Origin of the sequence: Rhizobium sp. CF080, from assembly GCF_000282095.2 — a bacterium.
GTDB lineage: Bacteria > Pseudomonadota > Alphaproteobacteria > Rhizobiales > Rhizobiaceae > Neorhizobium.
Genome location: NZ_AKKC02000001.1, coordinates 1 through 53,775 on the forward strand (window position 1 = coordinate 1; position 53,775 = coordinate 53,775).

A 53,775-nucleotide genomic window follows, 5' to 3' on the forward strand; every position below is an offset into this window, starting at 1 on the left:
GGCACGGATGCCATGGCGCGCTGCATGCTCGACATCGAACTCGATCGCCGCGCCGAAGGCCGCTCCTTCCAGGCGCGCACCGATGCAATGATGTGGCGGCCGATGGTGGTCGAGCGCCGGGTGATCGTCGAGCGGCGCTGAACGATTGGACATAGGGCGGCAGCTTCGTCAAATCCGGCATCCCGCCGGCGCGCCGGGTCTCCTCAAGCGGCCCACAAGGATACCTGGCTTCGAAAGCGAAGCCTGTTCGATTACCGCCGGTATTGCAGCTCGATCTTCACGCCTTCCGGGCCATAGACGAAGATCTGGCCGATATCGGTGCCAGGTATGGCGTCGTGTTCGAAGCGGTAACCGGTCGCTTCAATGTCCTTGACGGCGACATCGCGATCGTAAAAAGCAAAGGCCGCATGGTCATAAATGCCGACCGGAGGATCGTTTTGCCGCTCGACGACCAGCAGGTGAATGCAGGAATGGCCGTCGATATAGAGCCAGTGGCCCGGGAACGGGAATGGCGGCCGAAACCCTTCCTTTGCTCCCAGCACCGTCTCAAGGAACGCCATCATCGGCCCCGCATCGCGGGTGCGGATCGTCACGTGGTCCAAGCGCGGCATATGCCCCTCCCCTTTGTCGCACGTCTGTACCGAGCATAACACGGCAATGCAGACGTGTGAGCAGAAGATCGAGAGTTAGAAATTCCTCATGTTGTAATGGGGAATTCCGACGTCGAAGAATTCCTCGCCATAGGCCTTGAAGCCGAAACGTTCGTACATGGAGATCTTGTCGCTCTGGGCGGCCAGATGGAAGCGGTTGTCGCGGGCTTGCCCGTGGGCCTCCATGGCGGCGCGGATCATGGCGCTGGCGACGCCCTTGCCGCGCCATGGACCGGTAACCGCGACCCGGCCGATCTTGACGCAGTCTTCCGCATAGATAACCCGCAGCGTGCCGCAGACCTCGCCGGAGACGACGGCGACGAAATGGAAGGCGGTCAGGTCGTCGGCATCGAATTCCAGGTCGGCGGGGACGTTCTGCTCGACGATGAAGACCTCGCGGCGAAGGCGGAAACCCTCGTTGCAGAGCGTGCTGAAAACGGGGACGGCGAGAACGGTAACTTGGCTCATGACCTCCTCCTTTCGATCGCCGCCTGGGCCGCCGCAAGGCGTGCGATCGGCACGCGGAAGGGCGAGCAGGAGACATAGTCGAGATCGGCATGTTCGCAGAAGCGGATAGAGGTCGGATCGCCACCGTGTTCGCCGCAGATGCCGAGCTTCAGGTCGTTGCGGGTCCGGCGGCCGCGTTCGGCGGCCATCTGGATGAGTTCCCCGACGCCGTCGAAATCGAGCGAGATGAACGGGTCGTGCTCGATAATGCCCTTGCGCTGATAGGTCGGGATGAAGGCGGCGGCATCGTCGCGCGACATGCCGAAGGTCGTCTGGGTCAGGTCGTTGGTGCCGAAGGAGAAGAATTCGGCCGTTTCGGCGATGACGTGGGCGCGGATGGCGGCGCGCGGCAGTTCGATCATTGTCCCTGCGAGATAGGCGATCGGCACGCCGCTTTCCCTGGCGACATCCTCGGCGACGCGGTCGATGACGCCCTTCACATAGTCGAGTTCCTTGCGCAGGCTGACCAGCGGCACCATGATTTCCAGCTCGACCGGTTCTCCCGTCATCTTTCCGGCTTCGACCGCCGCTTCGAAAATGGCACGCGCCTGCATTTCGGCGATCTCGGGATAGGAAATCGCCAGCCGGCAGCCGCGATGGCCGAGCATCGGGTTGAACTCGTGGATGGCGTCGATGCGCCGGGCGAGGAAGGCCGGCGGCATGCTCATCGCCCTGGCGACCTCGGCGATCTCGGCCTCGGTCTTCGGCAGGAATTCGTGCAGCGGCGGATCGAGCAGGCGGATCGTCACCGGCAGGCCGTGCATGATCGAGAAGAGCTCGATAAAATCCGAGCGCTGCATCGGCAGGAGCTTTCCGAGCGCCTCGCGGCGGCCCTTCTCGTCCTCGGCGAGGATCATTTCGCGCATCACATGAATACGGTCGCCTTCGAAGAACATGTGCTCGGTGCGGCAGAGGCCGATGCCTTCTGCCCCGAAGGAGCGGGCGGCGCGGGCGTCCTGCGGGGTGTCGGCATTGGTGCGCACGGTCATGCGGCGGGTCTTGTCGGCCCAGGCCATCAGCTTGCCGAAATCACCGGACAGGGCCGGCTGGATCATCGGCACGGCGCCCTTCAGCACCTGGCCGGACGAGCCGTCGATGGTGACCGTGTCGCCGCGCTTCAGCGTCAACCCACCGACGCCGACCAGGAGTTCGTTGCGCATGTCGACGCGCATCGACCCTGCGCCGACGACGCAGGGGATGCCCATGCCGCGGGCGACCACCGCCGCATGGCTGGTCATGCCGCCGCGGGTGGTGAGGATGCCTTCGGCGGCGTGCATACCGTGAATATCTTCCGGGCTGGTCTCGATGCGCACCAGGATGACCTTGCGGCCTTCGTGCTCCGCCTCGACCGCCTCTTCGGCGGTGAAGACGATCTCGCCGGTCGCGGCGCCGGGGGACGCAGGCAGGCCGGAGCCGACCACGTTGCGTTCGACGCGCGGATCGATGGTCGGGTGGAGAAGCTGGTCGAGCGAGGGCGGCTCGATGCGGCAGACGGCCTCTTCCTCGGTGATGACGCCCTCCTCCACCATGTCGACGGCGATCTTCATCGCCGCGCGGGTGGTGCGCTTGCCCGAACGGGTCTGCAGCATCCACAGCTTGCCGCGCTCGACGGTGAATTCGAGGTCCTGCATGTCGCGATAGTGCGCTTCCAGACGGTCGCAGATCGCCTTGAACTCGGCAAATGCCTCCGGCATCAGCTTTTCCATCGACGGCTTCTCGGAGCCAGAGGCGAGGCGCCCCTCTTCGGTGATCGATTGCGGCGTGCGGATGCCCGCGACGACATCCTCGCCCTGGGCGTTGACCAGGAACTCGCCGTAGAGCGCCTTTTCGCCGGTCGAAGGGTTGCGGGTGAACGCGACGCCGGTCGCAGACGACGAGCCGAGATTGCCGAACACCATGGTCTGGACGTTGACCGCCGTGCCCCATTCCTCCGGAATGCGATGGAGCGTGCGGTAGGTCATGGCGCGCGGGTTCATCCAGCTCGAAAAGACGGCGCGGATGGCGCCCCAGAGCTGCACATGCGGATCCTGCGGAAAGCTGCTGCCCAGTTCCTCCTCGATCATCTTCTTGTAGAGAGAGACGACATGCTGCCATTCGACGGCGGAGAGATCCGTATCGTAGTCATGGCCGAGCCGAGCCTTCTCGTCTTCCAGAATTTCCTCGAAGATCTCGTGGTCGAGCCCCATGACCACGTCGGCATACATCTGGATGAAGCGCCGATAACTGTCCCAGGCAAAGCGCGCATCGCCGGCATCGTGGCCAAGCGCCTGCACGGTCTCGTCGTTGAGGCCGAGATTGAGGACAGTGTCCATCATGCCCGGCATCGAGGCGCGGGCGCCGGAGCGCACGGACAGCAGCAGCGGCTTGGCCTTGCCGCCGAAGACGCGGCCGGTCTGGCCTTCCATGACGGTTATGCCTTCGAGGACCTGAGCCTTCAGGTCCTCGGGAAGTGTTCTGCCGTTCTTGAAATAGAAAACGCAGGCGTCGGCGACGATGGTCAGTCCCGGAGGAACGGGCAGGCCGAGGCTTGCCATCTCCGCGAGATTGGCGCCCTTGCCGCCCAGCCGCTCGACATCCGCGGCGCGGCCCTCCGCCTCGCCGCCGCCGAAGCGATAGACCCATTTCGACATTGCTGCTCTCCACCCGTCGCAGTCTTTTACGCCATAAGTACAAGCTTTATGACGGTTTGGAAACGGATGTAGGCAGGATTATGTTGCGTCGCAACAAAAGCGGCATCAAGCGGTTAAGAAACGGGCTCGATGGTGCTTAAAAAACAAAGCTTTGCGGGGCCGGATCACAGGCGGCCCCGCAAAGCTTTCCGTTCGGGACAGGAAACCCGAACGGGGGGTGGCAAACTCTGACTGTCTGGCTGCGAAGCGCATGGACGCTTCGAGCGTTCCAATTCTAAAACAACAAAATAACAATACCCGGAAAATTACATCCCCCATATGGGTGATTCTACGTAGATTGCGGGTAATTTTATGCCAAGGATACGGGGTGATGATTGAGATTTGTCAATCAATTTCCGTAAATTCTGGCGGGAGGACCATGCGGCCCATCGCAACCCGATCCGCTCAGCTCGCCTCGCGCAGGAGTTCGGCGGTCTGAAGATCGACGGAAACGAGCTGGGAAACGCCCTGTTCGGCCATGGTCACGCCGAAAAGACGATTCATGCGGGCCATGGTGATGGGATTGTGGGTGATGATGATGAAACGGGTTTCGGTGGAAGCCGCCATCTCGTCCATCAGATTGCAATAGCGTTCCACATTGTGGTCGTCGAGAGGCGCATCCACCTCGTCCAGCACGCAGATCGGCGCCGGATTGGTGAGGAAGACGGCAAAGATCAGCGCCATCGCCGTCAGCGCCTGCTCGCCGCCTGAGAGCAGCGTCATGGTCTGCGGCTTCTTGCCGGGCGGGCGGGCGAGGATTTCGAGGCCCGCTTCGAGCGGATCATCCGATTCGATCAGCTGCAGTTCCGCGGTGCCACCGCCGAAGAGATGGGTGAAAAGTCGCTGGAACTGCTCGTTGACCACGTCGAAGGCGGCCAGCAGCCGTTCGCGGCCTTCGCGGTTGAGGCTCTGGATGGCGCCGCGCAGCTTGCGGATCGCGTCGATCACGTCTGCGCGCTCGCGCATCAGCGTGTCCAGCTTGTTGGAGAGCTCCGTCTGCTCTTCGTCGGCGCGCAGGTTGACGGCGCCGAGCCGTTCCCGCTCCATGCGCAGGCGATCGACCTCGCGCTCGATCTCACGGATATCGGGCATCGGCGAATCGGGCTTGAGGCCGGCCAGCCGCAGGACCTCGTGGGGCGCGACATTGAGCGTCTCGCGGATGCGGACCTCGCTCTCGTGGCGCTTCTCGGCCGCCGAAACCAGGCGCTCCTCGGCGCGGCCGCGCTTTTCGCGCGACTCGGCGAGTTCGGAAAGGGCAACGACAGCGATCCGGTCGGCGTCGCGCTGATAGGTTTCGGCCTCCGCCAGCCGGTCGGCGGCCGCCCGGCGGGCCTCCTCGGCCTTCTGCAGCTCGGTGAGCAGCGCGCGGCGCTTGTCGTCGAATTCCTCCGGGGCGGCTTCGAGATCGGCGATCTCCTCGCGGGCCTCTTCTTCGCGCTCGCGAAGGCTCTCGATCTGATTGGCGGCACTGGTGGCGCGGGCGCTCCAGGAGGCACGCTCCTGGGCGATCGCGGCAAGGCGCCGCTTGCGGGCTTCGGTTTCGCGGCTCAGCCCCTCGTAACGGGCGCGCGCCTCGGCAAGCAGGCCGCGATCGGTCGCCACAACGGCCTGCTGATCGCGCAACCGGTTGTCGAGATGGGAAATATCGGGCGCATCCTCCAGCTCGATGCGGGCGTTTTCTTCCTGGACGCCGAGATCCTCGATCTGCGCCGTCACCTGGTTGACCGCTTCGCCGGCCACGTCGCGGCGGCGCATCAGGTCGCCGGCTGCGCGTTCGGCAGCGGCCAGCGCATCGCGGGCTTCGGAAAGCTGGCGGGCAGCAATACGGGCGCGGTCGCGGGCATCCGTGAGGCGCCGCTCGGCAGAGGTGATCTCGGATGCGGCGGAGGCGAGCGCCACTTCGGTTTCGGACAGCACGATGCGCGCTTCGTCGATCTCGGCTTCCAGTTCCGAGAGCCGGTTCTTCTGGGAGAGCCGCAAGGCGGCCGCCCCCGGAGCCTCGGAGCCGGTGACGTGTCCGTCCCAGCGATAGACGGCGCCTTCGCGGGTTACCAGACGCTGGCCGGGCCGCAGCAGGCGCATCAAGCTCCTGGCATCAGACGCTGCGACGACGCCGATCTGGGCAAGACTGCGGGACAGTTCCGGCGGGGCTGTGACATGGGCGATCAACGGCTGGGCACCCTGCGGCAGGCCGGGGTCGCCGGAACCGTCGCCATTCACCGACCAGTAGGTCGGGGCCGACGCATCGACCGGGCTTTCGAGATCGTCGCCGAGCGCTGCACCGAGTGCCGCCTCGAAACCGCGATCGACGCGGATCATGTCGGCGACCGCGACGAAATCCCCCGACGTGGCACCGGCTGCCAGCATTTTCGAAATGGTGCGGGCCTCGGTTTCCAGCGCATTCAGCGCCGAGCGGGCCGCTTCCACGGGGCCACGAGCCAGCAATTCGGCAGAGCGCGCGGCACCAAGAGCCGCCTCGACCTCTTCGATGGCGATCGTCGCATCCTCGACGGCGATTTCGGCCGCCTCGACGGACTCGCGCTTTTCGGCCGGATCATCGAGGCCGGACAGCCGCTCGTTGATCGAGTCGAGTTCGCCGGTCGCGTCGGCGAGCTGCCGGTCGAGGCGCTGGCGGCGCTCGGCGAGATCGCGGATCAGCCGTTCCAGCTGGTTGCGGCCGGCGGCAGCTTCGGCGCGCTCGGCGGTGATTGCCGAAAACAGCGCTTCGCTCGTCGCCAGCGACGCCGTGGCGCCCTCGAAGGCCTCGCGCAACTCCTCGGCTTCCGAACCGGAATCGGCGAGCATGTCGTTGATCTCGGCCTCTTCTTCGGCGAGCCTTTCGAGGAAGGCGGTGTTGTCGGCGGCGAGCTGTTCCTCGCGGCGGATGTCCTCGCCGAGCTGGGCGAGCCTGCGGGTTAGTTCATCGCGGCGCTTCAGGAGGCGGTTTGCCTCCTCCTCCAGCTGGCCGCGGGCGATCTGCAGGCGCTGCAGAGCGGCACCGGCCTTCGCCTCCTCCTCGCGCAATTCCGGCAGCTTGAGGCTGGCGATCGCCTGATTCTTGGCGGCCTCCATCTGCGCCTGCGCCTTTTCGGCGACGATGCTGGTCACCTGGTTGAGCGCGCTTTCCGCCTCGCCTTCCGCCTCCTTGGCCTGCACCCAGCGGATATGCAGGAGCATCGCCTCGCGGGCGCGGATATCTGCCGACAGGGTCTTGAAGCGGTTGGCCTGGCGGGCCTGACGTTTCAGACTCTCGATCTGGCTTTCGAGCTGCGAGAGCACGTCGTCCAGGCGTTCGAGATTGCCTTCGGCTGCGCGCAGCCGCAGTTCCGCCTCGTGGCGGCGGGAATGCAGACCGGAAATGCCGGCCGCCTCTTCGAGAAGCTGGCGGCGGGCCTGGGGTTTGGCCTGGATCAGTTCGCCGATGCGACCCTGCCCGACCATGGAGGGCGAGCGGGCGCCGGTCGAGGCATCGGCGAACAGGAGCTGCACGTCCTTGGCGCGGGCTTCCTTGCCGTTGATGCGGTACACGGAGCCGGACTCGCGCTCGATGCGGCGGGTCACCTGGATTTCGTCGGAATCGTTGAAGGCAGCGGGTGCCGTGCGGTCGGCATTGTCGAGATAGAGGCCGACTTCGGCAGTATTGCGGGCCGGTCGGTTGCCGGAACCCGAGAAGATCACGTCGTCCATCCCGGACGCGCGCATGTTCTTGTAGGAGTTTTCTCCCATCACCCAGCGCAGCGCCTCGACAAGGTTCGACTTGCCGCAGCCATTCGGGCCGACCACGCCGGTCAGCCCGCGCTCGATAATGAATTCCGTCGGCTCGACGAAAGACTTGAATCCGAGAACGCGCAGCTTGTTGAACTTCATGCCGCGCGCCTCACCTTCCCCTCAGGGAAGGCGCACTCACGACAGGCTGTCGATGAGCTTCGACATGGATTCAACCGACATATCTCCCGAATACTTCTTGCCGCCGATCAGGAAGGTCGGCGTAGAATTGACGCCGAATTCATCCGCTCCCCTCTTAACGACGGCATTCACTTGATCGAGAAGCTTCTGGTTCGTCAAGCAGGCCTCGAAAGTCTGCTGTGAGTAACCTGCGAGTTTGACCGTCTGGAGCAGCGCATTGCGCACATTTCCGTCCGCAGGCGACGCCCAGCCGCGCTGCTGCTTGAAGAGCATGGAGACCATCGGGAAATACTGGGCCGGCGTCGCAAGGTCGGCGGCGTTCTGCGGGCTGCAGCGGGCAAGCATGAAAGCAGCGGTCGCGACCGGATCGAACGGGAATTCGCGGATGATGAAGCGCACCTTGCCGGTGTCGATATACTTGGTCTTGATCGCGTCGAAGGTCTTGTTGTGGAAATTGGCGCAGTGCGGGCAGGTCATCGACATGTATTCGATGATCGTGACCTTGGCCTTCTCATCTCCCAGCGCCATTTCCGGCAGCGGGCCCGGCTTCAGCGCAGCGGCCATGTCCACGTCGCCCTGGGATTCCGGCAATTCCTGCGCAAAGGCGTCGGACGCGCCGAGCGGCAGTGCCAGGCAAAGAGCGGTTACAGCCACTCCGCCGAGAAGCGCGCGCCTGGTCATGGTCATTTCGTTCATCTGCATGGAACACCCGTGTGCGAGAGATCTTCAATAAAGGTGACATTCCGTATCGCGGCGCCCCAACGCGAACAAGCTGTCGATAGGCAAATCTCTTCAAAGAATTGTGACAAATCGGAGGTCTATCAAGAGGATCGGCGGGTTTATCTCTCAGACCTTGCGTTTCTGCTGCAGCACGGCGGTGCCGAGCCTTGCCACGGCCTTCTTGAGCGCATCGCTTTCGATGCCCTCCAGCATGGTTTCCAGCCGCTTGGCGGCCTCGCCCTTCAGCGGTGGCGGCTTGCGGGGATGCTTGAAGGTCTGGGACACCGGTTTCTGGACGATGCGGATCTGGCGCACGGCCGGAAAACCGAAAAAGCCGTTGATGCGGGCGATCAGTTCGCCCTGGGCATGGGTCAGGAAAAGTGCGCGGGCACCCTCGCAGGCAATCGTCAGCACGCCGGCCTGGTGGCCGCCGCCCGAACCGGTACCCTCGTCGCGGCGCGGCCAGGCGATCTTTTCCGGCCTTGTGCAATCGGCAAAGTCCTCGCCGGCGATCTCGTCCCAGGAGCCGAGCAGCGCCGTCGATATGCCGGCGCGGCGGGCAAGCACCGGATCGATGATGCCGTTCGCCACTTCCGATATCTGCAGCTCGCGTTTCTTGGGATAAGTCATGACGCCTGCCATTGTGGCGCCGGCAGGCCTTGATGCCGGCGCACTCTTCCCACAACTATACGCCATCTCTTCCCAAAACGGCAAACGATGCTCCAGACGCTCCCCATCACCCATGCCCAGAAGCTGCTGACCTGGTACGACCGGCACCACCGGGAGCTGCCGTGGCGGGTGAGCCCGGCTGCCGCGAAGGCCGGGAAACGGGCAGATCCCTATCATGTGTGGCTTTCGGAAGTGATGCTGCAGCAGACGACCGTGCAGGCGGTCAAACCCTATTTCGCCAAGTTCCTGACGCTGTGGCCCAGGGTGACCGACCTCGCAGCCGCGCCGGTCGAGGACGTGATGGCGGCCTGGGCCGGTCTCGGATATTACGCCCGCGCCCGCAACCTCAAGAAATGTGCAGAAGCCGTCGCCTCCGAACATGGCGGCGTGTTTCCGGATACCGAGAACGGTTTGCGCGCGCTGCCCGGCATCGGCGACTATACGTCAGCGGCAGTCTCGGCCATCGCCTTCAACCGCCAGTCCGCCGTCATGGACGGCAATGTCGAGCGGGTGATTTCGCGGCTCTACGCGATCGACGCACCGCTTCCGGGCTCGAAACCCGTGATGAAGGCGAAGGTGGCGGACCTGACGCCTGCCGACCGCCCGGGCGATTTCGCGCAAGCGATGATGGATCTCGGCGCGACGATCTGCACCCCGAAACGGCCGACCTGCGCGCTCTGTCTCTTCCGCGATGATTGTCTCGCCTTTGCCGAACACGATCCCGAAAGGTTTCCGGTGAAGGCGGCGAAGAAGGAAAAGCCCGTGCGGCTGGGCGCCGTGTTCGTGGCCGTGACGCCCGAGGGCGAAGTGCTTCTGCGACGGCGGATCGACAGCGGCCTGCTCGGCGGCATGACGGAAGTGCCGACCACCGCCTGGACCTCCCGCATCGACGGAGGCACGACGACGGACCACGCGCCCTTCCCTGCCGCCTGGGAGGCATCCGGCACCGTCACCCACGTCTTCACCCATTTCGAGCTCAGGCTTTCGGTCTTCCGGGCGAAGACCGAAAGGGTCGCTACCGCCGACGGATGGTGGGAACCGGTCACAAATCTCGAGGCTCAGGCCTTGCCGACGGTGATGAAAAAAGCCATCACCCAGGCTCTTCCGCTAGCCTTCGAAAAATCTCCGAACTAGTTCAAACGCCTTCAATTTCCAGGACACCGTTCATGGCAGCCAAGATCGACCACATCGTCTTCGACATCGGCAAGGTGCTGATCCACTACGATCCGAACCTTCCCTATGCCCGCCTCATTCCCGACGATGAGGAGCGCAGATGGTTCTTTGAGAACGTCTGCACCCATGACTGGAACGTAGAGCAGGATCGCGGCCGCAAGTGGGAAGATGCCGAGGCGCTGCTGGTCGCGCAGTATCCGGAACGCGAGGAACAGATCCGCGCCTTCCGCAAATACTGGCACGAAATGGTGCCATATGCCTATGACGACTCGGTGAAGATCATGGAAAGCCTGATCGACAAGGGCCATGACGTGACGATGCTGACCAATTTCGCCGCCGACACGTTCACCGAGGCCAGAAAAATCTTCCCCTTTCTCAACAAGCCGCGGGGCGTCACCGTGTCGGGCGAGATCGGCCTGATCAAGCCGGACGTGGCGATCTACGAAAAGCATGCCCGCGACTTCGGCCTGACGCCGGAAGCCTCGATCTTCATCGACGACAGCTATCCGAATGTCGAAGGTGCCCGCGCCGCCGGCTGGCAAGCGGTGCATTTCAGGGATCCCGAGACGCTGCGGCAGGACCTTTTCGCCCACGGCATCGAGTTTTAAGGGCTTCGGATCGGCGCAACCGGATCTTAGAGGATCCGGCTCGCGGCGCAGACGCGCCCGACGACTTTCAGGTCCGCCAAACTATCCTTGGGGGCATGCTGCGGGCGATAGCGTTCCAGATTGTCCGGCAGGAGTTCGAGGCTGCCATGCGGAAGCCTCTGCACCCGGCGGACGATCAGTTCTTCGCCGACATCGAACAGATAGACGCGCCCATCCTCCAGCTTGCGGTCGCTGATGTCGACGAATATCGGCGCTCCGTCGACGATGGTCGGCGACATGCTGTCGCCTTTTGCGAACAGGACACGCATGTTGCCCGGATCGACCAAAAGCTTCGCCCAGAAACCTTGGGGGATGGCCGCCCATGTGGCATCGTGCGGTTCGAACGAGAGCTGTCCGGTCGTCTCGTCTTCATAGGCGGGGATGAAGACACGATCGGCGAGATTCCAGAGCGGGCTCGGCTCGGAAAATCCGGCCGGCGGGATTTCCGGTGGCGCAAAATGGATGATCCCCTCCTCGACCGACCAGTCGTTGCCGAGATATTCGATCGGCACGTCGGCGAGCTCCGCCATCATGTTGAGCGTGCTGTGGCGCGGTTCGGTCTTGCCGTGGCGATAGTTGTCGAGCGTGTTGTCGTTGATGCCGAGCGCATCCACCACGCGCAGGCGTCCGCCGGCCAGTTCGCAGAGGATCAGCATCTTCAGCGCAATCGCCCGGCGCGCGGCATCCCTGCCCTCCCAACTTGGTGAGAACCGCGCCAACGCACGCTCGATCCGGTGGCGCAATTCGCCATTGACAGGCATGGACATTTTCAAAAACGCAAAAAATCGGAAACTCGCTCAACCCTATACAACCTACGATAACAAGCACAGGTAACGGTGGGAATACCCAAAAATTCGCAAGGCTGCGGGGTTCGGCCTGAGGCAGAAAAATGGAGCGCAAAAAGAAATGGCGCCCGGGATCAGCCTTCCCGGGCGCCAATTATCCTCGTCCGGGACTAGAGGTACGAAACCGGACAAGGCATTCGGTCGGTGTGGCGGGGACCGGTGGATCAGTCCAGTTTTGCCATACCGTTTCGGATCACGGATCGCAGCTCATCGATGGGCTTGAGCGATTGCCCGTCGTCGAAATGCCAGAACGTCCATCCGTTGCATGCATCAAGGCCCTGCACTTTCGCGCCGAGGCGATGAATGGAACCAGCCTCGCCACCTGCCGAGAGCGTGCCGTCGGCGCGGATGATCGCGCTGTGGCGGCGCCTGGCGTCGGTCAGAACCTGACCGGGCTTGACGAGACCGCTTTCGACCAGCGTGTTGAAGGCGACACGGGGTTCGGCCTTCTTGCCGGTCATGACCGTCAGTTCCGCCTTGCCGAGCGGCTCGACGGAGGCAATGCGCTCGGAAGCCGCATCGATATAGTCCTGCTCGCGCTCGATGCCGACGAAGTTGCGGCCGAGGCGTTTTGCGACCGCACCCGTCGTACCGGTGCCGAAGAACGGATCGAGGATGACGTCGCCGGGCTTGGTCGAGGCCATGATCACGCGGGCGAGCAGTGCCTCCGGCTTCTGAGTCGGATGGACCTTCTTGCCGTCGTCGCCTTTCAGGCGTTCGCCGCCGGAGCAGATCGGGAACAGCCAGTCGGAGCGCATCTGCACGTCGTCGTTGGAGGCCTTCAGCGCATCGTAGTTGAAGGTATAGCCCTTCGACTTGGCGTCGCGGCTCGCCCAGATCATCGTCTCGTGGGCATTCTGGAACCGGCGGCCCTTGAAGTTCGGCATCGGGTTGACCTTGCGCCAGACGATGTCGTTCAGCAGCCAGAAGTTCAGGTCCTGCATGATCGCGCCGACGCGGAAGATATTGTGATAGGAGCCGATGACCCAGATCGTGCCATTCGGCTTCAGCACGCGGCGGCAGGCAAGCAGCCAGGCGCGGGTAAAGGCGTCGTAGATTTCGAAGGAGGCGAACTGGTCCCATTCGTCGTCGACGGCATCGACCAGCGACTGGTCGGGACGGTGCAGCGTTCCGCCGAGCTGGAGATTGTACGGGGGATCGGCGAAGATCGCATCGACGGAATGATCCGGCAGGGCTTCCAGGGCAGCGACGCAATCGCCCTTGATGATGGAGTTTAGCCAAGTGTCCGGACGGACCTGACGCTTCAGGTCGGCCAGCGGAAGAACTGCTGCCATGTGCTACTCGCTACGCTCTACTCGATACGAATTTTACTCGCTGTTATGGTTACCTATTTTGGTTACTAAAGCCTGAAGCGGTGCGCGATTTCGGGAAAAATTTTGTGGCGTGGAAAGACGGCGCCGGTTGCGCTAGGATCATGCCATGAAGAGAAGTGAAGCGATCGAAAAGCTGAAACAGCAGGCCGACGCCATCCGGGCGCTCGGCGCGACCTCGCTTTATCTTTTCGGGTCAGTCGCCCGCGACGAGGCCGGGCCGTCGAGTGATCTCGATCTGTTTATCGACTATGATCCTGACAAGAAATTTTCCTTGTTCGACCTCGTGGGCATCAAACTTTTCTTAGAAGATAAGCTTGCAACAGAGGTGGATGTCACGACTCGCGACAGCCTTCATCCGATGCTGAAAGACAGGATCGAAAACTCAGCATTGCAGGTTTTCTGACGGGGAACACTCTAAGCCGCTTAGGAGCCTCTGTGGCGCTGCTGATAGAGGTTGTAGGCGATCAGGGCGCCTACGATGATGCAGCCGACGAGGGGCATCGTCACATACAGGAGATCAAACGTCTGAATTGATGTCGTCATCAGTTCTGATCCTCCGCAAGAGAATAGCGCCCAGAATATGTAGCATGATTGCCAGGAAAATCCAAAAGGCTACACCGATGAAAGTGGTGACGGTCACCTGAAAGCTTAAGGCTGCGGCGGTCAGCGGCACAATTGCTCCAGCAGCCCCCACAGCGGTCGCGAGTTGATTGCACCAACCCGCATGATGCTTGTTGACCTCGTTGCTTACGGCAATGTCGCGTTTCGACCCGAAGACCATCGATCGCCCTCCCCCAAAAGGAATGTAGAGGAAGGGCGTTAAAAGCACCTTTAAGTTGCCTCGAGATGCGGACTGATACGCTAAGCCGCATGCACCTCGCGGCTATCCTTCGGCGCCTCGTCCCTCTCGAACATGCCGTAATCTCTGACGACATGGCCAATCCGCAGGCGGTAGTCGGCAAATACGCCGCCGCGGCCGGCTTTTTGCGCGGCGCGGTGGCTTTCGAGATTGCGCCATGCCTTGACCGCCTCCTCGTCCCGCCAGAACGACAGGGAGAGGATTTTTCCGCGAAGCGTCAGGCTTTCGAAACGCTCGATCGAGATGAAGCCGTCGATGGTTTCCAGTTCGGACCGCAGCTCACCGGCAAGGTCCAGATATTTGTGGCGCTCGCCCATATAGGGGATGACTTCGAAAATGACGGCGATCATGGCTTTACCAGAGCTCCGTGGGGCATCGAAACGTTCTTGAGGAAGATGCGGTCTTCCTTCAGGATGAAACGCTCGCGCTTGGAAAATGCGTAATTTTCCTGGCCGAGCGGATCGGCCATCAGCCGGGCGCGATAGGCCTCGTAGGCGGCGAGGCTGTCGATATTGTAGACGCCGTAGGCGGTCGTCGCCGAACCCTCGTGCGGGCCGAAATAACCGATCAGGTCGGCGCCGCAACGCGGGATCGCCTGGCCCCAGTTGTGGGCATACTCGGTGAACTGATCCTTCTTGAACGGGTCGATCTCGTAGCGGATGAAACAGGTGATCATGGCGTCGTCTCCTTGTGTTGTGGAGGTGTTTTGCCATGTTGCCAGACGAAGATGCTTCGGTTACGGTCGAAGTATGAAAGAAGGTCCAGACATTGCCCGCATCGGGATGCTGTTCGGCGATCCCGCCCGTGCCAACATGCTGACCGCGCTTATGGGCGGCCAGGCACTGACGGCGACCGAGCTTGCGCAAGCGGCCGGCGTGACGGTGCAGACGGCAAGTTCGCATCTCTCCAAGCTCGAAGACGGCGGCATTCTGACCCAGCGCAAGCAGGGCCGGCACCGCTATTTTATGCTTGCCGACGCGGCGGCCGGCACGCTGCTCGAAAACATCATGGGGTTTGCGGCAAGCAGAGGCCATCTGCGCCACCGGCCGGGGCCGAAGGATCCGGCGCTGCGCAAGGCGCGCGTCTGCTACGATCATCTCGCCGGCGATTACGGGGTTAGGATGCTCGACAGTTTCGTTGCCCGCGGCGCGATCGAGAGCGATGGCGAGAACCTGGCGATGACCGAGGACGGCCGCGCGGAACTCGGCACGCTGGGAATCGATGTGGCAGCGCTCACATCCAACCGCCGGCCGCTCTGCAAATCCTGCCTCGACTGGAGCGAGCGGCGCTCGCATCTGGCCGGCACGCTCGGCAAGGCACTGCTTGCCCATTTCCTCGAAAATGGCTGGGCACGGCGCAGCGGCGAAAGCCGCGCGGTGCTGTTCACGCCGGACGGCGAGCGGAAGTTCCTGGCGCTGTTTCCGGCCGGCTGAACGTCGTGACCAGCGCGCCTGCATAATCCTGTCCCGCGATGCGATCGCAAAGGCTGTTCCATTCGCAGCCCGTGCAAGCGCGGCGCGTCACGCCAGCAGAGAAGGCGCGGCGCAGTTTATCGAACAGCGCCGGATCGGAGGCGATCACCGACCCGATCTCAAGCTCCCGCCCAAGCAGGCGGGCAATATCCGCCAGCGCCGACGCGTCGCGACCGGCAACCGAGGCACCGAAACAATGTGCATCTTCATCCGACAGAAGCGGGGCGCAGATATCGTCGGGACCGGAAACAATCTCGATCGGCTCGCCGGCAGAAAGCCGGCCGGCGAGACGACGATAATTGACGACGAAGGCTGGATTATAGCCCTCGCCGACGAAGGTCAGCACGCAGAGAAGATGATGCGGCCGCAGCCTCACCATCACTCCGCCGCAGGACGGTTGCGGGAGGCGACCGCGGCAAGGACAGCCGCCGCCAGGCCCGATTTCAGCGCAGCCCCTAGGATGAACGGAGCAACACCGGCCCAGAACGCCTTTTCAGCGCCGATCAGTGCCGCAAGCCAGGTCCAGCCGAGCGCAAGGCAGAGAAGGTTTGCGATCAGATGTGCCGAGAAGCTGGCGAGGATGCGCCGCCCGGTCCAGCCGCGTTCGGCAAGCCAGCCGGCAACGGCGGCAATCACCGGAAACGAAAAGAGATAACCGGCGGTCGGCCCTGCGAAAGCGGCAATGCTGCCCGCCCCACCTGCCAGCACGGGCGCTCCAAGTGCTGCTTCTCCAAGCCACGCAAGCACCGTCAAGGCGCCAAGCCGCCAGCCGTAAACCACGCCGATCATGGTCACGGCGAAAGTCTGCATGGTAATCGGTACCGGAACCATCGGCACGGCGATCTGGGACGCGATCGCCAGCACCAGTGTTCCCGCAAGCACGAACAGGGCCTTGGCAGGGACGGACCGGCCGGCGAGCCGAAAGGGATCGAAAACAAGTGTCTGGTGGGACGTAATCAGGGACATCGAAGCTCTCCTTTTCAAATTATAGATAATTTTGACTCCCATCTATTTTATGAAATGATTTTTGGCTGATGACAAGCGCCCAGCCGCGGCTTGATCGCCACGATATCAAACCTGGGAACACAAAATCCCAGCTTTCCGGTGAAATTCGCTGGAAATAAAATTATCTATAATTTTTGAAACGATCAGCCGACGATAGCAAAAGTCTCGCGCGGAATACCGGTTTTGGCCGGTTGCGGGCCGCGGCCGATCCATTGCACGTGCTTCTGCAGGATGGCGGCGGCCTCGTCTGTCCTGCCCTGCCGGAGGGCGGCCAGGATGGCGCGGTGATCGTGGTCGGTGCGCTTTTCCCAGCCGGACTGCCAGGCGGAGAACAGGAAGCGCGCGCTTGCGGCATGCAGGTCGTCGATCGAGGCGAGCAGGCGCTTCATGCCGCAGGGCGTGAGGATCAGCCGGTGGAAACGGCGGTTCGCCTCTTCCCAGGCATGCACGTCAGCTGCGGCGTCGCCCTCACGGGTCGCTTCCTCCGCGGCATCGAGGATGGCGGGGGTCAGGTGGCGGGCGGCATGGCGGATCGCCAGGACCTCCAGCACGGCGCGCATTTCCGCCACCTCGCGGACTTCGGCGAGATCGAAGGAAGCGACCCGCACGCCACGGCGCGGCTCGCTGATCGCCAGGCCCTGCGCCTCCAGCCGGCGGAAGGCCTCGCGCACTGGCACGTGGCTGGTCTGAAATTCCTCGGCGATGTGATCCTGGCGAAGACGGGCACCGGGGGCAAGCTCGCCGCGCACGATGCGATCGGCAAGCACCCGGCTGATTCGACTGGCGATTGTGTCTTCCGGCTCCTTGCTCATCAGCGTTCCTTAGAACGCCACCCCCCGCTTGTCGAGAGCCGCCCGCTAGGCTTGTCCCAGCCATGCACGGCGGTTGGTTGAGGTTTGTCCTGCCATCGTATAAAAGCCCGCTTCACCTTCCATACAAGGCCCATAAAAGGCATTTCCTCATGAGCAGCTTCGACCTCATCATTTTCGATTGCGACGGCGTTCTCGTCGATTCCGAAATCATCGCGGCGCAGGTGGAATCCCGGCTGCTGACCGAAGCGGGTTATCCGATCAGCATCGAGGAAATGGGCGAGCGCTTCGCCGGCATGACCTGGAAGAACATTCTCCTGGCTGTGGAGAAGGAATCCAATATTCCGCTCTCGGCCTCGCTGATCGACAAATCCGAGACGCTGCTCGACGCCCGGCTCGCCCGTGACGTGAAGATCATCGACGGCGTGAAATTCGCGCTGGCAAGGCTGACGACGCAACGCTGCATCTGCTCAAACTCCAGCACGCATCGTCTCGACATGATGCTCGAAAAGGTCGGCCTCAAACCCTATTTCGCGCCGCATATCTATTCGGCCAAGGATCTCGGGCCGGATCGGGTGAAGCCGAAGCCGGATATCTTCCTGCACGCTGCCGAGCAGTTCAAAGTCGCGCCGGAGAAGTGCCTGGTAATCGAGGATTCCACCCATGGCGTCCATGGCGCCAGGGCGGCAGGCATGCGCGTCGTCGGCTTTACCGGCGCATCGCACACCTATCCGAGCCATGCCGACCGGCTGACCGACGCGGGTGCCGAAACGGTGATCTCGCGGATGATGGACCTGCCGGCCGTCATCGCCGCCCTCGGCGAATGGGCCGGCGCTTTCTGATCGTCCCGATCAGGTCTTTCCCGATCAGTTCCGGCGGACCGGCTTCTTTGCCGGGCCGGTGTCGAAGCCCAGGCGGACGCGGGTGAAGCGCGAGGCTCCCCCTTGCGCGTTGGGGATCTGCACATCAGCCTTGTTGAAGATGAACTGGGTGCCGCCGGCCGGCATGTCTACCGGGAAAGCCACCTTCTGCGAGTAGATGACGCTGTCGCCGTCGACCACTTCGACGAGGACCGGCAGGGTCACCTTGCCGGGAACGCCGACCGGGCCCTGGACGACGCGGCCCTGCGCGACGACATTGATGGTCAGCGTCGTTTCATTGGCAGTGCACTGGCGCGTCGCGTCGGCAAGCGAGGCCTGGTAGAGCAGTTTTTCCGGCTGGTTCTCGCCGCCGCGCGCATAGGCGCGATGGATGGCGGTCTGTTCCAGCATCACGACTGGCGGGCAGAAAGCCTGCACGACCGGGGTTGCGGCCTGACCGGCGGGGGCGGTTGGGGTCAGTCCTTCGGTCGGCGCCGAGGAATTGCAGCTTGCGAGAACCGCCACGACCGATACCGCCAGAAAACCACGCGAAATCTTTGCAAACACCGTACTCAACCCTCTTCCATCCCAATTTCTGGGCCAATACCGAAGCGAACCGGAGTGTCACTTTCCGGTCTTTCACCGCCCATTTTCCTGGTCTATATCAGCGGCGCGAATAAAAATCGATTGGGGATTCACGGTCGTGGACTACATTTCTACCCGGGGCGAAACCGCTCCGCTCGGATTCCGGGATGCGCTGATGGCGGGACTTGCCCGCGACGGCGGCCTTTACGTGCCACGCCAATGGCCTTCGCTCTCCAAAAAGGAAATCCGCGCGCTGCGCGGCAAGACCTATCAGGAGGTCGCCTTCGAGATCCTCAAGCACTTCGTCGGTGACGAAATCCCCGCCGACAAGCTGAAAGGCATGATCACGGAAGCCTACGCGACGTTCCGGCATCCAGCCGTCGTGCCGCTGGTGCAGACCGGGCCGAACGATTTCGTGCTCGAACTCTTCCACGGTACCACGCTCGCCTTCAAGGACGTGGCGATGCAACTGCTCGCCCGGCTGATGGACTATGTGCTGGCCGAGCGCGGCGAACGGGCGACGATCGTCGGCGCGACGTCGGGCGATACCGGCGGGGCGGCGATCGATGCCTTTGCGGCGCGCGAGCGCACCGACATCTTCATCCTCTTCCCGCATGGCAAGGTCTCGCCCGTGCAGCAACGGCAGATGACCACGTCGAAAGCCGCCAACGTGCATGCGCTGGCGCTGAAGGGCAATTTCGACGACTGCCAGAACATCGTCAAGGAGATGTTCAACGACGTCGCCTTCCGCGACCGGGTCAGGCTCTCGGGCGTCAACTCGATCAACTGGGCGCGCATCATGGCCCAGGTGGTCTATTATTTCACCGCCGCCGTTTCGCTCGGCGGGCCGGACCGGAAAATCTCCTTCACCGTGCCGACCGGCAATTTCGGCGATATCTTCGCCGGTTACGTCGCCAAGAAGATGGGCCTGCCGATCGACCGGCTGGTGATCGCCACCAACGACAACGACATCCTCGCCCGGACGCTGAAGACCGGCCGCTACGAGATGCGCGACGTCAAGGCGACCACCTCGCCCTCGATGGACATCCAGATCTCGTCGAATTTCGAGCGGCTGCTCTTCGAAGCCTATGGCCGCGATGCCGGCTCGGTTCGCGCAGCCATGGCCGGCCTCAAACAATCCGGCAGCTTCGAGATCAAGCCGGACGCGCTGAAAGCGATCCGCCGCGAGTTCCGTGCGGGGCGGGCAACGGAGCGGCAGGTGGCCGCCACGATCCGCGAGACGCTGGCCGAGACCGGCTACCTGCTCGATCCGCATACGGCGACCGGCGTTTTCGTCGCAGGCAAGAACGCAAAGCCGTCGAGCCCGATGGTAACGCTGGCCACCGCGCACCCGGCCAAATTTCCGGCCTCGGTAAAATCCGCTTGCGGAATTGATCCGGCGCTTCCATCATGGCTCGCTGATCTTATGCAAAGGGAGGAGCGCTTCGATATCTTGGAGCCTGAGCTTAAGTCCGTCGAAACTTTCATCGGCGAGCATGCCCGCGCTAAGTAAGTAAGGTATCGGCGGCGCCGGAAAGACGTAGAGATGAATGTAGAAATCACCCGGCTCGCCTCCGGGTTGACGGTCGTCACCGAAACCATGCCGCATCTGGAGAGCGTCGCGCTGGGTGTCTGGATCAAGTCCGGATCACGTAACGAGACCGAGGACGAACACGGGATCGCCCACCTCCTCGAGCACATGGCCTTCAAGGGCACCGCCCGCCGCAGCGCACGCGATATCGCCGAGGAAATCGAGAATGTCGGCGGCGAACTCAACGCCGCCACGTCCACCGAGACCACCTCCTACTACGCTCGGGTGCTCAGGGACCATGTCCCGCTCGCGGTCGACATCCTTGCCGATATCCTGACGGAATCGGCTTTCGACGAGGAGGAGCTTCGCCGCGAAAAGCACGTCATCCTGCAGGAGATCGGCGCTGCCAACGACACGCCCGACGACGTGGTGTTCGACAAGTTTTCCGAGGTCGCCTACCGGGGCCAGACGCTTGGCCGGCCGATCCTCGGCACGCCTGATACGGTCAAGGGTTTTACGCCCGGGCAGATCCGCAACTATCTTTCGCGCAACTACACGACGGACCGGATGTTCGTGGTCGCCGCCGGCGCCGTCGATCATGCGACGTTCACCAAACAGGTGGAAGAGCGCTTCGCCAGCCTGCCGATGACTCCGAGCGCGCCGCCCGTGCTCGAAACCGCCCGCTATATCGGCGGCGACGTGCGTGAAACCCGCGACCTGATGGACGCGCAGGTCCTGCTCGGTTTCGAGGGCAAGGCCTATCACATGCGCGACTTCTACTGTTCGCAGATCCTCGCCAACATTCTCGGCGGCGGCATGTCCTCGCGCCTGTTCCAGGAAGTGCGCGAACATCGCGGCCTCTGCTATTCGGTCTATGCCTTCCACTGGGGCTTTTCCGATACCGGCATTTTCGGCATCCATGCGGCAACCGGCGGCAACGAGTTGCCGACGCTGGTGCCTGTCCTCATCGATGAGCTGCGCAAGTCTTCGGACACCATTCACCAGCAGGAAATCGACCGTGCCCGCGCCCAGATCCGCGCCCAGCTTCTGATGGGCCAGGAAAGCCCGGCTGCCCGCGCCGGCCAGATCGCCCGCCAGATGATGCTGTACGGACGCCCGATCCCGAACCCGGAAATGATGGAACGACTGGAAGGGATCACGACCGAGCGGCTCACCGATCTTGCCGGACGGCTGTTTTTCGATACAGTCCCGACACTGTCGGCGGTCGGCCCGATCGAGCAGCTCGCGCCCTTGACCGACATCTCCACGGCGCTCGCCTCGCCGGGGATCCAGACGAAGAAGGCTGCCGGTTAAACCGGCCGCCCTGCCCGGAGCAGCACTCGCATGACCAAATCGGTGTTTCGGTTCCTGTCGCGACAGCCGGACACACCAGAGCTTTATGGCGAAAACCACCTGCTTCGGCTTCCCCGTTATTCCGACTACAAACAGTGGCAGCGGCTGCGCTCGGAAAGCCGCCCCTTCCTGCAGCCCTGGGAGCCGATCTGGCGGCCGGACGAGCTGACCGAAGGGTCGTTCCGCACGCGGGTGGTCAGAAGCGGTCAGGAATATGCGTCCGGGCTTGCCGTTCCGCTGCTTCTCTTCCGCCACGACGACCAGGTTCTGCTCGGCGGACTGACCATCGGCTATATCCGCCGAGGGGCGGCGCAGAGCTGCATGATCGGCTATTGGATGGGCGAGAAACATTCCGGCCAAGGCCATATGTTGGCCGCATTGAAGGTGGCAATCCCCTATATCTACGGCGGACTTCAGTTGCACCGGATCGAGGCAGCCTGTATTCCGGAGAACTGGAAAAGTGTCCGGCTTTTGGAAAAGGCCGGTTTCGAGCAGGAAGGTCTTTTGCGCAAGTATCTCAAAATCAATGGCGAATGGCGCGACCACCTGATGTTTTCCCGATTGCCGGAAGATGGTGAGTTCGGGAAGATGCTGAAGCCATGAGCGCCCCTTTCCTGCGTCTCGCGCCGTTGATCCGCCTTGTTCCGGCGATCATCGTTCTCCTTGCTGCCGCCATGTTTCTGACGGCGGCGCCGGGTGTGCGCGCCGCAGAAGCGGTCAAGATTTCGCGAGACGACACGGCGCTCGACCTGACGAGAACCACGGACATCTACGTCAACCAAGGCGAGGCTTTCCAGGTGTCGACGGCCGCCGCTGCAGATGGCATCCGCCGTCGCATCGAGGTGCGCGCGAGCTCGCCCGGCCACCAGGGCGACTGGGCGGTCTTCGCACTCTCCAACGTCTCCGAAGAACAGCTCGAACGGGTGATCGTCGCGCCGCATTTCCGGCTCGCCAATTCGAAAATGTTCTGGCCGGATCTCGGCTCGCAGCGCATCATCTCGATCACGCCTTCGGAAGGTTTTGCGCTCGACCGGATACCGAGCCCGGATGCGGACGTTTTCCGGATCACGCTGAACCCCGGCTCGACCATCACCTTCGTCGCGGAACTGGCGACGCCGTCGCTGCCGCAGATCTATCTCTGGCAGCCGGATGCCTACAAGGACACGGTCAACTCGTTCACGCTCTATCGCGGCATCGTGCTCGGCATTGCCGGCCTGCTGGCGGTGTTCCTGACCATTCTCTTCGTCGTCAAGGGCACCTCAATGCTGCCGGCGGCGGCGGCGCTTGCCTGGGCAGTGCTCGCTTATATCTGCGTCGATTTCGGCTTCCTCGACAAACTGATCACCGTCACGTCCGGCGACCAGCGCATATGGCGCGCGGCCGCGGAAGTGGCCCTCGCCTCCTCGCTCGTGATCTTCCTGTTCACCTATCTCAACCTCAATCGCTGGCATGTGCATCTCGGCTATGCGACGCTTGCCTGGGTGGTCGGCCTGGTCCTGCTCGGCGGCGTGGCGATCTACGATCCGTCGGTCGCAGCGGGCATCGCCCGCATCTCGTTTGCGCTGACCGGCACGGTCGGCATCCTGTTGATCATCTATCTCGGCTTCAGCCGCTACGACCGGGCGATCCTGCTGGTGCCCACCTGGGCGCTGATCCTCGTCTGGCTGTTCGGCGGCTGGCTGACGGTGACCGGCAAGCTCGACAACGACATCATCCAGCCGGCACTCGGCGGCGGCCTCGTGCTGATCGTGCTTTTGATCGGCTTCACGGTCATGCAGCACGCCTTTGCCGGCGGCGCCTATCAGCAGGGCCTGTTCTCCGACCTTGAACGGCAATCGCTGGCCTTGACCGGCAGCGGCGATACCGTCTGGGACTGGGATGTGGCGCGCGACCGGGTCGTCACCACGCCCGACATCTCGACCCGCCTCGGGCTCGATTCCGGTGCCATGCACGGGCCGGTGCGCAACTGGGTACCGCGACTGCATCCCGACGACCGCGACCGTTTTCGCGCCACGCTGGATGTCCTCCTGGAGCACCGCCGCGGCCGGCTGAACCATGAATTCCGCATCCGCGCCGAGGATGGGCATTTCCACTGGCTGCAGATTCGTGCCCGGCCGGTGCTCGGCTCCAACGGCGAAATCATCCGCTGCGTCGGCACGATCATCGATGTGACCGAGCAGAAAAATTCCGTCGAGCGCCTGCTGCAGGACGCGATGCATGACAACCTGACCGGCCTGCCGAACCGCCAGGTCTTCCTCGACCGGCTGCAATCGGTGCTGACGCTGGCGCCCGGCGGCGATACCCTGCGGCCAACGGTCATGGCAATCGACATCGACCGCTACAAGCAGGTCAACGACAGTCTCGGGATTGCGGCGGGCGACAACATCCTGATCGCGCTGACCCGGCGCCTGCGGCGTCTGCTGAAACCGCAGGATACGCTGGCGAGGCTTGCCGGAGACCAGTTCGGCCTGATCCTCGTCTCCGAGCGCGATCCGGCCAAGGTGGCGGATTTCGCCGATGCGGTCTCCAAGGCGATCATGGTGCCGATCAATTTCGCCAATCGCGAGATCATCCTGACGGCGTCGATCGGTCTCTCCTCCTGGGTCGACCAGCAGGAAAGTGCGACCGGCATGCTCGCTGACGCGGAACTTGCCATGTACCGGGCGAAGCGCTCCGGCGGCAACCGCGTCGAGCCTTTCCGCCCCGCCTTCCGCGCCGCCGGCGCCGACAAGCTGCAGATCGAGACCGATCTTCGTCGCGCCATCGAACGCAAGGAACTGTTCCTCGCCTACCAGCCGATCATCAGCCTGAAGGACGGCGAGATTGCCGGTTTCGAGGCGCTGATGCGTTGGGATCACCCGAAGCGCGGCAGCATCCCACCGTCGGAATTCATTCCGATTGCCGAAATGTCGGACCTGATCGGTCCGCTCGGCCTGTTCGCCATGGACCGCGCCGCCACCGACCTGATGGTCTGGCAGCAGCAGACGGGCGACCTGCCAGTGTTCGTGTCGGTGAACCTGTCGAGCGCGCAACTGCTCAACGCCGACCTCTACAACGACGTGCGGGCGCTGCTGCAAAAAACGCAGGTGAACCCGGGCCAGCTGAAGCTGGAACTGACCGAGTCGCTGATGATGGAGAACCCGGAACAGGCGCGGCTGGTGCTCGGCAAGCTCAAGGAAACCGGCCTGAGCCTTGCGCTCGACGATTTCGGCACCGGTTATTCGTCGCTCGCCTACCTCACGCAATTCCCCTTCGATACGATCAAGCTCGACAAGGCGCTGGTCCGCAACGCGACGGAAAAGCGGGCCGTGCTGCTGCGTTCGGTTATCGCCATGGCCCGCGCGCTGGAGATGACGGTGGTGGCGGAAGGTGTAGAGACTGACGAGGATGCGGCGGAACTCGCCAAGATGGGCTGCCATTTCGCCCAGAGCTATCTGTTCGGACCGCCCGCCCCGGCAGACGCGGTGCTGCGGCTTCTCAAGGAGCGCTTTCCGCTGACAAAGCGGGCGTAAAGTTTCTCAAGCGGCCTTTCCCGTTCTCGGTCGCTCGCGGGCAAACGGGCTGAGGCCCAGCCATTGCTGCATGGAGTTTGCGATCCCCGGATCGCCGTCGAGTTCAAGCCGGCCGCTTGCCATCTCGGCCCGTACGGTCGCGACGCCCATCCAGATCGCGGTCATCGTCCGCAGCGAGGACGTCACGTAAAGGTCGATCTCGAAGCCGGGGTCGGTCGAGCAGACATCGACCTCACGGCCGTCGACGACCAGCCAGTAGCGTTGCTGCGCGGGGGGCCGCTCGGGATATAGAAACATGACAGTGCAGCGTCGGGAGGGCATCGGGGTCGGATCGAGATGGCGGCGCATGTCCCACATCAGCAGCGACGGATCGAGTTTCTGAAGCGAATGCTGGGTCTCGACCCAATGCTGCCCCCAGAAGCCGAGCGTCATCACCACCTCGCGCAAATCTTCGCCGGCCGGCGTTAGGTGATATTCGATCACCCCATCGGCCGCCTTGCGGTTTTCGACAATGCCGGCCTGGACCAATTCCTTCAGACGCTTCGAAAGCAAGGTCGGCGACATGCGCGGCACGCCGCGCCTGAGGTCGTTGAAACGGCGGCTGCCGCACAGAAGCTCGCGCAGGACGAGCGGCGTCCAGCGGGTGCAGAAAATCTCCGCCGCCATTGCGACCGGGCAGAACTGGCCGTAGCTCGCGGTGACCTCCAACATCGCCAACCTCCTCGGCATGCCCCGGGCAAGAATAGTCCCATTCCGGAAACGAACCAACTCCACTTTATGGACTACTGATTGCATATGGTACCCGCCCGTGGGCTGCGGCAACAACCAGCGTATCGTCCCCTCGCCTGGCGCGCCGCATCATCGACAAGGCTCTGCATGATGCATAGCCATCGGGGTATGATAAGCTCCAAGCGTAGTCATTCCCGGACGCCTCTCTGCGAGATTCTAACACACCATCATGCTCCCGCTTGACTCATTCATAGCTCTCTGGCTATACATTAATCCATAGCCAACGAGGTATGAATTCCAAGTGCCGGACGCTCACGACGTACTCTTCAGAACGCTTGCCGACCCGACGCGACGGGCCATCTTCGAACGGCTGTGCCGCGAAGGAGAAAAAACGGTCGGGGTGCTGACGGCGCAGGCCGGGGTCTCGCAGCCCGTCGTCTCGAAACATCTCGGGGTGCTGAAGCGGGCCGGACTGGTGCGCGACCGCCACGAAGGCCGCCAGACCCATTACAGCGCGCAGCTCGGCGCGCTCGCCCCGCTGGTCGACTGGACGAGCCAGATGGCCGGGTTCTGGCAAAACCGCTTCGACAAACTTGAAGACCTGCTCAGGAGGATGGACCAATGAACGAGACCTCGACCGAAACGCGCACCGTCGTCGTCGAACGCGAGATCCCCCATCCGCCGGAAAAGGTGTGGCGCGCGCTGACGCAGCAGCACCTGATCGAGGAATGGCTGATGAAGAACGATTTCCAGCCGGTCGTCGGTCACCGTTTCAATCTCCGTGGGGAATGGGGCGGCGTGCTGGACTGCGAGGTCCTCGCCGTGGAACTGCACAGAAAGCTCTCCTACACCTGGAACCATGCGCATGACGACGCGGCCTACAATCTGAGAAGCGTGGTGACCCTGACGCTCACGCAGACAAATACGGGGACCCATCTGCGCATGGAGCAGTCGGGTTTCCGGCCGGAGCAGAAGCTCGCCTACAACGGCGCCCGGCACGGATGGCAGGGGTTCTTCGGAACGCTGGAGACGGTTTTGGCGAGGCTGGACTGAGGTCCGGCGGCACAGGACTTTTTTACAAGGGCGGCAGCGCCGCCAAGATGACAACCGGAGTGAGTAGCCAGCAGGCGGGCGCAAGCCAGATCAGCTGGTTTTCAGAGGAGGAATATCGTTGAACTGGAACATGTTGACCCGACAGGTCCACCGCTGGCTGTCGATCGCCTTCACGGTGACCGTCATCGCCAATTTCGTTTCCATGGGCTTCGGGGAGCCGCCCTTGTGGGTGGTCTATTCTCCCCTGCCGCCGCTCTTCCTGCTCTTGTTCAGTGGCCTATATCTGTTTGCGCTGCCTTACACCCGCCGGAGCGGACGGGGCACCCGCGGATAGGAGGAAACCGAAATGGCCGGCAAGACATCCACGACGTCCGGGAAGGTCGCACGTAAGGCATCCGCCAGCGATGCCCGTGCGGAGCCGGTACTCCTCTCGGGCGGCAACCCACAGATCGCCAAGGGCTATGGCGACGCTCCCGTACAAGCCTATATCGCGGCCATGCCGGGCTGGAAAAGCGATATCGGACGCCGAATCGATGCGCTCGTCACCGGCACCGTTCCCGACGTTTACAAAGCGGTCAAATGGAACTCCCCGCTCTACGGCATCGAAGGTGACGGCTGGTTCCTGGGCGTCCATTGCTTCGCCAAATACATCAAGCTCGCCTTCTTCCGCGGCGCCTCGCTCAGTCCCGTCCCTCCCGGCACGTCCAAAACCCCGCAGACGCGCTATTTCCATATCCATGAAGGCGACAAGCTCGACGAAGTCCAACTTGCCGACTGGGTGAAGCAGGCCAGTCTGTTGCCCGGCGAACGGATGTAGTGACGGCCAGGCGACAACAACCATGAAGGAAGGGACAACAACCATGGAAACGACGAAAAGCGGTTCGGCGGGCGAAGAGACCTCTCCCTCGCGACTGATCGACGCGAGGATCAATGAGCTTGGCGATTGGCGGGGAGAGACCCTCGCCCGCGTCCGGTTTCTCATCAAGCAGGCCGAACCCGACGTGATCGAGGAATGGAAGTGGCGAGGGGTTCCGGTCTGGGAGCTTGCCGGGATCATCTGCACCGGCGAGACCTACAAGAACGCGGTGAAATTGACTTTTGCCAAGGGCGCCTCGCTGGAGGATCCTGCCGGTCTCTTCAACTCCAGCCTCGACGGCAATACAAGGCGTGCCATCGATTTCCATGAAGGCGACAAGATCGACGAAGAGCCACTGAAAGCGCTCATTCGCGCTGCCGTGGCGCTGAATTCCGCCCGCCCGGCCAGCTCTCGGAAGAAACTCAAAAGCGCCTGAAAAGCCCCGGATAACCTGCCTTTCGACACCCTGATGAGGTGGCTCCGGTTGCCCGGCCCGCCGGGTCATCCACCGCTTCGCGACGGCGGCGATCCATGACGGGTTCTGACCCTAGTCCATTTCCTGTACTTGCGGCTGCTCGTCGAGCGGCCAACAATCCGCCCATTCTCAACAGATGGGAGGAGAAAACCATGACAGCAGCACCCGAATTCAAGCCCGCTCACACGGCTCATTCGAATGCGATCGACATTGTGAGATCGCTCGGACCGGTGTTTGCCGCTCGCGCCACGGAGGGCGATGACGGCGATACCTTCGTCGCCGAGAACTACCGCGACCTGCGCCAATCCGGCCTGGTCGAGGCCGGTGTTCCCGCCGATCTCGGCGGCGGCGGTGCGGAGGTTCGCGAGCTCTGCGACATGATCAGGGAGCTTGCGCATCATTGCGGATCGACGGCGCTCGCCTTTTCGATGCATACGCATCAGGTGGCGATCCCCGCCTGGCGCTGGACGCATCAGAAGGCGGCACCGGTGATGCCGCTTCTCAAACGCGTGGCGGCAGAGCGGATCATCCTGCTTTCAAGCGGCGGCTCGGACTGGATCGAAGGGTCGGGCAAGGCCGAGAAGGTCGACGGCGGCTACCGGATCACCGGCCGCAAGATCTTCACCTCCGGTTCGCCGATGGGCGACGTCCTGATGACCGGCGCGGTGCTCGAGGAACCGGACGGGCCGAAGGTTCTGCATTTCGGCCTGCCGATGAAATCGCCGCATGTCAAAGTTCTCGACACCTGGAAGGTGATGGGGATGCGCGGCACCGGATCGAACGACGTGATGGTCGAGGGCCATGTGGTGCCGGAAGAGGCGGTGGCGCTGAAGCGCAACCAGGGCGAATGGCACATGCTGTTCCATATCATCTCGATGATCGCCTTCCCGCTGATCTACTCGGCCTATCTCGGCGTCGCGGAAAGCGCCCGCGATATCGCGATCGAGCTGGCCAAACGGAAGGAGCCGGATGCCCATGTGATCCAGCTCGCCGGGCGGATGGAGACCGAGCTCAGGGCTGCGCAATATGCCCATGCCGCCATGATCGCGACGGCCGAGCGCGGTGAACCTTCGCCGGCCACGACCAACGAGATCATGATCGGCCGTTCGCTGGTCGCCCGCCACGCGATCGCCGCCACGGAACTCGCCATGGAAACGGCAGGCGGCGCGGCCTTCTATCGGAACAAGGGCCTCGAACGCCGGTTCCGCGATGTCCAGGGCGCTCGTTATCATCCGATGAGGACCGGCCCACAGCAGGAATTTGCGGGCCGCATCGCGCTCGGTCTCGACACGCTCAAGATCTATTGAGACCGGAAAACTAGAGATAATGACGGGCAAAAACTTGTAAAAACCGTCGTTTGTCATGGGAAGGAAGCGAAAGAGGCGATTTCATCGCGAGACAGTAATTCCGGAAATATGAAAATGCATGTTTCGAGTTGACGACATCGTGATCTTACCCCCTAATTCCCAGGGGTTTCTGAATGCGCCCCATAAACTGCACCCCGCCTTTCGATCCACCGGAAGGCGGGTTTTCTTTTTCTGGCGGACGCTCCTATCCGCTGTGGGCGTGGATCAGCCGGTGAATATATTCCAGCTTGACCATGACCGCCTGCGACAGGACGAAGGGATAGAGGTCCGGCTGGCCCATCGAGCGGTGGATGCTGTTGAGCGCCATGCTGAACGGCACCCAGGCTGCGACGAGCTGTTCCGCATCCCGCGCCGCATAGGGATTGAACGCCACTTCCGCCGCCATTTCCGCATGGCCGCGCGGTTCGATCACCATGCCATAGGCGCGGGCGGTCTCCAGCGTGTCGACAATATGCAGATAGTGGGCGAAACACTCGGCGAAATCTTCCCACGGGTGGGTGCTGGCATAGGTGCTGATATAGAAATCCTGCCAGTTGGGCGGCGGGCCCAGCTCATAATTCCTCTGCAGTGCCGCACCGTAGTCGACCGTCTCGTCACCGAAGACGGCACGGAACTCGTCCAGCCTGCCGCCGTTGCGCACCAGCTTGTCCCAGACGTAGTGCCCGGTTTCATGACGAAAGTGCCCGAGCATGGTGCGATAGGGCTCGTTCATCGAGACGCGTACCTGCTCGCGGGTCGCATCGTCGGCTTCGGCGGCGCGGATTGCGATCAGGCCGTCCTCGTGACCGGTCATGGCCGGCACGATGGTGCCGTCCGGCTGCACCTCGTCGATGAGGAAGTCGAAAACGAGGCCACCCTGCGGATCCTCGATGCGGTTGGTGCGCGGCAGGTTCAAGCGCAGCAGCGAATAGAACAGATGCCGCTGGGCCTGGCTGATGCGGCGCCACTGGTTGAGGCCGGCCTCGGTCGAGGCATCCGGCACCAGCCGGTTATGCCGGCAGGCGGGGCAGAAAGGGTGCGGATCGTCGGCGATCACCGTCCAATTGCAGATATCCATGCCGGTATTGGCGCAAAGCCTGATTCTGTGGTCCGGCCTTGCGACGAGATGCCAGGTGCCACCTGCGGCATCCTCCTCCAGGGCATGCATGGCGAGCATTTCCGGCACGAAAGCGAGCCGGTGGCCGCAGTTCACGCAGGAGCGGTTGTCGAAATGGATGGTCTGGCCGCAATGATCGCAGTCGTAGAGACGCATGGAGGATCCGTTGGATTGAGTGAGGCGAATACAGAAAACCTGCTCCAGCCGAAGCCGGAACAGGTTCGAACTCTAAGGGTGGAACGTGACCGTTACATCCGGTCGACAACGCTCTTTGCGGCATCCTTGACCTTGCCCTTGGCCTGCTGCGCATGGCCCTTGGCTTCCTGGCCCGCACCCTTTGCCTTGAGCTTCGGATTGTCGGTCATATCGCCGGCCGCCTGCTTGACCTTACCTGCCACTTCGTTTGCCTTGCCGGCCATCTTGTCACTGGTGCTGCCCATCATGCTTCTCCTTCACGAGGACGTCCATCGTCCTGCTGGGAAAAGAACTCCGGGCTGGAGGCTTCGTTCCGGGATTTTTCAAAATTTAAAAGTCAGGCGTGGCCGGCTTCGCTGGAGAGCATTTCCGGGCTGACGCCGAGCAGCGCCAGGGCGCGTTCGTATTTGCCTTCCAGCGCCCGGTCGAAGATCAACTCCTCGCTGGCAGGGCAATTCAGCCAGCCGTTGTTGCCGATCTCCAGTTCTAGCTGGCCGGGGCCCCAGCCCGCATAACCGAGCAGCATGGTGGCCCGCGCCGGCCCCCGCCCGTCGCAGATGGCACGGACGATATCGAGCGTGGCGGTAAGCGAGATGTCGTCGCTGACGGGAATGGAAGATTCGCTCACAAAATCGTCCGAATGCAGCACGAAGCCGCGGCCTGTCTCGACCGGACCGCCGGAGAGGATCGGAAAATCACGGGTTTGCACCGGCAGCATGATCGCATCCGCCTGATCCATGAGTTTCAGGTGCAGGAGAACGTCCGTGAACGAGATCTGCTGCGAGCGGTTGATGATGAAACCCATGGCGCCGGCCTGGGAATGAGCGCAGATATAGACGACAGCGCGGATGAAATTGCTGTCCTGCATGCCCGGCATGGCAATCAGGAATTGTCCGTCCAGGAAGCCCCGTTCGCTCTTGTCCCCGAGGGTCGAGAAAGCCATGATGCCTCCAGCCTGCCTTCCCGCCCAGCCAACGGGCAGAAGAGCGTCAATTGCCATTCCATCAAGATGGGGCAGTCGGCCCGATCAATCAACCGAAAATGATCGGCTTGCGCAGGCTCGTGACTGGTTTGGACACGCCCAATCAGTTAAACGCTTGGGCAATGAAGAGAATTTCGATGCCTAACATCCTGTCCCGGGCGCCGACCGCGCTCGCCGCCTGCATCACTGCGGGCGCGGCCTTGGGCGTTGCCTCCATCAGCTGTGCGGAGACCACGCCCTGGGCCAGCAACGAAGGCGGTCGGATGCGGATCGTGGCGATGCCGCCGGAGCCGGATGGCACGGTGCGCGGCGCGCTGCAGATCGAGCCGAAGGCCGGCTGGATCACCTATTGGAAGGAACCCGGCGATGCCGGCATTCCACCGCAGATGGTGTTTTCCAAGGCAAGCGGCGTGACGCTGAGCAGCATGGGCTATCCCGTGCCGAAGCGGATCGACAACGGCAAACTGCGCGATATCGGCTACGACCATGCGGTCGCCCTGCCCTTCGAGCTGAAGATGGAAGATCCGGGCAAGCCTCTGAACCTCGGTGCGTCGGCCTTTGTCGGCCTTTGCCGCAATATCTGCATTCCCTTCCAGGCGGAATTCTCACTGCAGCTCGGGGCGACCAAAGGCACGCCGGTCGAGGAGGCGATGATCCTCAACGCCGCAACCTCGAAGCTGCCGGAAGCGCCATCGGGCGATTTTGCCGTCACCCACTATGCGATGACCCACGGGCGCGACAAGCTGAGCCTGAAGCTGAAGCTGCCGTCGGGGACCCTGGCGCCGCCGCAGGTAATCGTCACCGGTCCGCAGGGCCATGTGCTCTTCGACGGCATCAACGGCCGCCGCGATGGCGAGGCCTACGCGCTCGACATGCCGGTCGGCAAACTGCCGAAGAACTACGACATCAAGGGCAAGCGCTGGGGCATCCTCGTGATCGCCGGCGATCGGGCCATGGAAACCTCGCTCGCCTTCGAGTGACGGCCCTTCCTGTCGATGAGACCGGAGCTTGCGGCCCGTTGCATTGCCGTCCCTCTCCCTTGTCTTGCGTCAAGTCCGCTCTATAGTGCGCCGCGAATGGCGGGCCTGAGACAAGCGCTCGCCCAACCGAGGAGAACCCCATGACGATTGCCATCGGCGATAAACTTCCCACCGCCAAGTTCAAGGAAAAGACCGCGGACGGTCCGGTGGAAATCACCACCGAACAGCTTTTCGACGGCAAGAAGGTCGTGCTTTTCGCGGTGCCTGGCGCATTCACGCCCACCTGCACGCTGAACCACCTGCCGGGCTATCTCGAAAACCGCGACGCGATCCTCTCCAGAGGAGTCGACGACATCGCCGTTCTCGCCGTCAACGACTGGCATGTGATGGGCGCCTGGGCGACCCAGACCGGCGGCCTCGGCAAGATCCACTTCCTCGCCGACTGGGACGGCGCTTTCACCAAGGCGCTCGGCCTCGACGCCGACCTTTCCGCAGGCGGCCTCGGCGTGCGCTCCAAGCGTTATTCGATGCTGGTCGAAAACGGCGTCGTCAAGTCGCTCAACGTCGAGGAAAGCCCCGGCCAGGCCACCGTCTCCGGCGCCGCCGCGATGCTCGAACAGCTCTGAGGCAGAGTTTGTATTCCGATTGAAAAGGGCGCCGGATGGCGCCTTTTTTTGTTTTCCGGAGAGGAATTAGATAAGAGCCAAGCCTCACCGGCACCTTTTCCCTCGGGCAACGGACTTTCTCTTTCGCCCTCTTTTTGCCATAATTGTTATAACATAACGCGTAATGTTATTACATAAGCGGCGAGCCGAATGGCACATCCCTACCTCTCTCCAGGCCTGATCGGCCGTTCGGCCTTTGGCCGCCTGGTCTATGTGGCGATGCTCCTCGGCCTGCTGTGGTTGGCGATCCAGTGGGCGGTGATGTTGCCGTGAGCGCGCTCCTCACGCTCGACAACCTGACGGTCACCTACGACCGCCATCCTGCAGTCCATCACGTATCGGGTTTCTTCCGGGCCGGCAGCCTGACCGCGATTGCCGGGCCGAACGGGGCCGGCAAGTCGACGCTGATGAAGGCGATCATGGGGGAGTTGCGGCCGGCGAAGGGACGGGTGCAACATCAACTCGTCCGCAGCGATTTCGGCTATCTGCCGCAGGCGGCGGATATCAACCGGCGCTTTCCGATCTCGGTCCTCGATACCGTCCTGCTCGGCGCATGGCGGCATACGGGAGCCTTCAAGGCCAACGGGCCTAAGGAATACGCCCAAGCAGCCGAGGCGCTCTCCGCCGTCGGCCTCGGCGGCTTCGAGCGGCGGCCCATCGGGTCGCTGTCGGCCGGGCAGTTCCAGCGGGTGCTGTTTGCGCGCCTCCTGCTCCAGGATGCGAAAGTCATCCTGCTCGACGAACCGTTTACCGCGATCGACGCGCGCACCACGGAGGACCTACTCAACATCGTCGCGCATTGGCATGGCGAGGGCCGCACGGTGATCGCCGTGCTGCACGACCTCGAACAGGTACGGACGCATTTTCCCGAGACGCTGCTGCTCGCCCGCGAATGCATCGCCTGGGGGCCGACAGCAGACGTGATGTCGGTCGGCAATCTTTTAAAGGCGCGGATGATGGCCGAGCACTGGGATGACGGCGCCGGGGTTTGCGAGCCGCCGGTCGCCGGCACCTCAATGAGCCAGCCCCCGCTTGGCAAACCCTCGATCGAGGAGCCTGCCGCATGAGTGCCTACGATCTCCTCATCGCGCCATTTGCCGATTACGGTTTCATGCGCCGGGCGCTGGTCGCCTGCCTCTGCCTGGCGCTCGGCTCAGGTCCGATCGGCGTCTTCCTGATGCTGCGGCGCATGAGCCTGATGGGCGATGCGATGAGCCATGCGGTTCTGCCGGGCGCGGCGATCGGTTATCTCGTCGCCGGCTCGCTGTCGCTGACGGCGATGGGGATCGGCGGACTTATTGCAGGACTTTCCGTGGCACTGCTTTCCGGCGCGGTGAGCCGTTCCACGGTGCTGCAGGAAGACGCGAGCTTTGCGAGCTTCTACCTCACGTCGCTGGCCTTGGGCGTGCTGATCGTGTCGCTGCGCGGCTCGAATATCGATCTGCTGCACGTGCTGTTCGGCACCATTCTCGCCATCGACGGCCCGGCGCTCGCCCTTATCGGCGGCATCACGTCGATGACGCTGGTGATCCTCGCCATCATCTACCGGCCGTTGGTGGCGGAATGTTTCGACCCAGGTTTCCTGCGCACCGTCGGCGGCCGTGGGCCGGTCTATCACGCGTTGTTCCTGTTGCTCGTCGTGCTCAATATGGTCGCGAGCTTCCAGGCGCTCGGCACGCTGATGGCGGTCGGGCTGATGATGCTGCCGGCGGCGATTGCGCAGCTCTGGGCCCGCGGCCTGACGGCAATGATGGCGCTTGCCGCCGCCACGGCCGCCGTCTCCGGTTATGCCGGGCTGATCGCCTCCTACCATCTCGAACTCGCCTCCGGCCCGACGATCATCATGACGGCGGCGGTGATCTACGGCTTTTCCATCCTTTTCTCGCCGTCCGGCTTCGCCCGGCGGCTCTTTCCCCGTCCGCATCTCGCGGGCTGACTTTCAGGAGAACTTCGATGATATCCCGCAGACTGCTTCTCTCCGCCGCTGTTCCCGCCCTGATGGCCTTTTCCGCGGTGCCGGCCTTCGCGGACACGCTGAAAGTCGTCGCTTCCTTCACGGTGCTGGGCGACGTCGTCTCCCAGGTGGGCGGCAAACATGTGAAGGTGACGAACCTCGTCGGCCCGAACGGCGATCCCCATGAATTCGAGCCGTCACCGGCCGACGCCAGGAATCTCAAGGCGGCGCAGGTAACCTTCGTCAGCGGCGAGGGCCTGGAAGGCTGGATGGACCGGCTGATCACAGCATCGGGCTACAAGGGCAAGCCGGTCGTGGTCTCGGACGGCGTCAACACGCGCACCATGGATGAAGACGGCAAGACGGTGATCGATCCGCATGTGTGGAACAGCCCGGTCAACGTGAAGGTCTGGGTCGCCAATATCGAAAAGGCGCTGTCGGAAGCCGATCCGGCCGATGCGGGCGCCTTCAAGGCGAATGCCGAGGCCTATCTCCAGAAGCTCGACGCGATGAATGCGTATGCACATTCCAAGTTCGACGCGGTGCCGGCCGACCGCCGCAAGGTGCTGACCAGCCACGACGCCTTCGGTTATTTCGGCCGCGAATACAATGTCAGCTTCCTCGCGCCGCTCGGCCTCTCGACCGAAACCGAAGCCTCCGCCGCGGACGTCGCCAAGCTGATCGAGCAGATCAAGGCGGAGGGCGTGAAGACCTATTTCCTGGAGAATTCCAATGATCCGCGGCTCGTGAAGCAGATCGCCAAGGCGACGGCTGCTCAGCCGGGTGGCGAGCTTTACGTCGAATCGCTCTCGGACGCCAAGGGGCCGGCGCCGACCTATGAGAAGATGTTCCGCTACAATGTCGACCAGATCGCCGCCGCGATGGCGAAGTCGAGCTGATTTGTAAGAGCAGGCCGCGGGCTGATGCCGGCGGCCTTCTCCTCACACAGCCATGTCGAAAACCAGCAGCCCCGAAAGCCCACCATCGGCAGAGCCGATGATGCGGTCACCGACAGTGATGTGGTCCGGGTGGACGAGATAGGCGTCGCGCGCTTCCGGGCTTTCGAAGGTCACCACGAAGCCGTCGAGAAAGCCGCCGTTCAGTCCTTCCGGCGAGACGTTCTGGCCAAATTTGATGTCGATGATGCCGGGGGTGACGTCCTTGAGCGCCGCAACGGCATCATAGATCGACTGCTTGTCGGCCTGGTGGACGGCCGCCTTGAACCGAATGAATACGCAATGCAGGATCATGAGCGGGCCTCCCCAGGTTGTTTGCGGCAGAATAGTGACTGATGCTCGGAGCGCAACAGCGGCTCAGGCGATTTCCAGAAACAGCGCGCGATGGTCGGAGACCTCAGGCTCGGCGACCGCATCGAAGCGTTCGACCTTCACATCCGGTGTCACCAGCAGATAGTCGGCATAACGGCCGTCCTTCGGGTACCAGGAAGTGCGGGTATCGGTGAAACCCCGGGTGGTAACGAGATCGGTGAGGCCGAGGCGGCCGAGAATCGCGAAGGTTTCGCTGTCTGGCAGCAGATTGAAGTCGCCGCAGACGACCAATGGCTCACCGGGCTGCCGGACCTTTTCGATCAGCGCGACAAGAGCATGCGCCTGCGCCAGCCGGGCCGGCGTATCGCCCTTGCCGGCAAGATCCCGCAGCCCGTGCATCTGCACGATCGTCAACGCCGAGCCGGTATCGTAGCGGTGAATGCGGATGCCGTGGGCATTGCGCGGGCGGGGATGCTCGCCCCAGCCATCGGCGGAAAACTGTCCATGAACGAAACCGAGATGCTGGCCGATGATCGGGAAAGAACCGCGCACGAAAGTACCGAGGCCGAATTCGGAGGCGACCTCCCGCTCGCCCTCCAACAGAGTGCCGCGAGCGACGGGAGCGTACATTGCCTCATGGCCGGGCAGAACCGCCTTCACGTCCTCATAGAGGCTGGCCCGCTGCGGAAGCTCGAAGGCGCCGTCGCGATAGACAAGCCAGTCGGAGGTCGCGTGGGGAGACCGAGTGACTTCCTGGAGGCAGAGCACGTCAGGGTCGGCGTCTCTGAGATATCGCATCAGCGGCTCGTGAACGCGGCCGCCCCAGGCGTTGAGGGAAACAAGCCGCAAGGTCATCGTTCCGCGCTCCGGCTACTTCTTCTTGAACGGTGCCATGCCGAGGCGGGCAAGCTCGTCGGCGCGCTCGTTTTCCGGATGGCCGGCATGGCCCTTCACCCAGTGCAGCGTCACCTTGTGCTTGTTGCGCGCCTCCTCCAGCTGCTGCCAGAGTTCGGCATTCTTCACCGGCTTCTTGTCGGCGGTCTTCCAGCCGTTTTTCTTCCAGCCGAAGATCCACTTGGAGATGCCGTCCATCACATATTTGCTGTCGGTGTGAAGGTTGACCTCGCACGGGGTCTTCAGGGCGTTGAGGGCAGTGATCGCCGCCATCAGCTCCATGCGGTTGTTGGTCGTCTCGGCTTCGCCGCCGAACATTTCCTTTTCCGTCTCGCCGTAACGCAGGATGGCGCCCCAGCCGCCCGGGCCGGGATTGCCGGAGCAGGCGCCGTCGGTGAAAATCTCTACCTGCTTCATGATGCGGACAGTCTTTCCTCGGCCAGTCCGTATTCGCTGGCCGATGTGATCTGGCGGTGGAAGCGCAGCTTGCGCAGATATTCGAGCGGGTCCTTCTTGACGACCAAAGCGCCGGCCGGCGTCGTCAGCCAATCGTAAAGCCTGGTCAGGAAGAAACGCAGCGCCGAGCCCCGCGCGAGGATCGGCAGGGCCGCGATCTCCTCATCGTCGAGCGGCCGGACGCTCTGGTAACCTTCCAGCAGCGCCTGTCCCTTGGTGAGATTGTAGGCGCCGTCCTTTTCGAAACACCAGGCATTCAGGCAGATCGAGACGTCATAGGCGAGCAGGTCGTTGCAGGCGAAATAGAAGTCGATCAGGCCGGACAGGTCGTCGCCGAGGAAGAAGACGTTGTCCTGGAAGAGATCGGCATGGATGACACCGGCCGGCAGATCCTTCGGCCAATTGGCCTTCAGGAAATCGAGCTCGGCGGAAATCTCCTCCTGCAGGCCGGTTTCGACCTCGTCGGCACGGGCCGCGGATTTTTCCCACAGGCCGATCCACCCCTCGCACGACAGCGCGTTCGGACGTTTCAGCTCGAACCCCTGGCCGGAGAGGTGCATCCGGGCGAGCGCCTTGCCGACCTCGCGGCAGTGTTTCGCCTCGGGTTTACGCAGCCACATGCCCTCGAGGAAGGAGATGAGCGCCGCCGGCCGACCGGAAAGGGTGCCGTAGAGGTCCCCGTCATTGCGCGGCAAGGGCAGCGGGCAGGACAGGCCGGCGGCGGCGAGATGCTGCATGAGGCCGAGGAAAAACGGCAGGTCGCGCTCATCCGTCCGCTTTTCGTAAAGCGTCAGGATCAGCGGATCGCGCGTGGTGTGCAGCAGGAAATTCGAATTCTCGACGCCTTCGGCGATCCCCTTGTAGGAAGTCAGCTCACCGACGTCGTATTCGGTCAGAAAACGCTTCAGGTCGTCTTCGGTGATATCGGTGTAAACGGCCAAGTCGGTCTCACAGTCCGTGGAAAAACAGAATGGTTTGCGGGCGGGGATCTGGCGCCTGAGCTATCACGCCGGAACCCCGTTGACCCAGGCCATGTCCTCGACGGTCAGCGGCACACTGCGCAGTTCCCGGTTCACCAGGAAGTTCTCGGTTTCCTCGGCCGTGATCGCGAGCTCGATCTCGGCGTCGAAACGTTCCTTGAAGGCGGCGATGATCTCGTCGACGATGACTTCCGGTGCGGACGCACCAGCGGAAAGGCCGAGCGTTTCGATGCGGCCGATCTCGTCCCAGTTCAGTTCGGAGGCGCGCTGCACCAGGAGGGAGCGCTTGGCCCCTGCCCTCAACGCCACTTCCACGAGCCGCTTGGAGTTCGACGAATTCGGAGCGCCGACGACGATGAACAGGTCGCAGCCGGGGGCCGCCTCCTTCACCGCTTCCTGGCGGTTGGTGGTGGCGTAGCAGATCGAATCGGCTGCCGGTGCCGTGAGGTTCGGAAACCGCTCCTGCAGCTTGGCGATGACACCGGCGGTGTCGTCGACCGAGAGCGTCGTCTGGGTGACGTAACCGAGATTGTCGGGGTCCTCGGGGACATAAGCTTCCGCATCGGCAATCGTGTCGATCAGCGACACCGTGCCCGGCGGCAGCTGGCCCATCGTCCCGATCACTTCCGGATGGCCGGCATGGCCGATCAACACCACGTGGCGGCCAAGGCGCTGGTGGCGCATGGCCTGTTTGTGGACCTTCGAGACCAGCGGGCAAGTTGCATCGAGATAGAAGAGATTGCGGGCCTGAGCATCCTCGGGCACCGATTTCGGCACGCCATGAGCGGAGAAGACGACCGGCTGCTCGCGATGCTCGACGGGGATCTCGTCAAGTTCCTCGACGAAGATGGCGCCCTTGGCTTCCAGCCCCTCAACCACATAACGATTATGGACGATCTCGTGACGGACATAGACCGGCGCGCCATAGGCCTTCAGCGCCAGCACGACGATCTGGATCGCCCTGTCGACGCCGGCGCAGAAACCGCGCGGGCCGCAGAGGCGGATCTTGAGCGGGCTTTTTTCGGGTATGGATAATGCCATCAAATCAGGACGCCAGGACTGTCAGCACGAGAGCGAGAATGGCCGGACCGCCCTGGATGAGCAGGATGCGCGGCTTGACCGACCACGCGCCATATATAGCGGCAATGATGACGCACACAAGAAAGAACAGCTTCAATTGGAAGGCGAAACCAGGATCGGCCTGCAGCAGAGACCAGAAAAGACCGGCCGCCAGGAAGCCGTTGTAAAGGCCCTGGTTGGCGGCGAGAACCCTTGTGGTCTCGGCCTGTTCCGGCGACATACGGAACACTTTCCGGCCGATCGGACCGGTCCAGAGGAACATTTCCAGGACCAGAAACCCGACATGCAGAAGCGCCGTCAGCGCCACAAAGATGTTTGCCAGAAGTGCCATAACCTTGCCCCGATTCCCTTGACCCTTCGACAAGGCTATCGCAATTGCGGATTTCAGGCCATGCGGCCTCAGGCCCGCTTGCGGCGGAAAACCATGCCGATGACGACAGCAACCAGGGCGGCCGCCAGACCATACCAGGTGACGGCATATTGCAGATGGCTGTTCGGCAGGTCGAACTGGGTGACTCCGCCCTTCGGCCAGCCGCCCGGGCTGGCAACCGACGCGTCGGCATCCACGAAGAACTGCACGACCTTGCCGGCATCGATGCCGGTGGTCGAGACCATCGCATCGAGATCCTTCCAGTAGAAGATGTTCTTGGCGAGATCGTTGTCCGGCACGATCGAGGACGGTTTTTCGCCGAGCCGGACGCGGGCATAACCGGTTACAGTCTGTTGGCCGGCAACCTCTCCGGCGGCGCGGGTCTTCGGATCCTTCATCTCATAGGGTACGAAACCGCGGTTGACGAACAGGATGCGGCCATCGGCGAGCGTCATCGGCGTATAGACGTAAAAGCCGGTCTGGCCGTTGAAGGTCGCGAAGAAGTGCCGTTCCCTGGCATGGTCGAAGGTGCCGGTGGCCGACACCCGGCGATATTCGATATCGCCGCCGGATTTCCGGATCGCCTCGATATCGGAGAGCTGGACGGGTGCCGCCGCCCGCCGCTCGGCAATATCGGCGAGCAGGCCTTCCTTCCAATGCAGCCGCTCCACCTGCCAGGTGCCGAGCGACAGGAGGATGACCAGCGCCGCCAGCACCAAGACGACGGTCGCAATCATCCGGCCACGGCCGCGGGCGGGCGTTTCATCGGAAGCGGTTTGGGAGGGAGCCTTGGTTGCCATTCATTCCAATCCTCAAAAAGCAGAAGGGCGGCTCGTCGCCGCCCTCCCCGAATTCTTGTCGCCCCGCGATCAGTGGGCCAGCGGTGCGCCCCAGCCGCCCCAGATGTAGATGGCGAAGAAGAGGAACAGCCAGACCACGTCGACGAAGTGCCAGTACCAGGCGGCGGCTTCGAAGCCGAAATGCTTGGTGGGCGTGAAGCCGCCGGCAATCGCGCGCAGAAGGCAGACCAGCAGGAAGATCGTGCCGACCAGCACGTGGAAACCGTGGAAGCCGGTCGCCATGAAGAAGGTCGCGCCGTAGATCGAGTTCGAGAACGCGAACGGAGCGTGGATATATTCGTAGGCCTGGACGCAGGAGAACAGGATACCGAGCGCGACGGTCAGCGCCAAGCCGGTGATCAGGCCCTTGCGGTCGCCGTGCAGCAGCGCATGGTGAGCCCAGGTGACGCAGGTGCCCGACAGCAGCAGGATGATGGTGTTGTAGATCGGCAGGTGCCAGGGATCGAGGACTTCTACACCCTTCGGCGGCCATTGACCGCCGAGGAACTCGACGCGGGTCGCCTGGATCGCCTCGTTGGCGTAGAGGCTCGCATCGAAGAAGGCCCAGAACCAGGCGACGAAGAACATCACTTCGGAAGCGATGAACATGATCATGCCGTAGCGCAGGTGCAACGAGACCACGCGGGTATGGGCGCCGGAATTGCCTTCCTTGATCGTGTCCGACCACCAGCCGATCATCGTGTAGAGGATGATCGCCAGGCCGATGAAGAAGATCCACGGCGTGGCAAGGTCCAGACCGAAGATGTGGAACTGGCCGCCATGCAGATAGCGCATGTAGCCGACACCGCCGAAGGTCATGATGAAGGCGCCGAGCGAAGCCAGGATCGGCCACGGGCTCGGATCGATGATGTGGTAGTCGTGATTTTTCTGATGCGCGTCGGCCATGTCAGAATCCCCGGATGAATGCCTGCTTCGCCGGAAAACCGGCGAACCCTCTTAAAGTTTCCCTGTACCCGTCTTCTGGGCGTCTGCCTTCTGGCCTTCCGGCAGAGCGGCGACCGGTTTGCTCGGCTCGCTCGGATAGAAGGTGTAGGACAGAGTGATCGTCTTGATGTTCTTGGTCTCTGGGGCCGTGGCGAGCTCCGGGTCAACGAAGAATACCACCGGCATCTGAACCGACTGGCCCGGCTGCAGCGTCTGCTCGGTGAAGCAGAAGCACTCGACCTTGTTGAAATAGGCGCCCGCTTCCATCGGCGTCACGTTGAAGACGGCGCTCCCCGTCGTCGGCTTCGACGAGCGGTTGGTCGCGGTATATTCGATCTGCACGGTCTCGCCGATCTTCGGGTTGACCGACTTGGCAGGCTTGAACTCCCAGTTCAGGCCCGGCGAAATATTGGCGTCGAACGTCACCTGGATCGGCTTGTTCAGGATCTTGTCGGAATACTGCTCGACACGCTGGGTCGTGCCGTTATAGCCGGTGACCTGGCAGAACAGCCGGTAGAGCGGCACGGAAGCATAGGCAGCGCCGACCATGCCGGCGACGAAAACGGCGCAGCCGGCGAAGATCGCGCTGTTGCTGACCCGTTTTGCCTGACCGTTCGGATTGACGTCCGTCATCGCTTCCATCCTAATTCCCGACTCCGCCGATTTTCACCAGCGTCATGATGTAGAAGAGGACCACGAGCCCGGCGAGAACGACGCCGAGCGCGATATTGCGGTTGCGGCGCGACTTCTTCTGCGCCTCGCTGAGCTTGACCGTTTCCATCACAGCAGACCTCCCAGGAGGTGCGGCAGTCCTGCGAGCAGCCGGTCGGCCAGCAGGGCCGAGAAGATCGCGAAGAGATAGAATATCGAATAGGCGAACATCTTCTTCGCCGGCATCATCTTCTCATCGCCGTCCGGCATGCGCCGGACGGCGATGGAACAGATGACGAAGATCGCGCCAAGCACGGCGGCGAAGATGCCGTAACCGAGGCCGGCAAGACCGGTGAAAGTGGGAGCCACAGCGGTCACCGCGGTCAGCACCGCGTAGACGATGATCTGGTTCTTGGTCGAGGCCTCTCCCGCAACGTTCGGCATCATCGGCACGCCGACCGAGCCGTAGTCGCGCATCTTGAAGAGGGCGAGCGCCCAGAAATGCGCCGGGGTCCACAGGAAGATGATCAGGAACAGGAGAATACTGTCGAGCGACACGCCCCCGGTGACACAGGCCCAGCCGATCATCGGCGGGAAGGCGCCGGAAGCGCCGCCGATGACGATGTTCTGCGGCGTCGAGCGCTTCAGCCACATCGTGTAGACGACGACATAGAAGAAGATCGTGAAGGCCAGCAGGCCGGCCGAGAACCAGTTGACCGCCAGACCGAGGATGACGACCGAAAAGACCGAGAGCGTCAGGCCGAAGGCGAGCGCTTCCTGGGGCAGGATGCGGCCTGCCGGGATCGGACGCTTGGCGGTGCGGGTCATAATGGCGTCGATATCGGCGTCATACCACATGTTCAGCGCCCCGGAGGCGCCGGCGCCAACGGCGATGCAGAGAATTGAAATCACGCCGAGGACCGGATTGATCTGACCGGGCGCGAGGATGAGGCCGGCAAATGCGGTGAAGACCACGAGCGACATCACCCGCGGCTTCAGGAGCTCGAAGAAATCGCGCGCGCTCGCTTCCGAGAGGCGTGAGCCTCGATCGGTGCCGAGAGCGTCGTGATTATCCATAACCGTCATTGAACCGTCCCGTTTGGTATTTCAGAGCATCGCGGCTACCGCGATGCCCCTCTTCGAAGATGAACCGCTTACTTGATGCGCGGCAGCTGTTCCCACTGGTGGTACGGCGGCGGCGAAGAGAGCTGCCATTCCAGCGTGGTCGCACCTTCACCCCACGGGTTGTCGCCGGCAACGCGCTTCTTGGAGAAGGCTTCCCAGACGCCATAGAGGAAGATCAGCACACCGACGAAGGAGATGTAGGAACCGATGGAGGAAACGTAGTTCCAGCCGGCAAAGGCATCAGGATAGTCGATGTAGCGGCGCGGCATGCCGGCGAGGCCGAGGAAGTGCTGCGGGAAGAACACCAGGTTGACGCCGATGAACATGACCCAGAAATGCAGGTTGCCGATCCGCTGGTCGTACATGTAGCCGAACATCTTCGGGAACCAGTAATACCAGGCCGCAAAGATGGCGAAGACCGCGCCGAGCGACAGAACGTAGTGGAAGTGGGCCACGACGTAATAGGTGTCATGCAGCGAGCGGTCGAGGCCGGCATTGGCGAGCTGGACGCCCGTGACGCCGCCGACCGTGAACAGGAAGATGAAGCCGATCGCCCAGATCATCGGCGTCGTGAAGGTCAGCGAACCGCCCCACATCGTCGCAATCCAGGAGAAGATCTTGATGCCGGTCGGAACCGCGATGACCATCGTCGCGAAGACGAAGTAGCGCTGCGCATCGAGCGACATGCCGACGGTGTACATGTGATGGGCCCAGACGATGAAGCCGACGGCGCCGATCGCGACCATGGCATAGGCCATGCCGAGATAACCGAAGACCGGCTTCTTCGAGAAGGTCGAGACGATGTGGCTGATGATGCCGAAGCCGGGCAGGATCAGGATGTACACTTCCGGGTGACCGAAGAACCAGAACAGGTGCTGGTAGAGGATCGGATCACCGCCGCCTTCCGGCGAGAAGAAGGTCGTGCCAAAGTTGCGGTCGGTCAGAAGCATGGTGATGGCGCCCGCCAGAACCGGCAGCGACAGCAGCAGCAGGAAGGCAGTGACCAGCACGGCCCAGGCAAACAGCGGCATCTTGTGCAGCGTCATGCCCGGAGCGCGCATGTTCAGGATCGTGGTGATGAAGTTGATCGCACCGAGGATCGAGGACGCGCCGGCGACGTGCAGCGAGAAGATCGCCAGGTCGACGGCCGGACCCGGATGACCCATGGTCGCAAGCGGCGGATACATGGTCCAGCCACCGCCGACACCGTAGGCGCCTGCCGGGCCTTCGACGAACATCGAAAGAAGCAGCAGCAGGAAGGCCGGCACGAGCAGCCAGAAGGAAATGTTGTTCAGGCGCGGGAAGGCCATGTCCGGCGCACCGATCATGATCGGCACCATCCAGTTGGCAAAACCGCCGATCATCGCCGGCATGACCATGAAGAAGATCATGATCAGGGCGTGGCCGGTGGTGAACACGTTGAACATGTGCTTGCCGCCGTCGATCGCGGCATCACCTTCGAACCCGTAGACCATCGAGGCCAGACCGTGGAAGATCTGGATGCCCGGCTCCTGCAGTTCCATGCGCATGGCAACGGAAAGAAGACCCCCGAGAATGCCCGCCATGATCGCGAAGATCAGGTAGAGCGTGCCGATGTCCTTGTGGTTGGTCGAAAACAGCCAGCGGGCCGCGAAGCCTGGCGTATGCGAATGATCGTGACGATCGTCGTGAGCATGCGCATCATCGTGAGAGGTGCGAGCATGAGCGTGATCGTCGTGAGCGGAATGTCCAGCCATTGTCCTCACTCCTCCGTATTACTTGGATACATTTGCCGCGACGGCAAAATTGCCGGTCGGCTTGTCGACCGCAGCCACGAGAGCCTTATAGGCACCCGGCAGGTCGGTCGCAGCAGCTGCGAGCCAGGTCTTGTACTTGTCTTCCGACACGACGCGGATGGCAATCGGCATGAACGCATGGTCCTTGCCGCACAGTTCGGAACACTGGCCGTAATAAAGGCCTTCGTTCTCGGCCTTGAACCAGGTTTCGTTCAGACGGCCCGGAACGGCGTCGATCTTGACCCCGAAAGCCGGCATCGCGAAGGCATGAATAACGTCCGACGGAGCGGCCGTCACCAGCATGCGCACGGTCTTGTTGACCGGGATGATCAGTTCGTTGTCGACGGCGAGAAGGCGCGGATAGACGGCAGGATCGGTCTTGCCGGCAGCAGCACGGTCCTGGTCCTTCAGCATGAAACTATCGAAGGCGACCGGTGCCGGCGTGCCTTCATATTCATAGTTCCACTGCCACTGGGTGGCGGTGGCCTTGACGGTCATGTCCGAGTCCGGAATTTCGAGCTGGGCATTCAGGAGGTTGAAGGAGGGAATGGCGAGGAAGAAGAGGATGAGGACCGGACCGAGCGTCCAGATGATCTCGATCGCCGTATTGTGGCTGGTCCGCGACGGTACCGGATTGGCGCTGGCGCGGAACTTCACGACGACGACGACCAGCAAGGCCAGAACCAAAAGCGTGGTCGGCACGATGAACCACAGCGTATAGTGGTTGAACCAGCGGATCTGGTGCATGATCGGCGTTGCAGCCGCCTGGAAATCAATCTGCCACGGATGCGGCTGGTCCGCAAAACCTGCGGAAGCAAAGAGCAGACAGATGAGCGCCGTCATCACTGCAAAAGCCCTGTTCATCACTACATATCTCCCCATGCGTCTGATCTCGATCAAACCGAACGCAGAATCCAAGCTATATGGTCTGCTTCAATCACAGTTTGCCTGCCGCCGCAATATCTGGCGGGAAAAGCCCGTGCGGCATTTTTGCGCCTCCCGGAGAAGCCCGGAATCGTGCCATAATCACAGGCCATACATCGCCCTTTTCCCCGGCCCAAGGCCGTATTCCACGGGCCGTCCACACCCTTCGCAGCGTCATTATAGACCGGAGGGCAGCCAAAATCCGGCGTTTTCTTGACAATAGTGTCGGCTGAGCCACGCGGCCTGGCGGGTCCCACTTTCGCCGTACTCCACTGGAAAGAGGTCAGGGCTTTTCATTTCGTCCAGCGAACGCCAAGAATAGCCGCACTGATTCGTCTTCCAGAGGTTTCCATGGGTCGTCCCTCCCTGATCTGCGCCGGTCTAGCCGTGATGCTTGCAGCCGCCGTTTCGCTTCCCGCGTTCGCGCAGCAGCCGCAGCCGCGGCCCGCCGCACCCCAGCCGGCCCCCCAGCCGGCACAGGGCGCCAAACCCGCGCCGCAGCCACCCCGGCCGGCGCCGAACGGCGGGCAGGCCCAGCAGCCTTCGGGGCAGCAGGCGCAGCCGCCCGGCAATGTGCGCGAGAACCACGGCGCCTGGTCGATCATCTGTGATCGGCCGGCCGGCGCCTCTGCCGAACAATGCGCACTGATGCAGAATGTCATCGCCGAGGACCGGCCGGAAGTCGGCCTGTCGGTGGTGGTGCTGAAGACTGCCGACCGCAAGGCACGCATCCTGCGTATCCTCGCGCCGCTGGGCGTACTCCTGAAGGACGGCATGGAACTCTATGTCGACAACAACAATATCGGCCGCGCCTATTTCACCCGCTGCTTCTCCGAGGGCTGTTATGTGGAAGTGGAGATCGACGAGGAGCTGATGCGCATCCTGCGGGCCGGCAAGGCCGCGGTCTTTGCGCTGCGCGAATCCGCCGATCAGGACCGGGTCGGCATTCCGATCGAGCTGACCGGCTTCGGGCCCGGCTACGACGCGCTTCCGTGATCACCCTGTAATAAAGAAACGATCCTTCATGGAGCTTCACGGCAGCCATACCTTTCCGGTCCACTTCGACGACGAGGTCGTGCGCGATGCGGTCCGGGTGTTTGTCATAGAGCGCACGATGCGCGAACAGAGGGCGAAGTGGGCGGCGGCGGGGCTGGTGGCGGTCGCCGGCATCGTCCTCCTCTTCCAGGGCAACTACATTCTCGCGCTGCTCGCCTTCATTGTCGCCTGCTTTCCGGCGATTTTCAGCGCCGTGGTATGGCGTGCCCATTCCGCCAATGCCTTTGGCCGCTATAATCGCATGACCGATCGCAGCGCCGAGATCACTGTTGATCCGGAAGGGTTCGGCATCACGTCCAATCTCGGCGACGGCCGGCTCAACTGGCCGAATGTCACCGAGATCTGGGAAAGGCCGCTTTCGTTCATGCTGTTCAGCGGCTCTTCGGCCTTCAACATCCTGCCGCGACAGACCATGCCGCAGCAGGTCCAGGCCTTCCTCAGCGCAAAAGCCATCTGAGGACAGGCTTGCTTCGGTCCCTTGCCGGACCTACATCGGTTGGAACAGAGCGCGCGTCTTCATAGGGCAGCGCCGAAGGAGCATCCCATGAACACCGATCTTCTCAATCTTTTCGACTGCGACGAGACCAAGCTGCGCTCGATCCTTTCCGAGGCGCTGACCGGCGCCGATGACGGCGAGCTTTTCGTGGAACATGCCCAGGCGGAATCGCTGACCTTCGACAATGGCCGCCTGAAGGGCGGTTCATTCAACACCGACCAGGGTTTCGGGCTGCGCTCGGTCGCCGGCGAAGCGGTCGGTTACGCGCATGCGGGCGAGCTTTCGGCGGCAGCCCTTTCCCGCGCCTCGGATGCAGTGCGGGCCGTCACGGCTGGTTATTCCGGCTCCTATGCGGCCGCTCCGCAGCGCACCAACAAGAAATATTACGGTGACGAGAACCCGATCGGATCCCCGAGCTTCGAAGAAAAAGTGAAGCTGCTCACCGATATCGACGCCTATCTGCGCTCCAAGGACGACAAGGTGCGGCAGGTGACGGCGACCGTTTCGGCAAGCTGGCAGGTGGTCGACATCCTGCGCGCCGACGGCCACCGGGTGCAGGACATCCGCCCGATGACCCGCATCAACATTTCCGTCGTCGTCGGTGACGGCGACCGGCAGGAGAGCGGTTCGTTCGGCACCGGCGGCCGCATCGGCTTCGGCGACTTCGTGACGGAAGGCAACTGGCAGACCGGCGCCGACGAGGCGTTGCGCCAGGCGCTCGTCAACCTTTCGGCCATCGACGCGCCGGCCGGCACGATGGACGTGGTGCTTGGCTCCGGCTGGCCGGGCGTGATGCTGCACGAGGCGGTCGGCCACGGGCTGGAAGGCGATTTCAACCGCAAGAAGACCTCGGCCTTTGCCGGACTTCTGGGCGAAATGGTGGCGGCTCCCGGCGTTACCGTCGTCGATGACGGGACGATCGACAACCGCCGCGGCTCGATTACTATCGACGACGAAGGCACGCCGTCCGCCTATAACGTGCTGATCGAGAACGGCAAGCTCGTCGGCTACATGCAGGACCGCCAGAACGCCCGGTTGATGGGCGTAGCACCGACCGGCAACGGTCGCCGGCAGGGTTACGCCTATACGCCGATGCCGCGGATGACCAATACCTACATGCTCGGCGGCGACAAGACGCCGGAAGAGATCATCGCTTCGGTCAAGAAGGGCATCTACGCGGTCTCCTTCGGCGGCGGCCAGGTGGACATCACGTCCGGCAAGTTCGTGTTCGGCTGCACCGAGGCCTACATGATCGAGAACGGCAGGATCGGCCCGGCGATCAAGGGCGCGATGCTGATCGGCAACGGCCCGGATGCGATGCGCCGTGTCTCGATGGTCGGCAACGACATGAAGCTCGATACCGGCATCGGCAATTGCGGCAAGGGCGGCCAATGGGTCCCCGTCGGCGTCGGCCAGCCGCATCTGCGGATGGATCAGGTGACGGTGGGTGGAACGAAGGCGTAAAGCGGAGCAATTTGCCTGGCGATAGAAACGCTAAGGTTTCTATCGCCAGATCCCAATGCTGGCGTATGAGCCTGAAACTCACCCCTCCTCCGGTTTGAAAAGCCATTTCCGCTCGATCGCCGATGCGAGATCGAGCCGGTTCGTGTGGGCAAACAGCAGAACGTGGCCGAGGAGATCGGCGGTCTCATCGGCGAGGTCGCGGCTGAGATCCTCGTCCGTCCGCCCCTTCTTCCGTCCGCGGCCGGTGGCGCGGTTCCAGGCCTGGGTCAGTTCGCCCATTTCTTCCTGGAGCTTCAGCACGAACCAATCCGGATCGCGCACCATTCCATGGACTTCGGCATACCTCGCGGATGCAGCCTCGAATTGTGCAATGAGCGTCTTCAACATGATGTTCTCCTTTTGTACCCACAGAAGAATGCCGATTCCCGGCTTCTGTCCAGAGGGTTTGCTTGACACCCCAACCCAAATCCCGGCAGGTGCGGGCCATCCGATCTCATCCGCATCACGGCATTTTCCATGGACTCCGCCAATCCGATTTCCGCCTTGCTGGACGCATGGATTCCGGGCCATGGGCCAGCGCAACTCGGCTTTCTTTTCCTCTCGGCACTGATTGCCGGGCTGGCGCGCGGGTTTTCCGGTTTCGGCGGTGCGTTGATCTTCGTGCCGCTCGCAGGTGCTGCCGTCGGCCCGAAGATCGCCCCTGCCCTGCTGCTGGTGATCGACGGGGTGACGACGCTCGGCATGCTGCCGGACGGGTGGAGGCGGGCCAACCGGCGCGAGGTCGGCACGATGCTGATCGGTACGTTGGTCGGCGTGCCGGTGGGCACGACGCTGCTGGCCGTGATCGATCCGACGGCACTGAGATGGCTGATCTCGGTCGTCGTGCTCTGCCTGCTGATCTTCCTGATTTCCGGCTGGCGTTACCACGGCAAGCCGAAGACGCCGCTGACCATCGGCGTCGGGGCGCTCGCCGGCCTGTTCGGCGGGGCGGCGCAGCTTTCCGGTCCCCCGGTCGTCGCCTACTGGCTCGGAGGCGCCATTCCGCCGCTCACCGTGCGTGCCAACCTCATCCTCTATTTCGCGCTTTCGACGGTGATCTCGGCCACCGCCTATGTCGTTGGCGGTCTCCTGACCTTCGACGTCCTTGCGCTCGCGCTGATTGCCGGGCCGGGTTACGGCCTCGGCCTGATCGCCGGCTCTCGGCTGTTCGGGTTTGCGTCCGAGGGCACCTTCCGGCGCATCTGCTTCATACTGATCGCCACGGCGGCGATCGTCGGCCTGCCGCTTTTCGACGCGCTGCGGCCCTGAACAAGATCAGGCCTCTCCTTATTCAGCAAGACTTAACTCGTCCGGGATAGGGTCGCCCTCACCGAAGTAACGTGGGCGTGATCGCGGTGGGGAACACGAGGGACAGGTTTCAGGCGCTTTGGCGCAGGGACGTCAAACGCCGGCTTGTGGCCGGTGGCCTCGACATGGCTGCAGCACTTGCGCGTGCCGGGATGATGCCCAATGCGCGTGGCCACGGCGCCATCTTCACGCTCCATCATGTGCGGCCGAAACAGAGCCGCCCTCTGCAGCCGAGCGGCCATCTGGAAGTGACGCCGGATTTTCTGAGCGAAGCGATTGAACGGCTTTCGGCGGAAGGTTACGAGTTCATTCCCTTGAGCGACGTGCCGGCACGGCTTGCCGCCCCGACCAAACAGCCGTTCGCGGCCTTCACGCTCGATGACGGCTACCGCAACAATGCCGAATATGCCTTGCCGGTGTTTGCCCGCCACGGCGTGCCCTTCACCATCTTCGTCACCCGCGGGTTTGCCGAGCGCAGCCATTCGCTGTGGTGGGAGACGGTTGCCGAGCTGCTCGGCCGCGAACGGGAAGTGACGTTCGATTTCGGCGGCGGGTCAGAAGTTCTCGACCTCACCTCCGAGGCGCGCAAGTTTGACGCATTCGACCGGTTTTCCAGCTACGTCCTCGAAGTCGAGGAATCCACCGCCGTCTCGCGGATCGATGCCCTGGCGAGGAAACACGGCGTCGATCCACTGACGATCACCGCCGACCTCACGATGAATGCCGAAGAGCTCCGCTCGGTCGCCGCCCATCCGCTGGCTTCGCTCGGCGCCCATACGACTAGCCACCGCGCCGTCGCCCGTCTTTCGGCGGAAGACGCGCGCGCGGAAATGGAGCAGTCGGCCGATTGGATCGAGGCATTGACCGGCGAACGGCCGGCCACGATCGCCTATCCCTATGGCAGCCGTGCCGCGGTTTCCGAGCGCGACCACGCGATTGCCAAGGAGATCGGCTTTTCGGTTGCGGTCACGACACAGCCGGGTACGCTCTGCGCCAAATACGTGAACAGGCTCACCGGCCTGCCGCGCATCTCGCTCAACGGCTATTATCAGCAGCCGCGCTACGTCTCGGCACTCGCATCGGGCATCCCGTTCGCGATCGGGCGGTGAGCCCTCCCCTCACGGATACATCCGCACCTTTTCCCAAGGGCCGTCGGCGACAGCGCGGCGGAACTCGATGCGGTCGTGCAGGCGGAACGGGCGGTCGTGCCAGAACTCGATCGACAGCGGCTTGATGCGGAAGCCGGACCAGTAGGGCGGGCGCGGGATGTCGCCGATCGCGTAACGGGCGGTATATTCGGCCACCGATTTTTCGAGCGCGAAACGGGTTTCGAGCGGGCGGGACTGTTTCGATGCCCAGGCGCCGATGCGGCTGCCGCGGGCCCGCGATGCATAATAGGCATCTGCCTCCGCATCGCTCACCACTTCCACCTCGCCACGCAGGCGGACCTGGCGGCGCAGCGACTTCCAGTGGAAACACATCGCCGCCTTTTTCTGGCCGAGGACCTCGCGGCCCTTCTGGCTTTCGAAATTCGTGTAGAAGACGAAACCGCTCTCGTCATAACCCTTCAGCAGGACCATGCGGACATTCGGCATGCCGTTTTCGTCGACGGTCGCGACCGCAACGGCATTCGGATCGTTGGGTTCGGAGCTTTCGGCATCCTTCAGCCAGGAGCCGAAAAGCGCGAAAGGCTCATTCTCGGCGGTGAAGTCACCAGTTATTAACCCGCTCTCAGACATATTGACTAAAATACTCCCAATCTCATGAAAAATGCCCGAGTTTTTCCGTCGGACAGGACGCACGGTGGTAGTGATAGCAAAGTCGAAGAGCCGCACAAAGAGGTCGTTTTTCCTCGGCAGACGGGCAGCCGCCCTCTGCCTGGCCGGGCTTTCGCTTGCCGGTTGTACCAGCAGTCTCGATCTGTTCGGAAGCTCGCCAAAAGTCGACCGCTCGATCGCGACCGGCACCGTGCCAGGAACGCCTCCGCATACAGGCGCCACGCTTTCCGACGAGGCGACGGTGCGCAACGCGGTCTCCTCGGCCGATCTTGCAAAGGTCGGCACAGCCTCGGTTCCCTGGGCCAATACGGCAACCGGCAGCGCCGGCGTCGTGTCGCAAATCCGCGAAGCCCGCAATGGTGAGCAGATCTGCCGCGCCTTCACTACCACCAGGCATTCCTACGAAGGCATCGCCATGTTTTCTGGCCAGACCTGCCTGACGGGCAGCGGCGACTGGATGCTGACCGCCTTCGACCGCCAGTAATCACGCTTCATCCCCTCCCCCGACCCACAGACGCGGGTGCGAAGGAAACCGTTTCACGCGTTTCCGCAAATCGTGCCGGAAACGATTCGTTTACCTTAACGAGTACGGCCGGCCTCTGCGTAACCACTGATTTACAAGTCCTAACATAGGCTCTCCTGGAGCAAGCAGTGGTCTGACCGGAACATGAGGAACCGGCGGATGGCTGTCGGAGTTGTGACGAGTATCGGGGGGTCCAAGGATCAAGCGGGGGCCCGCCCTTTCAGGTAACCGGTGGTCCCACAATGCGTGATCCCTATTCTCTCCTCGGCGTGAAGCGCAATGCCGAGCCCGACGAAATCAAGGCAGCCTGGCGCGCCAAGGCCAAGACCGTTCACCCTGACCAGAA

Annotated in this window: 62 protein-coding genes (1 of these 62 only partly in view); 28 read left to right on the top strand and 34 right to left on the bottom strand. The window is 62.7% G+C overall.

The window, feature by feature from the left end:
• Nucleotides 1–251: 251 nt before the first annotated feature.
• From PMI07_RS00010 to PMI07_RS00035, 6 genes are all read right to left on the bottom strand, one after another.
• On the bottom strand, nucleotides 252–611 hold the full coding sequence (locus PMI07_RS00010; protein ID WP_007759593.1) for a VOC family protein: 360 nt from the start codon (nucleotides 609–611) through the stop codon (nucleotides 252–254).
• Nucleotides 612–686: 75 nt separating this feature from the next.
• Entirely contained in the window at nucleotides 687–1,118 is a 432-nt protein-coding gene (locus PMI07_RS00015) for a GNAT family N-acetyltransferase (RefSeq protein ID WP_007759594.1), read from the bottom strand.
• The gene (gene ppdK, locus PMI07_RS00020) at nucleotides 1,115–3,787 is read right to left on the bottom strand and encodes a pyruvate, phosphate dikinase (protein ID WP_024163419.1); all 2,673 of its coding nucleotides are present in this window, start codon (nucleotides 3,785–3,787) and stop codon (nucleotides 1,115–1,117) included. Before ppdK ends, PMI07_RS00015 begins: the two co-directional genes overlap by 4 nt.
• 444 nt (nucleotides 3,788–4,231) lie before the next feature.
• A complete protein-coding gene (locus PMI07_RS00025; RefSeq protein WP_024163420.1) occupies nucleotides 4,232–7,693 on the bottom strand; it encodes a chromosome segregation SMC family protein in 3,462 nt (1,153 codons plus the stop codon).
• A gap of 36 nt (nucleotides 7,694–7,729) precedes the next feature.
• Entirely contained in the window at nucleotides 7,730–8,434 is a 705-nt protein-coding gene (locus PMI07_RS00030) for a DsbA family protein (RefSeq protein WP_007773343.1), read from the bottom strand.
• 144 nt (nucleotides 8,435–8,578) lie between these two features.
• Nucleotides 8,579–9,082 carry a DUF721 domain-containing protein gene (locus PMI07_RS00035; protein WP_007773342.1) on the bottom strand — a complete coding sequence of 168 codons (504 nt, stop codon included), beginning with the start codon at nucleotides 9,080–9,082 and terminating at the stop codon, nucleotides 8,579–8,581.
• 87 nt (nucleotides 9,083–9,169) lie between these two features.
• Between PMI07_RS00035 and mutY the strand changes: the two genes are divergently transcribed.
• Together mutY and PMI07_RS00045 are read left to right on the top strand one after the other, a co-directional pair.
• Complete coding sequence (gene mutY / locus PMI07_RS00040) at nucleotides 9,170–10,255, top strand: A/G-specific adenine glycosylase (protein ID WP_024163421.1); 1,086 nt, start codon at nucleotides 9,170–9,172, stop codon at nucleotides 10,253–10,255.
• Nucleotides 10,256–10,287: 32 nt separating this feature from the next.
• The gene (locus PMI07_RS00045) at nucleotides 10,288–10,902 is read left to right on the top strand and encodes an HAD family phosphatase (RefSeq protein ID WP_007752404.1); all 615 of its coding nucleotides are present in this window, start codon (nucleotides 10,288–10,290) and stop codon (nucleotides 10,900–10,902) included.
• A 26-nt stretch (nucleotides 10,903–10,928) separates the two neighbouring features.
• Here PMI07_RS00045 and PMI07_RS33445 read toward each other — a convergent pair whose 3' ends face one another.
• Both PMI07_RS33445 and PMI07_RS00055 read right to left on the bottom strand, forming a co-directional pair.
• Entirely contained in the window at nucleotides 10,929–11,702 is a 774-nt protein-coding gene (locus tag PMI07_RS33445; protein WP_051484058.1) for a S24 family peptidase, read from the bottom strand.
• A gap of 248 nt (nucleotides 11,703–11,950) precedes the next feature.
• Nucleotides 11,951–13,081 carry a site-specific DNA-methyltransferase gene (locus tag PMI07_RS00055; protein ID WP_007752408.1) on the bottom strand — a complete coding sequence of 377 codons (1,131 nt, stop codon included), beginning with the start codon at nucleotides 13,079–13,081 and terminating at the stop codon, nucleotides 11,951–11,953.
• A 145-nt stretch (nucleotides 13,082–13,226) separates the two neighbouring features.
• Here PMI07_RS00055 and PMI07_RS00060 point away from each other — a divergent pair, with 145 nt between their 5' ends.
• Nucleotides 13,227–13,523 carry a nucleotidyltransferase domain-containing protein gene (locus PMI07_RS00060; protein ID WP_007752410.1) on the top strand — a complete coding sequence of 99 codons (297 nt, stop codon included), beginning with the start codon at nucleotides 13,227–13,229 and terminating at the stop codon, nucleotides 13,521–13,523.
• A 114-nt stretch (nucleotides 13,524–13,637) separates the two neighbouring features.
• Here PMI07_RS00060 and PMI07_RS00065 read toward each other — a convergent pair whose 3' ends face one another.
• The 3 genes from PMI07_RS00065 to PMI07_RS00075 form a co-directional block, all read right to left on the bottom strand.
• Nucleotides 13,638–13,901 carry a hypothetical protein gene (locus tag PMI07_RS00065; RefSeq protein ID WP_007752414.1) on the bottom strand — a complete coding sequence of 88 codons (264 nt, stop codon included), beginning with the start codon at nucleotides 13,899–13,901 and terminating at the stop codon, nucleotides 13,638–13,640.
• 80 nt (nucleotides 13,902–13,981) lie between these two features.
• Complete coding sequence (locus PMI07_RS00070) at nucleotides 13,982–14,329, bottom strand: antibiotic biosynthesis monooxygenase (protein WP_007752416.1); 348 nt, start codon at nucleotides 14,327–14,329, stop codon at nucleotides 13,982–13,984.
• Entirely contained in the window at nucleotides 14,326–14,655 is a 330-nt protein-coding gene (locus tag PMI07_RS00075) for an NIPSNAP family protein (RefSeq protein ID WP_007752419.1), read from the bottom strand. The genes PMI07_RS00070 and PMI07_RS00075 overlap by 4 nt, the downstream gene beginning before the upstream one ends.
• A 73-nt stretch (nucleotides 14,656–14,728) precedes the next feature.
• Between PMI07_RS00075 and PMI07_RS00080 the strand changes: the two genes are divergently transcribed.
• Nucleotides 14,729–15,412, top strand: a complete 684-nt coding sequence (locus PMI07_RS00080) for a winged helix-turn-helix domain-containing protein (RefSeq protein WP_007752422.1) — start codon at nucleotides 14,729–14,731, stop codon at nucleotides 15,410–15,412.
• Here the strand turns inward: PMI07_RS00080 and PMI07_RS00085 are convergent.
• The 3 genes from PMI07_RS00085 to PMI07_RS00095 form a co-directional block, all read right to left on the bottom strand.
• A complete protein-coding gene (locus PMI07_RS00085) occupies nucleotides 15,363–15,830 on the bottom strand; it encodes a DUF1284 domain-containing protein (RefSeq protein ID WP_007752425.1) in 468 nt (155 codons plus the stop codon). The genes PMI07_RS00080 and PMI07_RS00085 overlap by 50 nt on opposite strands.
• Nucleotides 15,830–16,417 carry a biotin transporter BioY gene (locus tag PMI07_RS00090; RefSeq protein WP_007752429.1) on the bottom strand — a complete coding sequence of 196 codons (588 nt, stop codon included), beginning with the start codon at nucleotides 16,415–16,417 and terminating at the stop codon, nucleotides 15,830–15,832. The genes PMI07_RS00085 and PMI07_RS00090 overlap by 1 nt, the downstream gene beginning before the upstream one ends.
• A gap of 182 nt (nucleotides 16,418–16,599) precedes the next feature.
• Nucleotides 16,600–17,268: a GntR family transcriptional regulator gene (locus PMI07_RS00095; protein WP_007752432.1), complete on the bottom strand. Its 669-nt coding sequence runs from the start codon at nucleotides 17,266–17,268 to the stop codon at nucleotides 16,600–16,602.
• 149 nt (nucleotides 17,269–17,417) lie between these two features.
• On the opposite strand from PMI07_RS00095, the gene PMI07_RS00100 reads away from it, so the two are divergent.
• Entirely contained in the window at nucleotides 17,418–18,107 is a 690-nt protein-coding gene (locus PMI07_RS00100) for an HAD family hydrolase (protein ID WP_007752435.1), read from the top strand.
• A 24-nt stretch (nucleotides 18,108–18,131) separates the two neighbouring features.
• On the opposite strand, the gene PMI07_RS00105 is transcribed toward PMI07_RS00100, so the two are convergent.
• Nucleotides 18,132–18,692, bottom strand: a complete 561-nt coding sequence (locus PMI07_RS00105; protein ID WP_007752436.1) for a hypothetical protein — start codon at nucleotides 18,690–18,692, stop codon at nucleotides 18,132–18,134.
• 136 nt (nucleotides 18,693–18,828) lie between these two features.
• On the opposite strand from PMI07_RS00105, the gene thrC reads away from it, so the two are divergent.
• From thrC to PMI07_RS00125, 4 genes are read left to right on the top strand one after another with little or no spacing between them, the layout of a single operon-like run.
• Nucleotides 18,829–20,223, top strand: coding sequence for a threonine synthase (thrC, locus tag PMI07_RS00110; protein WP_024163422.1), 1,395 nt, complete (start codon nucleotides 18,829–18,831; stop codon nucleotides 20,221–20,223).
• Nucleotides 20,224–20,256: 33 nt separating this feature from the next.
• Complete coding sequence (locus PMI07_RS00115; protein WP_007759455.1) at nucleotides 20,257–21,555, top strand: pitrilysin family protein; 1,299 nt, start codon at nucleotides 20,257–20,259, stop codon at nucleotides 21,553–21,555.
• Between the two features lie 30 nt (nucleotides 21,556–21,585).
• Nucleotides 21,586–22,197 (top strand): GNAT family protein, encoded by a 612-nt coding sequence (locus PMI07_RS00120; protein WP_007759454.1) that lies wholly within the window; start codon nucleotides 21,586–21,588, stop codon nucleotides 22,195–22,197.
• The gene (locus tag PMI07_RS00125) at nucleotides 22,194–25,106 is read left to right on the top strand and encodes an EAL domain-containing protein (RefSeq protein WP_007759453.1); all 2,913 of its coding nucleotides are present in this window, start codon (nucleotides 22,194–22,196) and stop codon (nucleotides 25,104–25,106) included. The genes PMI07_RS00120 and PMI07_RS00125 overlap by 4 nt, the downstream gene beginning before the upstream one ends.
• Nucleotides 25,107–25,112: 6 nt before the next feature.
• Here PMI07_RS00125 and PMI07_RS00130 read toward each other — a convergent pair whose 3' ends face one another.
• On the bottom strand, nucleotides 25,113–25,817 hold the full coding sequence (locus tag PMI07_RS00130) for a helix-turn-helix domain-containing protein (RefSeq protein ID WP_007759452.1): 705 nt from the start codon (nucleotides 25,815–25,817) through the stop codon (nucleotides 25,113–25,115).
• Between the two features lie 319 nt (nucleotides 25,818–26,136).
• Between PMI07_RS00130 and PMI07_RS00135 the strand changes: the two genes are divergently transcribed.
• From PMI07_RS00135 to PMI07_RS00160, 6 genes are all read left to right on the top strand, one after another.
• Nucleotides 26,137–26,460 carry a metalloregulator ArsR/SmtB family transcription factor gene (locus PMI07_RS00135; protein WP_007759451.1) on the top strand — a complete coding sequence of 108 codons (324 nt, stop codon included), beginning with the start codon at nucleotides 26,137–26,139 and terminating at the stop codon, nucleotides 26,458–26,460.
• Nucleotides 26,457–26,888: an SRPBCC domain-containing protein gene (locus PMI07_RS00140; RefSeq protein ID WP_007759450.1), complete on the top strand. Its 432-nt coding sequence runs from the start codon at nucleotides 26,457–26,459 to the stop codon at nucleotides 26,886–26,888. The genes PMI07_RS00135 and PMI07_RS00140 overlap by 4 nt, the downstream gene beginning before the upstream one ends.
• Nucleotides 26,889–27,006: 118 nt before the next feature.
• A complete protein-coding gene (locus PMI07_RS00145) occupies nucleotides 27,007–27,222 on the top strand; it encodes a hypothetical protein (protein ID WP_007759449.1) in 216 nt (71 codons plus the stop codon).
• A gap of 12 nt (nucleotides 27,223–27,234) precedes the next feature.
• A complete protein-coding gene (locus PMI07_RS00150; protein ID WP_007759448.1) occupies nucleotides 27,235–27,705 on the top strand; it encodes a DUF1801 domain-containing protein in 471 nt (156 codons plus the stop codon).
• 22 nt (nucleotides 27,706–27,727) lie between these two features.
• Nucleotides 27,728–28,180 (top strand): DUF1801 domain-containing protein, encoded by a 453-nt coding sequence (locus tag PMI07_RS00155; protein ID WP_037084863.1) that lies wholly within the window; start codon nucleotides 27,728–27,730, stop codon nucleotides 28,178–28,180.
• Between the two features lie 191 nt (nucleotides 28,181–28,371).
• The gene (locus PMI07_RS00160; protein ID WP_024163423.1) at nucleotides 28,372–29,526 is read left to right on the top strand and encodes an acyl-CoA dehydrogenase family protein; all 1,155 of its coding nucleotides are present in this window, start codon (nucleotides 28,372–28,374) and stop codon (nucleotides 29,524–29,526) included.
• Nucleotides 29,527–29,770: 244 nt separating this feature from the next.
• On the opposite strand, the gene PMI07_RS00165 is transcribed toward PMI07_RS00160, so the two are convergent.
• From PMI07_RS00165 to PMI07_RS00175, 3 genes are all read right to left on the bottom strand, one after another.
• Nucleotides 29,771–30,838, bottom strand: coding sequence for a putative zinc-binding metallopeptidase (locus tag PMI07_RS00165; protein WP_007769137.1), 1,068 nt, complete (start codon nucleotides 30,836–30,838; stop codon nucleotides 29,771–29,773).
• Nucleotides 30,839–30,930: 92 nt separating this feature from the next.
• On the bottom strand, nucleotides 30,931–31,122 hold the full coding sequence (locus PMI07_RS00170; protein ID WP_007769134.1) for a CsbD family protein: 192 nt from the start codon (nucleotides 31,120–31,122) through the stop codon (nucleotides 30,931–30,933).
• 92 nt (nucleotides 31,123–31,214) lie between these two features.
• Nucleotides 31,215–31,820, bottom strand: coding sequence for a YqgE/AlgH family protein (locus PMI07_RS00175; protein WP_007769131.1), 606 nt, complete (start codon nucleotides 31,818–31,820; stop codon nucleotides 31,215–31,217).
• A gap of 176 nt (nucleotides 31,821–31,996) precedes the next feature.
• On the opposite strand from PMI07_RS00175, the gene PMI07_RS00180 reads away from it, so the two are divergent.
• The 6 genes from PMI07_RS00180 to PMI07_RS00200 all read left to right on the top strand — a co-directional run bounded on the left by PMI07_RS00180 (nucleotide 31,997) and on the right by PMI07_RS00200 (nucleotide 36,357).
• Entirely contained in the window at nucleotides 31,997–32,839 is an 843-nt protein-coding gene (locus PMI07_RS00180) for a protein-disulfide reductase DsbD domain-containing protein (protein ID WP_007769128.1), read from the top strand.
• A 140-nt stretch (nucleotides 32,840–32,979) separates the two neighbouring features.
• Nucleotides 32,980–33,465: a peroxiredoxin gene (locus tag PMI07_RS00185; RefSeq protein WP_007769116.1), complete on the top strand. Its 486-nt coding sequence runs from the start codon at nucleotides 32,980–32,982 to the stop codon at nucleotides 33,463–33,465.
• Between the two features lie 189 nt (nucleotides 33,466–33,654).
• Nucleotides 33,655–33,777, top strand: coding sequence for a hypothetical protein (locus tag PMI07_RS35910; protein WP_007769114.1), 123 nt, complete (start codon nucleotides 33,655–33,657; stop codon nucleotides 33,775–33,777).
• A complete protein-coding gene (locus tag PMI07_RS00190) occupies nucleotides 33,774–34,571 on the top strand; it encodes an ABC transporter ATP-binding protein (RefSeq protein ID WP_007769112.1) in 798 nt (265 codons plus the stop codon). Before PMI07_RS35910 ends, PMI07_RS00190 begins: the two co-directional genes overlap by 4 nt.
• Entirely contained in the window at nucleotides 34,568–35,440 is an 873-nt protein-coding gene (locus PMI07_RS00195) for a metal ABC transporter permease (RefSeq protein WP_007769109.1), read from the top strand. The genes PMI07_RS00190 and PMI07_RS00195 overlap by 4 nt, the downstream gene beginning before the upstream one ends.
• Nucleotides 35,441–35,457: 17 nt before the next feature.
• On the top strand, nucleotides 35,458–36,357 hold the full coding sequence (locus PMI07_RS00200) for a metal ABC transporter substrate-binding protein (RefSeq protein WP_007769106.1): 900 nt from the start codon (nucleotides 35,458–35,460) through the stop codon (nucleotides 36,355–36,357).
• 42 nt (nucleotides 36,358–36,399) lie between these two features.
• Here PMI07_RS00200 and PMI07_RS00205 read toward each other — a convergent pair whose 3' ends face one another.
• The 13 genes from PMI07_RS00205 to coxB form a co-directional block, all read right to left on the bottom strand.
• Nucleotides 36,400–36,708 carry a Dabb family protein gene (locus PMI07_RS00205; protein ID WP_007769103.1) on the bottom strand — a complete coding sequence of 103 codons (309 nt, stop codon included), beginning with the start codon at nucleotides 36,706–36,708 and terminating at the stop codon, nucleotides 36,400–36,402.
• Nucleotides 36,709–36,771: 63 nt separating this feature from the next.
• The gene (locus tag PMI07_RS00210; RefSeq protein WP_037084913.1) at nucleotides 36,772–37,575 is read right to left on the bottom strand and encodes an endonuclease/exonuclease/phosphatase family protein; all 804 of its coding nucleotides are present in this window, start codon (nucleotides 37,573–37,575) and stop codon (nucleotides 36,772–36,774) included.
• Nucleotides 37,576–37,596: 21 nt separating this feature from the next.
• The gene (gene rnhA / locus PMI07_RS00215; protein ID WP_007766503.1) at nucleotides 37,597–38,037 is read right to left on the bottom strand and encodes a ribonuclease HI; all 441 of its coding nucleotides are present in this window, start codon (nucleotides 38,035–38,037) and stop codon (nucleotides 37,597–37,599) included.
• Nucleotides 38,034–39,017, bottom strand: coding sequence for a homoserine kinase (locus PMI07_RS00220; protein ID WP_007766500.1), 984 nt, complete (start codon nucleotides 39,015–39,017; stop codon nucleotides 38,034–38,036). Before PMI07_RS00220 ends, rnhA begins: the two co-directional genes overlap by 4 nt.
• Before the next feature lie 63 nt (nucleotides 39,018–39,080).
• On the bottom strand, nucleotides 39,081–40,097 hold the full coding sequence (ispH, locus tag PMI07_RS00225) for a 4-hydroxy-3-methylbut-2-enyl diphosphate reductase (RefSeq protein WP_007766498.1): 1,017 nt from the start codon (nucleotides 40,095–40,097) through the stop codon (nucleotides 39,081–39,083).
• Between the two features lie 4 nt (nucleotides 40,098–40,101).
• On the bottom strand, nucleotides 40,102–40,467 hold the full coding sequence (locus PMI07_RS00230; protein WP_007766494.1) for a DUF1304 domain-containing protein: 366 nt from the start codon (nucleotides 40,465–40,467) through the stop codon (nucleotides 40,102–40,104).
• Nucleotides 40,468–40,535: 68 nt separating this feature from the next.
• Entirely contained in the window at nucleotides 40,536–41,243 is a 708-nt protein-coding gene (locus PMI07_RS00235; protein WP_245277077.1) for an SURF1 family protein, read from the bottom strand.
• Between the two features lie 132 nt (nucleotides 41,244–41,375).
• The gene (locus tag PMI07_RS00240) at nucleotides 41,376–42,251 is read right to left on the bottom strand and encodes a cytochrome c oxidase subunit 3 (protein ID WP_024163425.1); all 876 of its coding nucleotides are present in this window, start codon (nucleotides 42,249–42,251) and stop codon (nucleotides 41,376–41,378) included.
• A 51-nt stretch (nucleotides 42,252–42,302) separates the two neighbouring features.
• Nucleotides 42,303–42,923: a cytochrome c oxidase assembly protein gene (locus tag PMI07_RS00245; RefSeq protein WP_007771403.1), complete on the bottom strand. Its 621-nt coding sequence runs from the start codon at nucleotides 42,921–42,923 to the stop codon at nucleotides 42,303–42,305.
• 10 nt (nucleotides 42,924–42,933) lie between these two features.
• Nucleotides 42,934–43,071 carry a hypothetical protein gene (locus PMI07_RS34670; protein ID WP_007771404.1) on the bottom strand — a complete coding sequence of 46 codons (138 nt, stop codon included), beginning with the start codon at nucleotides 43,069–43,071 and terminating at the stop codon, nucleotides 42,934–42,936.
• A complete protein-coding gene (locus tag PMI07_RS00255; protein WP_024163426.1) occupies nucleotides 43,071–44,027 on the bottom strand; it encodes a heme o synthase in 957 nt (318 codons plus the stop codon). The genes PMI07_RS34670 and PMI07_RS00255 overlap by 1 nt, the downstream gene beginning before the upstream one ends.
• A 68-nt stretch (nucleotides 44,028–44,095) precedes the next feature.
• Nucleotides 44,096–45,802: a cytochrome c oxidase subunit I gene (gene ctaD / locus PMI07_RS00260; RefSeq protein WP_007766287.1), complete on the bottom strand. Its 1,707-nt coding sequence runs from the start codon at nucleotides 45,800–45,802 to the stop codon at nucleotides 44,096–44,098.
• 18 nt (nucleotides 45,803–45,820) lie between these two features.
• Nucleotides 45,821–46,705, bottom strand: a complete 885-nt coding sequence (gene coxB, locus PMI07_RS00265) for a cytochrome c oxidase subunit II (protein WP_007766290.1) — start codon at nucleotides 46,703–46,705, stop codon at nucleotides 45,821–45,823.
• 411 nt (nucleotides 46,706–47,116) lie between these two features.
• Here coxB and PMI07_RS00270 point away from each other — a divergent pair, with 411 nt between their 5' ends.
• The 3 genes from PMI07_RS00270 to tldD all read left to right on the top strand — a co-directional run bounded on the left by PMI07_RS00270 (nucleotide 47,117) and on the right by tldD (nucleotide 49,781).
• Nucleotides 47,117–47,761 (top strand): invasion associated locus B family protein, encoded by a 645-nt coding sequence (locus PMI07_RS00270; protein ID WP_007766294.1) that lies wholly within the window; start codon nucleotides 47,117–47,119, stop codon nucleotides 47,759–47,761.
• Nucleotides 47,762–47,789: 28 nt separating this feature from the next.
• A complete protein-coding gene (locus PMI07_RS00275; protein WP_007766296.1) occupies nucleotides 47,790–48,278 on the top strand; it encodes a YcxB family protein in 489 nt (162 codons plus the stop codon).
• A gap of 87 nt (nucleotides 48,279–48,365) precedes the next feature.
• Nucleotides 48,366–49,781 (top strand): metalloprotease TldD, encoded by a 1,416-nt coding sequence (gene tldD, locus PMI07_RS00280; protein ID WP_024163427.1) that lies wholly within the window; start codon nucleotides 48,366–48,368, stop codon nucleotides 49,779–49,781.
• A gap of 78 nt (nucleotides 49,782–49,859) precedes the next feature.
• Here the strand turns inward: tldD and PMI07_RS00285 are convergent, their stop codons facing one another.
• Complete coding sequence (locus tag PMI07_RS00285) at nucleotides 49,860–50,168, bottom strand: hypothetical protein (protein WP_007771661.1); 309 nt, start codon at nucleotides 50,166–50,168, stop codon at nucleotides 49,860–49,862.
• A 129-nt stretch (nucleotides 50,169–50,297) separates the two neighbouring features.
• Here PMI07_RS00285 and PMI07_RS00290 point away from each other — a divergent pair, with 129 nt between their 5' ends.
• Both PMI07_RS00290 and PMI07_RS00295 read left to right on the top strand, forming a co-directional pair.
• Nucleotides 50,298–51,089 (top strand): sulfite exporter TauE/SafE family protein, encoded by a 792-nt coding sequence (locus PMI07_RS00290; RefSeq protein ID WP_007771663.1) that lies wholly within the window; start codon nucleotides 50,298–50,300, stop codon nucleotides 51,087–51,089.
• 164 nt (nucleotides 51,090–51,253) lie between these two features.
• Complete coding sequence (locus tag PMI07_RS00295) at nucleotides 51,254–52,237, top strand: polysaccharide deacetylase family protein (protein ID WP_024163428.1); 984 nt, start codon at nucleotides 51,254–51,256, stop codon at nucleotides 52,235–52,237.
• Between the two features lie 9 nt (nucleotides 52,238–52,246).
• Here PMI07_RS00295 and pdxH read toward each other — a convergent pair whose 3' ends face one another.
• Nucleotides 52,247–52,867, bottom strand: coding sequence for a pyridoxamine 5'-phosphate oxidase (gene pdxH / locus PMI07_RS00300; RefSeq protein WP_007771668.1), 621 nt, complete (start codon nucleotides 52,865–52,867; stop codon nucleotides 52,247–52,249).
• 64 nt (nucleotides 52,868–52,931) lie between these two features.
• Here pdxH and PMI07_RS00305 point away from each other — a divergent pair, with 64 nt between their 5' ends.
• Nucleotides 52,932–53,390: an RT0821/Lpp0805 family surface protein gene (locus PMI07_RS00305; RefSeq protein ID WP_007771670.1), complete on the top strand. Its 459-nt coding sequence runs from the start codon at nucleotides 52,932–52,934 to the stop codon at nucleotides 53,388–53,390.
• Nucleotides 53,391–53,671: 281 nt separating this feature from the next.
• Nucleotides 53,672–53,775 carry the 5' end (the start) of a DnaJ C-terminal domain-containing protein gene (locus tag PMI07_RS00310; protein WP_007771673.1) on the top strand. The gene runs 1,039 nt beyond the window's last position, so only the first 104 of its 1,143 coding nucleotides appear in the window; its start codon is at nucleotides 53,672–53,674; its stop codon lies beyond the right edge, outside the window.

What these genes read in the sequence shown, in the direction of transcription:
- PMI07_RS00065 (WP_007752414.1), bottom strand. Translation starts at nt 13,901, where the DNA reads ATGGTCTTCGGGTCGAAACGCGACATTGCCGTAAGCAACGAGGTCAAC.
- ctaD (WP_007766287.1), bottom strand. Translation starts at nt 45,802, where the DNA reads ATGGCTGGACATTCCGCTCACGACGATCACGCTCATGCTCGCACCTCT.
- PMI07_RS00155 (WP_037084863.1), top strand. Translation starts at nt 27,728, where the DNA reads ATGAAGGAAGGGACAACAACCATGGAAACGACGAAAAGCGGTTCGGCG.
- PMI07_RS00180 (WP_007769128.1), top strand. Translation starts at nt 31,997, where the DNA reads ATGCCTAACATCCTGTCCCGGGCGCCGACCGCGCTCGCCGCCTGCATC.
- PMI07_RS00010 (WP_007759593.1), bottom strand. Translation starts at nt 611, where the DNA reads ATGCCGCGCTTGGACCACGTGACGATCCGCACCCGCGATGCGGGGCCG.
- coxB (WP_007766290.1), bottom strand. Translation starts at nt 46,705, where the DNA reads ATGAACAGGGCTTTTGCAGTGATGACGGCGCTCATCTGTCTGCTCTTT.
- mutY (WP_024163421.1), top strand. Translation starts at nt 9,170, where the DNA reads ATGCTCCAGACGCTCCCCATCACCCATGCCCAGAAGCTGCTGACCTGG.
- PMI07_RS00150 (WP_007759448.1), top strand. Translation starts at nt 27,235, where the DNA reads ATGGCCGGCAAGACATCCACGACGTCCGGGAAGGTCGCACGTAAGGCA.
- PMI07_RS00235 (WP_245277077.1), bottom strand. Translation starts at nt 41,243, where the DNA reads ATGATTGCGACCGTCGTCTTGGTGCTGGCGGCGCTGGTCATCCTCCTG.
- PMI07_RS00120 (WP_007759454.1), top strand. Translation starts at nt 21,586, where the DNA reads ATGACCAAATCGGTGTTTCGGTTCCTGTCGCGACAGCCGGACACACCA.
- PMI07_RS00025 (WP_024163420.1), bottom strand. Translation starts at nt 7,693, where the DNA reads ATGAAGTTCAACAAGCTGCGCGTTCTCGGATTCAAGTCTTTCGTCGAG.
- PMI07_RS00115 (WP_007759455.1), top strand. Translation starts at nt 20,257, where the DNA reads ATGAATGTAGAAATCACCCGGCTCGCCTCCGGGTTGACGGTCGTCACC.
- PMI07_RS00100 (WP_007752435.1), top strand. Translation starts at nt 17,418, where the DNA reads ATGAGCAGCTTCGACCTCATCATTTTCGATTGCGACGGCGTTCTCGTC.
- ppdK (WP_024163419.1), bottom strand. Translation starts at nt 3,787, where the DNA reads ATGTCGAAATGGGTCTATCGCTTCGGCGGCGGCGAGGCGGAGGGCCGC.
- PMI07_RS00160 (WP_024163423.1), top strand. Translation starts at nt 28,372, where the DNA reads ATGACAGCAGCACCCGAATTCAAGCCCGCTCACACGGCTCATTCGAAT.
- ispH (WP_007766498.1), bottom strand. Translation starts at nt 40,097, where the DNA reads ATGGCATTATCCATACCCGAAAAAAGCCCGCTCAAGATCCGCCTCTGC.
- PMI07_RS00200 (WP_007769106.1), top strand. Translation starts at nt 35,458, where the DNA reads ATGATATCCCGCAGACTGCTTCTCTCCGCCGCTGTTCCCGCCCTGATG.
- PMI07_RS00295 (WP_024163428.1), top strand. Translation starts at nt 51,254, where the DNA reads ATGGCTGCAGCACTTGCGCGTGCCGGGATGATGCCCAATGCGCGTGGC.
- PMI07_RS00045 (WP_007752404.1), top strand. Translation starts at nt 10,288, where the DNA reads ATGGCAGCCAAGATCGACCACATCGTCTTCGACATCGGCAAGGTGCTG.
- PMI07_RS00240 (WP_024163425.1), bottom strand. Translation starts at nt 42,251, where the DNA reads ATGGCCGACGCGCATCAGAAAAATCACGACTACCACATCATCGATCCG.
- PMI07_RS00075 (WP_007752419.1), bottom strand. Translation starts at nt 14,655, where the DNA reads ATGATCACCTGTTTCATCCGCTACGAGATCGACCCGTTCAAGAAGGAT.
- PMI07_RS00125 (WP_007759453.1), top strand. Translation starts at nt 22,194, where the DNA reads ATGAGCGCCCCTTTCCTGCGTCTCGCGCCGTTGATCCGCCTTGTTCCG.
- PMI07_RS00015 (WP_007759594.1), bottom strand. Translation starts at nt 1,118, where the DNA reads ATGAGCCAAGTTACCGTTCTCGCCGTCCCCGTTTTCAGCACGCTCTGC.
- PMI07_RS33445 (WP_051484058.1), bottom strand. Translation starts at nt 11,702, where the DNA reads ATGCCTGTCAATGGCGAATTGCGCCACCGGATCGAGCGTGCGTTGGCG.
- PMI07_RS00230 (WP_007766494.1), bottom strand. Translation starts at nt 40,467, where the DNA reads ATGGCACTTCTGGCAAACATCTTTGTGGCGCTGACGGCGCTTCTGCAT.
- tldD (WP_024163427.1), top strand. Translation starts at nt 48,366, where the DNA reads ATGAACACCGATCTTCTCAATCTTTTCGACTGCGACGAGACCAAGCTG.
- PMI07_RS00140 (WP_007759450.1), top strand. Translation starts at nt 26,457, where the DNA reads ATGAACGAGACCTCGACCGAAACGCGCACCGTCGTCGTCGAACGCGAG.
- PMI07_RS00275 (WP_007766296.1), top strand. Translation starts at nt 47,790, where the DNA reads ATGGAGCTTCACGGCAGCCATACCTTTCCGGTCCACTTCGACGACGAG.
- PMI07_RS00165 (WP_007769137.1), bottom strand. Translation starts at nt 30,838, where the DNA reads ATGCGTCTCTACGACTGCGATCATTGCGGCCAGACCATCCATTTCGAC.
- PMI07_RS00170 (WP_007769134.1), bottom strand. Translation starts at nt 31,122, where the DNA reads ATGGGCAGCACCAGTGACAAGATGGCCGGCAAGGCAAACGAAGTGGCA.
- PMI07_RS00055 (WP_007752408.1), bottom strand. Translation starts at nt 13,081, where the DNA reads ATGGCAGCAGTTCTTCCGCTGGCCGACCTGAAGCGTCAGGTCCGTCCG.
- PMI07_RS00270 (WP_007766294.1), top strand. Translation starts at nt 47,117, where the DNA reads ATGGGTCGTCCCTCCCTGATCTGCGCCGGTCTAGCCGTGATGCTTGCA.
- PMI07_RS00030 (WP_007773343.1), bottom strand. Translation starts at nt 8,434, where the DNA reads ATGCAGATGAACGAAATGACCATGACCAGGCGCGCGCTTCTCGGCGGA.
- PMI07_RS00245 (WP_007771403.1), bottom strand. Translation starts at nt 42,923, where the DNA reads ATGACGGACGTCAATCCGAACGGTCAGGCAAAACGGGTCAGCAACAGC.
- PMI07_RS00080 (WP_007752422.1), top strand. Translation starts at nt 14,729, where the DNA reads ATGAAAGAAGGTCCAGACATTGCCCGCATCGGGATGCTGTTCGGCGAT.
- PMI07_RS00255 (WP_024163426.1), bottom strand. Translation starts at nt 44,027, where the DNA reads ATGACGGTTATGGATAATCACGACGCTCTCGGCACCGATCGAGGCTCA.
- PMI07_RS00195 (WP_007769109.1), top strand. Translation starts at nt 34,568, where the DNA reads ATGAGTGCCTACGATCTCCTCATCGCGCCATTTGCCGATTACGGTTTC.
- PMI07_RS35910 (WP_007769114.1), top strand. Translation starts at nt 33,655, where the DNA reads ATGGCACATCCCTACCTCTCTCCAGGCCTGATCGGCCGTTCGGCCTTT.
- PMI07_RS00185 (WP_007769116.1), top strand. Translation starts at nt 32,980, where the DNA reads ATGACGATTGCCATCGGCGATAAACTTCCCACCGCCAAGTTCAAGGAA.
- PMI07_RS00175 (WP_007769131.1), bottom strand. Translation starts at nt 31,820, where the DNA reads ATGGCTTTCTCGACCCTCGGGGACAAGAGCGAACGGGGCTTCCTGGAC.
- PMI07_RS00060 (WP_007752410.1), top strand. Translation starts at nt 13,227, where the DNA reads ATGAAGAGAAGTGAAGCGATCGAAAAGCTGAAACAGCAGGCCGACGCC.
- PMI07_RS00205 (WP_007769103.1), bottom strand. Translation starts at nt 36,708, where the DNA reads ATGATCCTGCATTGCGTATTCATTCGGTTCAAGGCGGCCGTCCACCAG.
- PMI07_RS00095 (WP_007752432.1), bottom strand. Translation starts at nt 17,268, where the DNA reads ATGAGCAAGGAGCCGGAAGACACAATCGCCAGTCGAATCAGCCGGGTG.
- PMI07_RS00070 (WP_007752416.1), bottom strand. Translation starts at nt 14,329, where the DNA reads ATGATCGCCGTCATTTTCGAAGTCATCCCCTATATGGGCGAGCGCCAC.
- PMI07_RS00130 (WP_007759452.1), bottom strand. Translation starts at nt 25,817, where the DNA reads ATGTTGGAGGTCACCGCGAGCTACGGCCAGTTCTGCCCGGTCGCAATG.
- pdxH (WP_007771668.1), bottom strand. Translation starts at nt 52,867, where the DNA reads ATGTCTGAGAGCGGGTTAATAACTGGTGACTTCACCGCCGAGAATGAG.
- rnhA (WP_007766503.1), bottom strand. Translation starts at nt 38,037, where the DNA reads ATGAAGCAGGTAGAGATTTTCACCGACGGCGCCTGCTCCGGCAATCCC.
- PMI07_RS00290 (WP_007771663.1), top strand. Translation starts at nt 50,298, where the DNA reads ATGGACTCCGCCAATCCGATTTCCGCCTTGCTGGACGCATGGATTCCG.
- PMI07_RS34670 (WP_007771404.1), bottom strand. Translation starts at nt 43,071, where the DNA reads ATGGAAACGGTCAAGCTCAGCGAGGCGCAGAAGAAGTCGCGCCGCAAC.
- PMI07_RS00035 (WP_007773342.1), bottom strand. Translation starts at nt 9,082, where the DNA reads ATGACTTATCCCAAGAAACGCGAGCTGCAGATATCGGAAGTGGCGAAC.
- PMI07_RS00285 (WP_007771661.1), bottom strand. Translation starts at nt 50,168, where the DNA reads ATGTTGAAGACGCTCATTGCACAATTCGAGGCTGCATCCGCGAGGTAT.
- PMI07_RS00090 (WP_007752429.1), bottom strand. Translation starts at nt 16,417, where the DNA reads ATGTCCCTGATTACGTCCCACCAGACACTTGTTTTCGATCCCTTTCGG.
- PMI07_RS00085 (WP_007752425.1), bottom strand. Translation starts at nt 15,830, where the DNA reads ATGGTGAGGCTGCGGCCGCATCATCTTCTCTGCGTGCTGACCTTCGTC.